General features: G+C 68.4%; 47 protein-coding genes and 9 pseudogenes (1 of these 56 running past the window's edge). 25 read left to right on the top strand and 31 right to left on the bottom strand.

Annotated elements, in window-relative coordinates; genetic code table 11:
- Positions 1-739, bottom strand: partial view of a hypothetical protein gene (locus tag AAW14_RS24940; protein ID WP_265566163.1) — the 5' portion only. Its footprint begins 389 nt before the window's first position; only the first 739 of its 1,128 coding nucleotides appear in the window; the start codon lies at positions 737-739; its stop codon lies beyond the left edge, outside the window.
- 128 nt (positions 740-867) lie between these two features.
- Between AAW14_RS24940 and AAW14_RS24935 the strand changes: the two genes are divergently transcribed.
- Positions 868-2,181 (top strand): helicase-associated domain-containing protein, encoded by a 1,314-nt coding sequence (locus AAW14_RS24935; protein WP_265566162.1) that lies wholly within the window; start codon positions 868-870, stop codon positions 2,179-2,181.
- Between the two features lie 9 nt (positions 2,182-2,190).
- Here AAW14_RS24935 and AAW14_RS24930 read toward each other — a convergent pair whose 3' ends face one another.
- The 3 genes and pseudogenes from AAW14_RS24930 to AAW14_RS39825 form a co-directional block, all read right to left on the bottom strand.
- Positions 2,191-2,679, bottom strand: a complete 489-nt coding sequence (locus tag AAW14_RS24930; RefSeq protein ID WP_265566161.1) for a hypothetical protein — start codon at positions 2,677-2,679, stop codon at positions 2,191-2,193.
- Positions 2,630-3,151: a hypothetical protein gene (locus AAW14_RS24925; RefSeq protein ID WP_265566210.1), complete on the bottom strand. Its 522-nt coding sequence runs from the start codon at positions 3,149-3,151 to the stop codon at positions 2,630-2,632. Before AAW14_RS24925 ends, AAW14_RS24930 begins: the two co-directional genes overlap by 50 nt.
- A 264-nt stretch (positions 3,152-3,415) precedes the next feature.
- Positions 3,416-3,547 (bottom strand): annotated as a pseudogene (locus AAW14_RS39825) (IS110 family transposase); the annotation flags it as partial.
- 727 nt (positions 3,548-4,274) lie between these two features.
- Between AAW14_RS39825 and AAW14_RS24920 the strand changes: the two are divergent.
- On the top strand, positions 4,275-5,801 hold the full coding sequence (locus tag AAW14_RS24920) for an SDR family oxidoreductase (protein WP_265566160.1): 1,527 nt from the start codon (positions 4,275-4,277) through the stop codon (positions 5,799-5,801).
- 15 nt (positions 5,802-5,816) lie between these two features.
- Positions 5,817-6,521, top strand: a pseudogene (locus tag AAW14_RS24915) (deoxyribodipyrimidine photo-lyase); the annotation flags it as partial.
- A 29-nt stretch (positions 6,522-6,550) separates the two neighbouring features.
- Here the strand turns inward: AAW14_RS24915 and AAW14_RS24910 are convergent.
- The 4 genes and pseudogenes from AAW14_RS24910 to AAW14_RS24900 all read right to left on the bottom strand — a co-directional run.
- Positions 6,551-7,033 (bottom strand): annotated as a pseudogene (locus AAW14_RS24910) (integrase core domain-containing protein); the annotation flags it as partial.
- A 481-nt stretch (positions 7,034-7,514) separates the two neighbouring features.
- Positions 7,515-7,826 (bottom strand): annotated as a pseudogene (locus tag AAW14_RS39820) (zinc ribbon domain-containing protein); the annotation flags it as partial.
- Between the two features lie 1,240 nt (positions 7,827-9,066).
- Complete coding sequence (locus AAW14_RS24905; RefSeq protein WP_265566159.1) at positions 9,067-10,653, bottom strand: serine/threonine-protein kinase; 1,587 nt, start codon at positions 10,651-10,653, stop codon at positions 9,067-9,069.
- An 85-nt stretch (positions 10,654-10,738) separates the two neighbouring features.
- The gene (locus AAW14_RS24900) at positions 10,739-11,254 is read right to left on the bottom strand and encodes an ATP-binding protein (RefSeq protein WP_265566158.1); all 516 of its coding nucleotides are present in this window, start codon (positions 11,252-11,254) and stop codon (positions 10,739-10,741) included.
- A 161-nt stretch (positions 11,255-11,415) separates the two neighbouring features.
- Between AAW14_RS24900 and AAW14_RS24895 the strand changes: the two genes are divergently transcribed.
- Together AAW14_RS24895 and AAW14_RS24890 are read left to right on the top strand one after the other, a co-directional pair.
- Complete coding sequence (locus tag AAW14_RS24895; RefSeq protein ID WP_265566157.1) at positions 11,416-12,282, top strand: helix-turn-helix domain-containing protein; 867 nt, start codon at positions 11,416-11,418, stop codon at positions 12,280-12,282.
- Positions 12,279-12,491, top strand: coding sequence for a DUF397 domain-containing protein (locus tag AAW14_RS24890; RefSeq protein ID WP_265566156.1), 213 nt, complete (start codon positions 12,279-12,281; stop codon positions 12,489-12,491). The genes AAW14_RS24895 and AAW14_RS24890 overlap by 4 nt, the downstream gene beginning before the upstream one ends.
- 89 nt (positions 12,492-12,580) lie before the next feature.
- On the opposite strand, the gene AAW14_RS24885 is transcribed toward AAW14_RS24890, so the two are convergent.
- From AAW14_RS24885 to AAW14_RS24860, 6 genes are all read right to left on the bottom strand, one after another.
- Positions 12,581-13,249 (bottom strand): hypothetical protein, encoded by a 669-nt coding sequence (locus tag AAW14_RS24885; RefSeq protein WP_265566155.1) that lies wholly within the window; start codon positions 13,247-13,249, stop codon positions 12,581-12,583.
- Between the two features lie 233 nt (positions 13,250-13,482).
- A complete protein-coding gene (locus tag AAW14_RS24880) occupies positions 13,483-14,718 on the bottom strand; it encodes a hypothetical protein (protein WP_265566205.1) in 1,236 nt (411 codons plus the stop codon).
- A 157-nt stretch (positions 14,719-14,875) separates the two neighbouring features.
- Positions 14,876-18,067, bottom strand: a complete 3,192-nt coding sequence (locus AAW14_RS24875) for a type I restriction endonuclease subunit R (protein WP_265566154.1) — start codon at positions 18,065-18,067, stop codon at positions 14,876-14,878.
- A gap of 2 nt (positions 18,068-18,069) precedes the next feature.
- Positions 18,070-19,353 carry a restriction endonuclease subunit S gene (locus AAW14_RS24870; RefSeq protein ID WP_265566153.1) on the bottom strand — a complete coding sequence of 428 codons (1,284 nt, stop codon included), beginning with the start codon at positions 19,351-19,353 and terminating at the stop codon, positions 18,070-18,072.
- Positions 19,350-21,359, bottom strand: a complete 2,010-nt coding sequence (locus AAW14_RS24865; RefSeq protein ID WP_265566152.1) for a type I restriction-modification system subunit M — start codon at positions 21,357-21,359, stop codon at positions 19,350-19,352. The genes AAW14_RS24870 and AAW14_RS24865 overlap by 4 nt, the downstream gene beginning before the upstream one ends.
- Before the next feature lie 90 nt (positions 21,360-21,449).
- A complete protein-coding gene (locus tag AAW14_RS24860; protein ID WP_265566204.1) occupies positions 21,450-23,657 on the bottom strand; it encodes an N-6 DNA methylase in 2,208 nt (735 codons plus the stop codon).
- A 234-nt stretch (positions 23,658-23,891) separates the two neighbouring features.
- On the opposite strand from AAW14_RS24860, the gene AAW14_RS24855 reads away from it, so the two are divergent.
- The 5 genes from AAW14_RS24855 (at position 23,892) to AAW14_RS24835 (ending at position 27,626) form a co-directional block, all read left to right on the top strand.
- Complete coding sequence (locus AAW14_RS24855; protein WP_265566151.1) at positions 23,892-24,485, top strand: hypothetical protein; 594 nt, start codon at positions 23,892-23,894, stop codon at positions 24,483-24,485.
- Between the two features lie 224 nt (positions 24,486-24,709).
- Positions 24,710-25,240 (top strand): hypothetical protein, encoded by a 531-nt coding sequence (locus AAW14_RS24850; protein WP_265566150.1) that lies wholly within the window; start codon positions 24,710-24,712, stop codon positions 25,238-25,240.
- 46 nt (positions 25,241-25,286) lie between these two features.
- Positions 25,287-25,931, top strand: coding sequence for a hypothetical protein (locus AAW14_RS24845; protein WP_265566149.1), 645 nt, complete (start codon positions 25,287-25,289; stop codon positions 25,929-25,931).
- Positions 25,932-26,241: 310 nt separating this feature from the next.
- A complete protein-coding gene (locus tag AAW14_RS24840) occupies positions 26,242-27,345 on the top strand; it encodes a metallophosphoesterase family protein (protein ID WP_265566148.1) in 1,104 nt (367 codons plus the stop codon).
- Positions 27,345-27,626, top strand: a complete 282-nt coding sequence (locus tag AAW14_RS24835) for an AAA family ATPase (protein WP_265566147.1) — start codon at positions 27,345-27,347, stop codon at positions 27,624-27,626. Before AAW14_RS24840 ends, AAW14_RS24835 begins: the two co-directional genes overlap by 1 nt.
- Here the strand turns inward: AAW14_RS24835 and AAW14_RS24830 are convergent.
- Both AAW14_RS24830 and AAW14_RS24825 read right to left on the bottom strand, forming a co-directional pair.
- Positions 27,523-28,026: pseudogene (locus tag AAW14_RS24830) on the bottom strand (helix-turn-helix domain-containing protein); the annotation flags it as partial. The gene AAW14_RS24835 and the pseudogene AAW14_RS24830 overlap by 104 nt on opposite strands.
- Positions 28,023-29,285 carry a beta-ketoacyl-[acyl-carrier-protein] synthase family protein gene (locus AAW14_RS24825; protein WP_265566146.1) on the bottom strand — a complete coding sequence of 421 codons (1,263 nt, stop codon included), beginning with the start codon at positions 29,283-29,285 and terminating at the stop codon, positions 28,023-28,025. The gene AAW14_RS24825 and the pseudogene AAW14_RS24830, both read right to left, overlap by 4 nt.
- A 68-nt stretch (positions 29,286-29,353) precedes the next feature.
- Here AAW14_RS24825 and AAW14_RS24820 point away from each other — a divergent pair, with 68 nt between their 5' ends.
- Complete coding sequence (locus AAW14_RS24820; RefSeq protein WP_265566145.1) at positions 29,354-29,971, top strand: TetR/AcrR family transcriptional regulator C-terminal domain-containing protein; 618 nt, start codon at positions 29,354-29,356, stop codon at positions 29,969-29,971.
- Positions 29,972-30,291: 320 nt separating this feature from the next.
- Here AAW14_RS24820 and AAW14_RS24815 read toward each other — a convergent pair.
- Positions 30,292-30,600: pseudogene (locus AAW14_RS24815) on the bottom strand (transposase); the annotation flags it as partial.
- Between the two features lie 678 nt (positions 30,601-31,278).
- On the opposite strand from AAW14_RS24815, the gene AAW14_RS24810 reads away from it, so the two are divergent.
- Positions 31,279-32,865 carry a Na+/H+ antiporter gene (locus tag AAW14_RS24810; RefSeq protein ID WP_265566144.1) on the top strand — a complete coding sequence of 529 codons (1,587 nt, stop codon included), beginning with the start codon at positions 31,279-31,281 and terminating at the stop codon, positions 32,863-32,865.
- 573 nt (positions 32,866-33,438) lie between these two features.
- On the opposite strand, the gene AAW14_RS24805 is transcribed toward AAW14_RS24810, so the two are convergent.
- The gene (locus AAW14_RS24805) at positions 33,439-34,272 is read right to left on the bottom strand and encodes a PIG-L family deacetylase (RefSeq protein ID WP_265566143.1); all 834 of its coding nucleotides are present in this window, start codon (positions 34,270-34,272) and stop codon (positions 33,439-33,441) included.
- Positions 34,273-34,724: 452 nt separating this feature from the next.
- Positions 34,725-34,970, bottom strand: coding sequence for a Smr/MutS family protein (locus tag AAW14_RS24800; RefSeq protein WP_322741107.1), 246 nt, complete (start codon positions 34,968-34,970; stop codon positions 34,725-34,727).
- Between the two features lie 499 nt (positions 34,971-35,469).
- Between AAW14_RS24800 and AAW14_RS24795 the strand changes: the two genes are divergently transcribed.
- The 3 genes and pseudogenes from AAW14_RS24795 to AAW14_RS24785 form a co-directional block, all read left to right on the top strand.
- Entirely contained in the window at positions 35,470-36,309 is an 840-nt protein-coding gene (locus tag AAW14_RS24795; protein WP_265566141.1) for a chitosanase, read from the top strand.
- Between the two features lie 33 nt (positions 36,310-36,342).
- Positions 36,343-37,203 carry a polysaccharide lyase gene (locus tag AAW14_RS24790; protein WP_265566140.1) on the top strand — a complete coding sequence of 287 codons (861 nt, stop codon included), beginning with the start codon at positions 36,343-36,345 and terminating at the stop codon, positions 37,201-37,203.
- A gap of 126 nt (positions 37,204-37,329) precedes the next feature.
- Positions 37,330-37,566: pseudogene (locus AAW14_RS24785) on the top strand (hypothetical protein); the annotation flags it as partial.
- Between the two features lie 264 nt (positions 37,567-37,830).
- On the opposite strand, the gene AAW14_RS24780 reads toward AAW14_RS24785, so the two are convergent.
- The 5 genes from AAW14_RS24780 to AAW14_RS24760 form a co-directional block, all read right to left on the bottom strand.
- Positions 37,831-38,211, bottom strand: a complete 381-nt coding sequence (locus AAW14_RS24780) for a hypothetical protein (RefSeq protein ID WP_265566139.1) — start codon at positions 38,209-38,211, stop codon at positions 37,831-37,833.
- Positions 38,212-38,276: 65 nt separating this feature from the next.
- Entirely contained in the window at positions 38,277-38,804 is a 528-nt protein-coding gene (locus AAW14_RS24775; protein ID WP_265566138.1) for a hypothetical protein, read from the bottom strand.
- An 89-nt stretch (positions 38,805-38,893) separates the two neighbouring features.
- Positions 38,894-39,307, bottom strand: coding sequence for a hypothetical protein (locus AAW14_RS24770; protein ID WP_265566137.1), 414 nt, complete (start codon positions 39,305-39,307; stop codon positions 38,894-38,896).
- A gap of 825 nt (positions 39,308-40,132) precedes the next feature.
- A complete protein-coding gene (locus tag AAW14_RS24765; protein WP_265566136.1) occupies positions 40,133-40,798 on the bottom strand; it encodes a response regulator in 666 nt (221 codons plus the stop codon).
- 52 nt (positions 40,799-40,850) lie between these two features.
- Entirely contained in the window at positions 40,851-42,053 is a 1,203-nt protein-coding gene (locus tag AAW14_RS24760) for a sensor histidine kinase (protein WP_265566135.1), read from the bottom strand.
- A gap of 65 nt (positions 42,054-42,118) precedes the next feature.
- Between AAW14_RS24760 and AAW14_RS24755 the strand changes: the two genes are divergently transcribed.
- The 6 genes from AAW14_RS24755 (at position 42,119) to infA (ending at position 47,012) form a co-directional block, all read left to right on the top strand.
- Positions 42,119-42,664, top strand: a complete 546-nt coding sequence (locus AAW14_RS24755) for a hypothetical protein (protein WP_265566134.1) — start codon at positions 42,119-42,121, stop codon at positions 42,662-42,664.
- Between the two features lie 676 nt (positions 42,665-43,340).
- Positions 43,341-43,700 (top strand): hypothetical protein, encoded by a 360-nt coding sequence (locus tag AAW14_RS24750; protein ID WP_265566133.1) that lies wholly within the window; start codon positions 43,341-43,343, stop codon positions 43,698-43,700.
- 235 nt (positions 43,701-43,935) lie between these two features.
- Positions 43,936-44,583, top strand: coding sequence for a C39 family peptidase (locus tag AAW14_RS24745; protein WP_265566132.1), 648 nt, complete (start codon positions 43,936-43,938; stop codon positions 44,581-44,583).
- Positions 44,584-44,708: 125 nt separating this feature from the next.
- The gene (locus AAW14_RS24740; RefSeq protein WP_265566131.1) at positions 44,709-45,161 is read left to right on the top strand and encodes a hypothetical protein; all 453 of its coding nucleotides are present in this window, start codon (positions 44,709-44,711) and stop codon (positions 45,159-45,161) included.
- A 764-nt stretch (positions 45,162-45,925) separates the two neighbouring features.
- Complete coding sequence (locus AAW14_RS24735; RefSeq protein WP_265566130.1) at positions 45,926-46,723, top strand: GNAT family N-acetyltransferase; 798 nt, start codon at positions 45,926-45,928, stop codon at positions 46,721-46,723.
- 55 nt (positions 46,724-46,778) lie between these two features.
- Positions 46,779-47,012 carry a translation initiation factor IF-1 gene (gene infA / locus AAW14_RS24730; protein WP_416223362.1) on the top strand — a complete coding sequence of 78 codons (234 nt, stop codon included), beginning with the start codon at positions 46,779-46,781 and terminating at the stop codon, positions 47,010-47,012.
- Between the two features lie 81 nt (positions 47,013-47,093).
- On the opposite strand, the pseudogene AAW14_RS24725 reads toward infA, so the two are convergent.
- Positions 47,094-47,267, bottom strand: a pseudogene (locus AAW14_RS24725) (IS5/IS1182 family transposase); the annotation flags it as partial.
- Positions 47,268-47,548: 281 nt separating this feature from the next.
- On the opposite strand from AAW14_RS24725, the gene AAW14_RS24720 reads away from it, so the two are divergent.
- Positions 47,549-48,037 (top strand): DUF6069 family protein, encoded by a 489-nt coding sequence (locus tag AAW14_RS24720; RefSeq protein ID WP_265566129.1) that lies wholly within the window; start codon positions 47,549-47,551, stop codon positions 48,035-48,037.
- Positions 48,038-48,453: 416 nt separating this feature from the next.
- Here AAW14_RS24720 and AAW14_RS24715 read toward each other — a convergent pair whose 3' ends face one another.
- The 3 genes from AAW14_RS24715 to AAW14_RS24705 all read right to left on the bottom strand — a co-directional run bounded on the left by AAW14_RS24715 (position 48,454) and on the right by AAW14_RS24705 (position 49,945).
- Complete coding sequence (locus AAW14_RS24715) at positions 48,454-48,783, bottom strand: hypothetical protein (RefSeq protein WP_265566128.1); 330 nt, start codon at positions 48,781-48,783, stop codon at positions 48,454-48,456.
- Positions 48,784-48,989: 206 nt separating this feature from the next.
- The gene (locus AAW14_RS24710; RefSeq protein ID WP_265566127.1) at positions 48,990-49,472 is read right to left on the bottom strand and encodes a hypothetical protein; all 483 of its coding nucleotides are present in this window, start codon (positions 49,470-49,472) and stop codon (positions 48,990-48,992) included.
- Between the two features lie 314 nt (positions 49,473-49,786).
- Positions 49,787-49,945 carry a hypothetical protein gene (locus AAW14_RS24705; protein WP_265566126.1) on the bottom strand — a complete coding sequence of 53 codons (159 nt, stop codon included), beginning with the start codon at positions 49,943-49,945 and terminating at the stop codon, positions 49,787-49,789.
- A 247-nt stretch (positions 49,946-50,192) separates the two neighbouring features.
- On the opposite strand from AAW14_RS24705, the gene AAW14_RS24700 reads away from it, so the two are divergent.
- On the top strand, positions 50,193-50,750 hold the full coding sequence (locus tag AAW14_RS24700) for a DUF3291 domain-containing protein (protein ID WP_265566125.1): 558 nt from the start codon (positions 50,193-50,195) through the stop codon (positions 50,748-50,750).
- Between the two features lie 102 nt (positions 50,751-50,852).
- Here AAW14_RS24700 and AAW14_RS24695 read toward each other — a convergent pair whose 3' ends face one another.
- Positions 50,853-52,562, bottom strand: a complete 1,710-nt coding sequence (locus tag AAW14_RS24695) for a carbohydrate binding domain-containing protein (protein ID WP_265566124.1) — start codon at positions 52,560-52,562, stop codon at positions 50,853-50,855.
- Between the two features lie 163 nt (positions 52,563-52,725).
- Here AAW14_RS24695 and AAW14_RS24690 point away from each other — a divergent pair.
- Together AAW14_RS24690 and AAW14_RS24685 are read left to right on the top strand one after the other, a co-directional pair.
- Positions 52,726-52,884 (top strand): annotated as a pseudogene (locus tag AAW14_RS24690) (transposase family protein); the annotation flags it as partial.
- Positions 52,885-53,197: 313 nt separating this feature from the next.
- Positions 53,198-54,469 (top strand): FAD-dependent oxidoreductase, encoded by a 1,272-nt coding sequence (locus tag AAW14_RS24685; protein WP_265566123.1) that lies wholly within the window; start codon positions 53,198-53,200, stop codon positions 54,467-54,469.
- 427 nt (positions 54,470-54,896) lie between these two features.
- Here AAW14_RS24685 and AAW14_RS24680 read toward each other — a convergent pair whose 3' ends face one another.
- Together AAW14_RS24680 and AAW14_RS24675 are read right to left on the bottom strand one after the other, a co-directional pair.
- Positions 54,897-55,511, bottom strand: a complete 615-nt coding sequence (locus tag AAW14_RS24680; protein ID WP_265566122.1) for a class I SAM-dependent methyltransferase — start codon at positions 55,509-55,511, stop codon at positions 54,897-54,899.
- A 28-nt stretch (positions 55,512-55,539) separates the two neighbouring features.
- The coding region (locus AAW14_RS24675; protein WP_265566121.1) for a class I adenylate-forming enzyme family protein at positions 55,540-57,257 on the bottom strand (1,718 nt) is incomplete at its 5' end.

Below are 57,257 nucleotides of genomic sequence, written 5' to 3'. Positions count from 1 at the left end.
GCAGCCCAGGTTCCGGGCCGAGGGCGAGCCGCAGCAGCAGAGTGTCCTTCTCCTTCTGGGGCATTGCGGCGATCAGCGGGGCGAGTTCCTTCTTCGCAGGCTTGGTCAGCTTCTTGGATGCGGCGGAACCGGCCTGGGCCGCGACTGCCAGCAGGTCGTCGTCCACGCGCAGGAAATCCGCGAGCGCCCGCTGCGGGGCGGTCAGTTCGCCGAGCCCGGCCGGGACGGGCGGTTCGGGGCAGGTCCGGTACTCCTCTTCGTCGTCTTCGAGTTCCCAGGCGGCGAGCGCTGAGAGCCAGGCCAGATAGAGGGGGCGCAGGTCGCCGGTGGTGAGTTCGTCGCGTACGCCGATGAGGGCGGACAGCGAGTCGTCGGCGCCCTCGATCCAGTCGCCGCCCTCGTCCTCGCTGGTCAGGTCGAGTAGGAGGTGGGTGCGGGTGGTCCAGGCCTCGATGTGGTGGTCGAGACAGTACGGCCGCACCGCCGGCAGGGCCAAGGTCTGCTTGGGCAGGCGGAGCATCAGCCGGTGGGTGCCCCAATTGGTCGCGTACAGGTGGGCGTCGAAGTAGCGCTCGACCATTTTGCGCGGATTGGCGCTCAGGTCGCCCCAGTTGTAGGTGTTGGTGAAGCTGGTGGCGGTGATCCGGGCCCGGGTGGAGATGGCCCTCAGCTGCTCCTGTTCCTCGCGGCTGAGCGGCCGGTCGAGGGCCTGGAACTCGTAGTACTGGTACTCGCTCACACGGCGGACCCTATCGCCGCCGCGGGTGGGCTCGGGCGCGGATGGGCCACGGCAGCGGAGCCGACCGGAGGCAGCAATCAAACGCCATAGGGTGAGCCGAGGCGAGCCGTGACGGGGAGGAGCGGGCTGTGGCGGTGTGGACCGAGCGGGCGATGGAGCATGATGCAAGAACGGAGCTCGCGGCCGTGCTGCAGCTGGTTGCCGCGGGCAGGCTGCGGTGCGGCGACAAGACGAAGCGCCCCTCCGCGGCCACCCTCCGCGCACTGGGCGAGGTCCTCACCGGCAGTGACTTCTACGAGGGCGAGGCGGTCAGGGCATTCGCCTGGCCGCTGCTGCTCCAGGCTGGCGGTCTTGCCGAACTATCGGGCGGCCGACTGGAGTTGACCGCGCGGGGCCGCAAGGCGCTGGCCGCGCCCGCCCACGAGACGATCCGGCACCTGTGGCGGCGCTGGCTGAGCCACGGGGTACTGGACGAGTTCAGCCGCATCGAGGCAGTCAAGGGGCAGCGCGCGGCGAACGTCCTCAGCGCGGCCGGCCCGCGCCGCAAGGCGGTGGGTGCGGCGCTCGCCGAGTGCTGCCCGCCAGGAGAATGGATGGCGGTGGACGAGCTGTTCAAGGCGATGCGTACCGCAGGGCATGACCCGTACCTGGTCCGTTCCGAGCGGGCGCTGTGGACGCTGTACCTGGAGGACGCGCAGTACGGCAGCCTCGGCTACGACGGACACCACGACTGGCCGGTGCTGCAGGGCCGCTACACCCTGTGTGTGCTGTTCGAGTACGCGGCCACCCTCGGCCTCGTTGACGTCCAGTACATCGACCCGGACGGCGCCCGGGACGACTTCCGCCACATGTGGGGTGCCGACCGGCTTCAGCGGCTCAGCCGCTACGACGGGCTGCTCGCCATCCGGTTGAACCCGCTCGGGGCGTACGCGACGAGGAGCACCGACGCCTACCGACCGGGCCCGGAGCCCGCCGCCGGGGCGCGGAACCCGGTCAGGGTTCTGCCGAACTTTGACATTGTGGCACTAGACGGCCTGGCCCCCGCCGAGGCGCTGCTGCTCGACGCGTTCGCAACCCGGTCCACCGACCGTGTCTGGACGCTGTCCACCGCCTCCCTGCTGAAGGCCCTCCACGCGGGCCGAGGTCTGGAGGAGCTGCGCCGCTTTCTCGCCGAGACCAGCACAGGAGAGGAACTGCCGCAGACCGTCACGGCGTTGCTGGCCGACGCCGTCTCCCGCGCCGAGAAGGTACGGGATCTGGGTACGTGCCACCTGCTGGAGTGCGTGGACGAGGCGCAGGCCGTGGTGATCGCGAAGGACCGCAGGGCGGGCGCGCTGTGCTCCCGGATCGGCCCAAGGCATCTCATGGTGGCCCCCGGCGACCTGCCGGCCGTCCGCGCCGCGCTGCTGAAACTCGGTTGCGTACTGCCCGCCCGAACCTGAACGGCAGGTTCACGTCCAGGGTGCGGTCCGCGGGGCCTGGGCACGTTCTCGGAGCGCGGTGCGGGCGGCGACTCGGCCGGTGGGAGTGAGGGAGATCGTGGAGCGGCGGCGGTCACGGTATGCCAGGAAGCCGAGGGCCTCGCCGGGACGCAGCCACTGCCACAGGAAGTGGCGGGTGTCGTCGCGTCGTGGCGCGGAGCCGTCGGGGAGGGTGAACACCTCGACGGCCAGGGTGTGAACGGCGGCGGTGAGGTCGTCGAGCGTGAGTTTTCCGCCGAGCAGGGCCGCTGCGGCGGCTTCGGCGAGTTCGGCTCGGACACCGTCGCCGAACCACGCGCGGGCGGCCGCGGCCTGCAGCAGGGCCGGGTCGGCGAGGTGTTGTCGGCCGCGGGTGGTCCGGGCGAGCTTTCGGTGCCGCTTGGCGAGCAGCCGAGCCGCGCGGGCCAGTTCATGCAGTTCGGCGAGGCGAACGACGTCGTACTCGGTGCGCGGCACCATGCCCGGCAGATACCAGTCGTAGCGCTCGGCGGGCCTCGATGACCAGAGTCCGCGGCAGGTAGCCGGCCTGGGTCAGCGTCACCCCGTCGCCTACCGCCTCCAGTAGCCAGCGCAGGGGTTCGGCCGTGTCGGCGGCCGTCTCGGGCGCCACGCTCAGCAGGTCCATCACGGTGCCGCGCAGACGACGCCGGGCGTCGGGTGGGGCCTCGGCCCAGGTGCGGCGGCGCTCGCTGTGGACGGCATCGAGCGGGGTGCGTCCATCGTGCGCGGGACGCGGGGTTGTGAGCCAGCGCTCCACGTGCTCGATGCGTGCGGCGGCGTAGCCGCGGGTGCCGGGCACCAGTGCGCCGTCGTCCAGCGCCTGCTCCAGCAGCCGGGAGGCGTTGCTGCGGGCGACGGCCTCGTCGATGCCCATCACCGGCCCCCAGGTGAGCAGGTCGGTGTCCGGCGGGGTCACCGGGGAGGCGTCCACCGCCCGCCGGTAGGCGGCCCGCCCCTGATCAGGCGAGTGTTGCCATGCGGCGCGGATCTCGCGGGTGGCCTCCGAGGTGCAGACGGCCGCGGACCGGGCCGGCCGGCGTCCTGGAGAAGTTCGGCGAGGGCGGTGAGGATGTGCGGGTACTCGGCGGGCTCTGCCACCCACTTGACCGGCAGCTCGTACCAGCAGAACCGCTCCACGTCCTCCTGGGCGAGCGAGCCGGCTGGGCCGCCGTCCGGCAGGAGCCAACCGAGCAGCCGTCGTCGAACCCCAGGTCGTGGTCTGGTTGGTGAACGCTCCCCGCCGCTTGGTGCTCGGAGTGCGGACGCATACCTTGGCGTCCTTCTTGCTGATGTCCACTCCCGCGCAGCGTTCGTGCAGTACATCCACGGCCTTGTTCCCTCCCTCACCGCAAACCGCGTACGCCGTTCCGGGAGGGCCAGGGTGGAACAGGAATTCTGACGCCCGTGCTCACAGCAACACTCCACGGTTCCCGTGGACGGCCCCCATCACCACGCTGACCTGCGAGCTCACTGGCATCACAGAGGCATCGGTTTCGGCCGGAACGAACCCCTCCAGCATCCCGCACCGGCATCAGCCCACGTCAGGGCAGACAGAAGCACCCCCGGCGCGCGCCACGGCATTTACTACGCCCCCGGCGCGCACCGAAGGTGCGCTGAGTCGCTGACCTGCGCGGATTCGTTGTGCCGGCATCGTTGTACAGGAGGGCGAGCGCCCATGCTCGACCGTGGTTGTCCGCACTTACGGGCACGGATCGGGCACGCCCCTGCCGCACACCCGTCCTCGCCGTCCTCAGCCGCCTCGGTTCCTGACGGCGCGGCCGACACCTGGGACGCCCCGGGACGAGCCGCTGTTGGCCCCGTCCGACGCGAGACCGACCCACACGGTTGACACCCAGGCGTGCGCCGACCCCGTGGTCACCACCCTCAGGCCGGGACCGGCGAGGTTGCGGTGCTCGTCCTCGGGCCCAAGCATGGGCTCAGGAGAACAGCGACAGAGCACATCGGAGGGGAACGTCCCGGGAGGACATGAGAGCCATGCCGTTTCCTGCCCCCCGGTCCGTCGGCCGTCGCCGGACAAGGCGCACTCGACAGGCATGCGTGCGATCGGCATGACCGACGACGACCGGTCGCTGCGCTGTCTGGTCACCGGCGCCACCGGTTACATCGGCGGCAGGCTGGTGCCGGAGCTGCTGGCCGCCGGGCATTCCGTGCGCTGCCTGGCCCGATCTCCCGGCAAGCTGCGGGACCATCCGTGGGCTGAGCAGGCGGAGACCGTGCGCGGGGACGTGACGGACGAGGGGGCCGTGCGCGCGGCCATGCAGAGCATCGACGTCGCGTACTACCTGGTGCACGCGCTGGGCACCGGCCGGGGCTTCGAGGAGACGGACCGGCGAGCGGCCAGGATCTTCGGTGAGCAGGCGCGTGCCGCCGGAATCCGTCGGATCGTCTACCTCGGCGGTCTGAGCCCTTCCGGAGTACCCGAGCACGCACTCTCACCCCATCTGCGGTCCCGGGCCGAGGTGGGCCGCATCCTCCTGGCCTCGGGCGTGCCCACCGCCGTACTGCGGGCAGCCGTGATCATCGGGTCGGGTTCGGCCTCGTTCGAGATGCTGCGGTATCTGACCGAGCGGCTGCCTTTGATGGTGACCCCGAGCTGGGTGCGCACCCGCATCCAGCCCATCGCCGTCCGCGACGTGCTGCGCTTCCTCGTGGGATGCGCGAGGCTGCCCTACGACGTGAACCGCGCCTTCGACATCGGCGGACCGGACATCGTCACGTACGAGGAGATGATGGGGCGGTACGCCGTCGTCGCCGGGCTACCGAAACGCGTCGTCGTCCCCGTTCCGCTGCTCACACCCCGACTGTCCAGTCTCTGGGTCGGTCTGGTCACCCCGGTGCCGGGCGCCCTCGCGCGCCCGCTGGTCGAGTCGCTGAAGCACGAGGTGATCTGCGCCGAGCGGGACATCGTCCGTTACGTGCCGGACCCGCCGGAGGGACCGGTCTCCCTCGACCGGGCGATCCGGCTGGCTCTCAGGCGCGTGCAGGACGCGGAGGTCGCCACCAGATGGTCCTCGGCCTCAACTCCCCTCGCCCCCAGCGACCCGCTGCCCACCGACCCCGACTGGGCGGGCGGGAGCCTCTACACGGATCGCCGCGAGCGCACGGTCGCGGCGTCGCCGCAGGCGCTGTGGCGGGTGGTGGAGGCGATCGGCGGCGAGAACGGCTGGTATTCCTCGCCGCTGGCCTGGTCCCTGCGGGGCTGGCTGGACACCCTCGTGGGCGGTGTCGGTCTGCGCCGGGGCCGCCGGGACGCGACCCGGCTGCGGGTCGGCGACAGCCTGGACTTCTGGCGCGTGGAGGAGATCGAGCCGGGCCGGCTGCTCCGGCTGCGCGCGGAGATGCGGCTGCCTGGCCTGGCCTGGCTGGAGATGGCCGTCGACCGGGACCCACAGGGACGCACGGTGTACCGGCAGCGGGCCCTGTTTCACCCGCACGGCCTGGCCGGGCACGCCTACTGGTGGGGCGTGGCCCCCTTCCACGCCGCGGTCTTCGGCGGCATGGCCCGCAACATCGCCGCCGCGGCCGAATCGGCCGCCCCCGAACCGGCTCGCACTCACTGAGGGGCTCGAGGAACCGTGCGCGTCTGGGTCGCCCTGTTCACCGCCGACCTGCGGGTGCACGACAACCCGGTCCTCCAGGCCGCGCTGAAGGATGCCGAACGTGTGGTCCCGCTCTTCGTCGTCGACACCGGCATCCGCCGCACCGGCTTCGCCGGACCCAACCGCGCGGCGTTCCTCGCCGACAGCCTTGCCGACCTCGACATGACCCTGAGGACTCGGGGCGGCCGGCTGGTGGCGCGCGTCGGCGACGTGGTCGAGGAGACCTGCCAGGTGGCGGCGGAGACCGGGGCCACCGTGGTGCACATCGCGGGCGGGGTGAGCCGCTACGCGGTACGGCGCGAGGACCGGCTGCGCGCGGAGCTGGCCGGCGACCGACGGGAACTACGTGTCCACGACGCCTCGTTGACGGTCGTACCGCCGGGGGGACTGACACCGGCGGGCAAGAGCCACTTCGCCGTCTTCACCCCGTACTTCCGCCGATGGGAGAGCTTCTCCGTGCGCGGCGTCCTGCCCGCACCGGACGTCGTACGGCTACCGGACGCGGGCTCGGCCGGCCTTCCTCGCGCAGAGTCCCTCACGTCGGGTTCCACCTCGCCGGGCCTGCCCGCCGGCGGGGAATCCGAGGCCCGTCGCAGGCTGCGGTCATGGCTGGCGGGCCCGCTGTCCGCGTACGCCGACCGGCACGACGACCTGGCCGCCGACGCGACCTCCCGGCTCTCCTGCGGGTGCCGATAAATCGTCCGGCCTGGTCACGCGGCATGGTGGTACTCGTGGAGGGTTCCGCCGAGTCGGTTTCGTCGGCGGATCTCCAGGTGTCTGGTGTTCCCCGGTTCGCTGATCGGGTGGGGGAGTGGGCGAAGGGGAGCGGCTTGGCCCAGGGCTCGGTGCGGGCGGTGTCCGTTGTAGAAGGTCTCGAACTCGCGGAGCACGTGGAGGAGGTGCCTGGGGTTCCAGATCAGGGTGCGGTCCAGGAGTTCGCGCCGGCAGGTCTGTATCCAGCGCTCCATGATGAAGTTCATCCGCGGTATTTGGATGCCGGTGGTGATGACCTTCGGCCCGGTGTCGGCCATGAGGGCGTCGAAGGTGGCGGTGAACTTCGAGTCTCGGTCGCGGATCAAGAATCTGGCCCGGCTGCCGGCGTCCTCCAGGTCCATGAGGAGGGTGCGCCCGAGCTGCACGATCCAGTTGGCGGTCGGGTGCGCGGTGGCACCGAGGATCGGTCCTCGTTGTGTTTTCGTAGGTGATCGTGATGCCCAGGGCCTCGTAGAGAGGCTCTTTCTTCTCGGCGTCGGCGGCTTGGATACGTTGTGCGATGTTTCCGAGTCTGTCAGTGATCTCCCGAATCTGGTCGGCCGTGAGGGGTGGTTCCTTCTTCCGGGTGACGGTGGGCAGTGCGTCGAGCTTCTTCTGCGCCGCTTCTTTGTCACGTTGCGCATCGTTGATCCACTGGGTGACGACGGCTGGGTCGGCTCCGGAGTCGAGGGCGGCCTGATAGCGGACAAGACGCCGCTCGCATTCCTTGATCGCTTGGCGGGCTTGGGCCTGCTCGGGTGTTTGGGGCTGCGCCGCGCTTGTCGCGATGCTGGCCTGGCTGAGTGCAGTGATCGTGGCGGTGAGCCGCTTTGTGACGAAGGCGCGGGCGATCCGTGCATCCAGTGCCCGGCACACGATGTCTTCGCGCAGGTTGATGGTGCGGGGGTGGTCGAGCCCGGGGTATAGCGCTGCTTCCTGTTCCTTGTACTCGCATCGGTAGTAGACGCGGTCACGGATCGAAGAGGGCTGCATCTTCCGTCCGCACAGAGTGCACTTCACCCGTCCTCGCAGGACGTAGGGCCGCCGGCCGCTTCGCCGGTTGGGCCGTTCCTGCCGTTGGTAGGCGCGTGCGCGCTGCCTGCGGGCGCGCTGGGCGGCTTCGAAGAGTTCGGTGGTGATGAGCGGGTCGTGTGCGGGGTCGTTGGACCAGATCCATTCATCGCTGGGGTTGTGGGTCATGGTGGTGCGGTGGTCGAGGGCGACGTCGTCGATGTCGAGGAGGCGTTCTTCCTTGCGTTGTTTGTTCCAGACCTCGTGGCCGGTGTAGCGGGGGTAGGGGCGATCATGGTTTGAAGGAGCTGCAGAGGGCGGCGGCGACGGGCCCGGTCACCTCGGGTGGTTCCTGGGGGAGGTCTACGTGGATGCTCCTAGGGATGTCCGTGATCGAGTGCCGCTCGGGTGGGGCTGGGGGAATGCGCCGTCGGGCGCTGGGGCCGGAGTACTCGTTGGTGCTGGCACATCCCCTATAGAAATGCCGCACCGCTGAATTGTCGTCCTGTGTCGACCGGGGCCCTTGTGGAACGGGCTCGGTGGCTGAATCCGCGCCGAGGGCGATGCGCACATAGAGGGCCAGGTGAGACCACATGGCCCAGGACGGGAATGGGTGGAGTTCCGGTTCAACGTTTAGTGGCGGCCGTAGAATCAGCGTGACGATCTGGCAAATATGCAGGTCAGGAGGGGTCGGGCCCATTCGGGGTCGGCCCCGTCGTCGTACCCCCTGCTGGATCGGTGCTGGATAGAGCTGACGTGCTGTCAGAAGGTGGGGTGGGTGTCCGGCTACGGATTCCGTTGCCAACGGGGTGCTGTGGGCCGTCGTCGGCGGTGTCGGTGCCGGGTGGGTGTGCGCTGGTGCCGTTGCCTATCGACGTCGGATGGAGGCCGGGACGGGGCCGTCGCGGCCGATTGGCGGCAGATGGGGAGGCGCCGATGGTTGTGGCCCAGGTTCGAGTCTCTGGCGGGGCACCAGGCAGATGGGAATGGGGGCGGGCGGTGGTCTCCGGGATCACGGATCACCGTGGGGCCCCACTCTGTACCTCTGAAGTGGCCCGGCCCGTTGCCGCAGCTTCGAGTCCTGCGCGAGAGCCGCCGAAGGGAGGTCCGGGCAGAGGAGGGGCACTCGTTGTGGGCGTCCCCACCTGGTCCGCGCGACCAGGTGGGGCACACACGCCACGGTCGTCAGCGCCCGGTGGCGGTGCGGGCGCTGGTCAGGGCGGCGAGCGGGTCGGGTTGGGCGGGGGCGCAGGGCCACCAGTCGGTGCGGCCCGCGAGGTTTCGCGGGCGTAGGGGTGCCAGCGGCCGTCGGGGCCGCAGCGGAGCTGGATGCCCTCGGTGTTCAGGGTCAGGCGGTTGCGCCAGGTCCTGACGGGCACCGGCTTGTCGGACTCGTCGAGCGCGGTGCGGGTGGCGGCCGGGGCGGGGGGTGAGCGGCGATGCTGCTTCTGGAGGAATCGGGTCAGGAGGCCGATCCGTCGAGGCCGAGGCGGATCACGGCGAGTGCCTCGGCGATCTCGACGGTCATCTCGTCCTCGGGGCCGAAGACCATGCACATGTCCTGGTGGAGCGGTTCGAGGACCTGCCGGGCTTCGACGGCCCGGCCCTGGGCGAGTAGCAGCATCCCGATGTTGTGCCGTAGCTCCACGGCTTCCTCGCTCACGTCGCTGTCGACGGCCCGTACGACGTTCAGCACGCCCTGGAGCGCGGCGAGCGCGTCGGTGACCTGGCCGAGTTCGGCGCGGCACCGGGCCGCCTGGGCGCGGCAGGCGCGGGCCTGCTCGCCGGTGGGTCCGGCGATGCGGGCGTACGCGTCGGCGAGGGCGTCGAACTCGGGGAGAGCGGCCCGGTAATCGCCGCCGAGGAGGCGGATCGCCGCTCGCTGCCGGCGCAGCGCCAGGACCTGCTTGCTCTCGGAGCCGAGGGCGAGGGCCGCGCGTTCGATGACGTCGCCGAGCACCTCGGCGGCCTGCGCGAACCGCTCCTCCTCCAGCAGGGCGTCGGAGTGGGCGTACGCCTCCTTGATGTCCTCGCGCAGCCGGGCGGGGACGGGCACCGGCTGGGCCCCCGGGAGGACGGCTGTCGGCGCCGAACCACCGGGCTGAGGGGCCTGGGCGCGGGCGCGGGGCGCGAAGGGGTGACGGAACACGCCCGTCGGGTCGGGCGCGCCGACCGGCCCGGCGTCGGCTGCGCCGGGCTCTCGGCCCGGCGGCGGGAGGAACGGCAGCAGCCGCGCGTACACCTCCTGCGTGTCGGCGGGCCGCGCCTCGGGCGCCTTGCGCAGCAGGTGCAGGACCAGCTCCTCCAGCGCCTCGGGGACGTCGGGCCGCAGCTGTCGCAGCGGGGTGGGAGCGGCGTTGACGTGCTGGTACATCAGCAGGTACTCGCTCTCCGCCTCGAACGCGAGGCGCCCGCTGAGGAGTTCGTGCAGCACACAGCCCAGCGCGTACAGGTCGGTCTGAGGGGTGATGCGTCCGCCGCGGACCTGCTCGGGCGACATGTACTGGTGGGTGCCGATGGGGCTGCCGGTGGCGGTCAGCTTGGTGACGTCGGTGCGCAGGATCGCCGCGATGCCGAAGTCGAGGACCTTCACGGTGCCGTCGCGTGCGACGAGGATGTTGCCCGGCTTGAGGTCCCGGTGGATGACCGGCACGTCGTGCGCGTACGACAGCACGGTCGCGACCTGCGCGGCGACGGCGGCCGCCCAGCTGACCGGCAGCGGCCGGCCGGGGTCGAGGTAGGCGGACAGCGGTACGCCGTCGACGAGCTCCATCACCAGGAACAGCCGCTCGTACGACGCGTCGAGCACCGCGTCGTACACCTGCGGCACGCCGGGGTGCTGGATGCGCGCGGTGATACGGGCCTCGCGGCGGAAGCGCTTGGCGAACTCCTCGGCCAGCTGCGGGGAGGTGACCGACGCCTGCCGGATGAGCTTCACGGCGACGGGCCGGTCGAGCACGGCGTCGTAGCCGCGCCACACGTCGCCCATGCCGCCGTGGCTGAGCTCCTCCAGGAGTTCGTAACGGTCGGAGATCGCCTCCTGCGGCACCTTGCCCCCGGTGTGCGTGATGAGCAGTCACTGTCAGGGGTCAAGTGTGACCGCTGCGTCGATCCGCCGTCCAGGGCTCGCGGTGCTACATGGGCAGGGCCGCGGCGGTGGACGGCGGGCAGGAGGGTGCGGCGGCCGGTCGGCCTGCCGCCGGCGGCAGGACGTACTCCGCCCAGACCGTCTTGCCGGGACCGTCCCGGCGCGCGTGCCAGTCCCAGCGGTCGGCGAGGTGCTCCACCAGGAGCAGGCCGCGGCCGGTGTCGCGGAGGTCCGTGGGTGTCGCCACGACCGGTACGCCTTCGGTGCGGGTGTCGGTGACCGCGATCCGTACGGTCGTGGCGTCGCGGGCCAACGCGAGGTGGAAGTCGCGGCCGGGGACCCGGCCGTGCCGGACGGCGTTGGCGGCGAGCTCGGCGACGATCAGCGTCAGCGCGTGGTGCGTCTCGCAGTCGTAGGGGATGCCCCACGCGTCGAGCCGCTGCCCGGCAAGACGCCGGGCGAGCCGCGCGCCGCGCGGGGTGGAGCTGAACCGCATCGCGAAGTGGCCTGTGGGGTTGGTGGGCCGGGGGAGGGGGTCGGGGGCAGCGGTCTCACTGTTCATGCCCTCAACGCTCCCGGCGGTGGCGTAGCGTGACCAGTGGTGACGCGCCGTCGCGTGCCGGTTGTACGCGACGGGGCGGGAGGTGTACGAGGCGCGCCGCGTGACCGGCTCGGGGCGGGCGCGTTGGGCCGGGGAACGGGGCCGGGGAGGCGGTGGAGCCGATGGAGTCGGTGGAGCGGGGCGAGGCCGAGGGTGCGCGGGATGACGCCGGGCCGAGGCCGGAGGACGAGCCGGGATCGGGCGTGGTGACGGCGTTCGGGCGGCAGTTGAAGTTGCTGCGGGTACGGGCGGGCCTGGAACGGCCGGAGTTCGGGAAGCTCACGGGCTACGCGGCCCAGTCGATCGCGTCATTCGAGCAGGGGCGGCGGATTCCCCCGCCGAGGTTCATCGACCGCGCGGACGAGGTGCTGGACGCCGGAGGCGTCCTCAAGGCGCTGAAGGAGGAGGTGGGGCGGGCACAGTATCCGGCGTTCTTCCGGGACATGGCGCGGTTGGAGGCGGGCGCGGTCGGCCTGTGCGTGTACGCGACGCATGCGGTGCCGGGCCTGTTGCAGACAGAGGAGTATGCGAGGGCCGTTTTCCGCATGCAGCGCCCGCTACTTGATGACGATGTCATTGAACAGCGTCTGGCGGCTCGGACGGTGCGGCAAGACATCTTCACTCGTCGACCAGCACCGCTGCTGAGCTTCGTCATCGAGGAAGTTGTGCTGCGCAAGCCAATCGGTGGATGGGCGGCACTCCGAGGGCAGTTGGAGCAGATTCTGCTCGTAGGGCAGAACCGCAACGTGGAGATTCAGGTGATGCCGACTGAGCGAGAAGACCATGCAGGGCTGGGCGGCCCCTTCAATCTGATCGACACTGCCGAAGGGCGACGCATCGCGTACACCGAGGTACAGGACGACAGCCGCCTGTACACCAGTGCGGGAAAGATCCGTGAGCTTGAAGCCCGATATGGCATCCTCCGGTCACAGGCGCTCACCCCCTGTGAGTCGCTGGCCTTCATCGAGGAACTGCTGGGAGAGAGATGAGTGTTCAGCACACCGAGTCGACCGTGCCGGTGTCGGCCTGGTTCACGAGTAGCTACAGCAGCGGCGGGGGTGGCGAGTGCGTCGAGGTCGCAGCCGCCGTCGACGGCATACACATCCGTGACTCGAAGGTCCGCTCCGGACCGGTTCTGACGGTCGCCCCCGAGGCGTGGGCCGGGCTCGTCCGGCTGGCCGCCGACCAGACCCTCTGAGCCGTACCTTCGTAACCGGCGGGGCCCAGTCGCACAGGCGGCTGGGCCTCACGGGTTGCCCGGTCGGCTGCGGCAGAAAGACGCCCGCGCTACTTCACGTCTTTGGCCAGGACGGCGACGGCGACCCTGCCCACCACCCTCGTCAGGACGTAGTTGGTCGAGCCACTGAAAGCGACGCCTACGCCGGCGGGTATCGCCTTGGCCATCGCCTTCTGGGTGAAGGTGATGGACACCCGCTTGAACAACTGCTTGATCGTGACCAGGGCGGGCCCCCGCAGGTACTGGTAGACCAACTTCTCGGCGATCTTCATGACCGCTGCCTTGCCGCCCTTCGCCGCCATCTGTTCTGCCGAACTTGCCAACGCGAGCACGAAGGCGAGCTGCTTCTTGTCCTCATCGCCCAGCTCGGTCTCGTACACCTCGACCAGACACATGCACATGTCGACCTGGAGCTTGAGTGCTGCGGCAGCATCAGCGGCACCGCCGCCCAGGACTGCGACCGCCGTCCCGATCCCCGGAATCACGCTCGGAGCTGCGGTGGCCGCCCCAGTGACCGCCGAGAGTTTGGCGTACCGGCCTATGATCTTGGCGGCGATCCGGCGCTTGTCCTCCAGGCTTTCGGGCTTCCGCTTGAACTTGGCCTCGAAAGTCGCACGGTAACCGTCTACGAGCTTGGCGGCCGCCTGCGGTGTGATGACGATCGTCTCGACGGCCTTCTGGAGCCGAGACTCCTCGAGCTCGCCCGCCGCGTGGTTCATTCTTTCCCCTACAGATCCGTTGCACCTCACGCAGAGGACAACTTGCACAGCGCACAGGGTTGTACGCAGAAAGTGGGTGCTCAGTCGCACTGGCGGCCGGGCACCCACGTCTGAGGGCCGACCATGACCACCGGCCTTCTTGGCTCGTCGCAATCGAGGGTGTTGCTGGGGACCAAATCCGTCAACCGAGTCCCATGGCTGACGGTCGCCGCTCATCAACCTTCCTCGTGGCGTTACTCGTTGTCCCCGAACCAACGGAGCGCTCGCTCGGCAATCCCGCTGGAAAGCTTGCCCGTCGCCGATCTGGCCTGGCCGAGGGTCTCGCTACCGACGCGCCAGGCGGCATCGACGCCCTCTTCTCCTGCCTCGAGCACCTTGTCCATCGCCTCCGCGGCCGCGTCCGTCCATCGTCTCGCCTCCGAGGACTGGCGTCCGGACTCGATGCCGAGCCGTCCGTGGAAGTCATGGACACTGGCCGAGACACGGTTGCTCGACTGGACCACAGCCGGGGACGCGGCCGGGTTCAGCAGCACATTCGCGTTGGCCGAGTCGGCGGCCGCGTTCATCCGGGCCACCAGGCGCTCGGTGCTGAGCGTGATCCGCTCCAGCCGGTCCTGCCGGGCACCCTTCAGCCCACTGCGATGCCCGTCCAGCTCCTCCGGAGACGCGTCCAGCACCCGGTCGAGTTCGAGTACGGCGATCGCGTCCTGCAACTGGAAGCAGCGAGCCAGCACAGCGAGCCACTCCCGAACAATCGACTCGGCTTTCTCGGCCGTCGTGGCGAGATCACCGATGTCAGTCTCGCGCTCCATCTTCTCGGCGAGCGCGTCGAGTTGACGCAATGCATACGCCTGGGTCTCTGCGATCGTCGTCGGCGCGGTCTGCACCTTCGACCACATGATCTCGTCGACCCTGCCCCTCTTCTCCCGGATGGTCATGGTCTCCTCGATGACGAAGCCCACTCCGATCATCCGGGCCAACGCAGTGTCCTTCTGGGCGCGCAGCACGTCGTCGACCTTCTCGTCGATCGTGGCGAGATAGTCGGTGATCTCGGCCATGCTCTGTTGCATGGCTACCTGCGCCATGATCCCCGCGGCACCGGCAAGAATCGCCGGGTTGGTCAGAAGCGATCGGGGCGCCTTCACGACCTCGATGAACCCTCTGATCTGGCCCTTTGGTCCTTTGACCACGCCTGTGCTGAGACCCGTCTTCGAGCTCTTCCTCAGCCCGTACTTCTGGACACTCTGTGCCGACTCCCGCGTCAGCTTCACCCAGCGACCGGAGTTGGCGGCGATCTCCGAACCTGCCTGCGCGACTACGGCCCCGGTACCGACGGCGGGCTTGAGCCGTTCCAGTCCGAGGTCCTGGGACGCCAGTCCCTCCGAGACGAGGAAGCGATCGACATCCGTCGGATTCCCTATGACCGCCAGTCCGTCACCGTCACTGATCAGCTGAATCTCGTTGTCCATCGCCCGCTCCTGAAGTGGCTTCTCGTGGTCGAGGGGGAGGTAGAAGGCCGCGGCTGCCGGCACCAGCTCGTGAGCCTTCTTCTCCGCACGGCTACGGCGTGCGGAGCACAAGGGGTGCCCCGGCCGGCACGTTCAGCCGGGGCATACGAGTCGGACGTCAGTCGTCCAGGCCCTCCTCGCGGCGGATCATCCGCCAGGCGGCCTTGCGGGCGCTGCGGTCCAGGCTGGACTTGAAGCCCTTGTCGGGGCCGAAGTACTGGCGGCCCATGCCCGCGATGGTGTCGATGTGGTCGGCCATCTTGTCCGCGAAGACGTTGTCGAAGACGAGCCCGAAGTTGTACTCGTCGTTGACGACGGCCGCGGCCCGTACCTTGGGGTCGGCCTTGGCCTCCTCGAACGGGCGGATGACGTCCTGTTCGGTGAATTCGGTGCCGAAGCGTTCGTTGAACTTGTCGATCAGCTGGGAGAGCAGTGACTTCTCCGCTTCCTTGGCACCGCCCGAGCCGTCGCCGAAGCCCTTCATCGTCGTCGGCCCCTCGGAGGTGAGGGAGACGTCGTACTCGCCGGTCTTCTCCACCCGCATGTGGCTGAGGTCGATCTCGCCTATGTCCACGCCGCCGTCCGCGCGGCGCGGGAGCCGGTTGAGGAGGTAGCGGCCGTAGAGGTGCAGCCGCTCCAGCTCGGCGTCCCGGTAGGGGACGATCTGCGCGAGGAAGCCGTACTTCCTGACGTAGTCGTTGAGGTCGGCGCGGAAGCCCTCCGCCGTCTCCTGGTCGTCCTCGTCCTCGCTTTCGAGCAGAGCGGTGAAGCGGGCGACGGCGGGGGAGAGCAGCCGGTACAGCTCGGCGTGCAGCTTCTCCCACTTGGACTGTGAGCCTGCGGCTTTCTCCTTGGCGGCGAAGTACGCGGCGGCGAACTCGTCCATCTCCTGCCCGGACAGGATCGCCGCCTGCATGACCCGGCTCTGCGCGGTGTAGAGCAGGTTGGGGTCGGAGGGGAGGGTGTTCGCCTCCTCGAAGTACGGGCGGAAGGACTCCTGTATGTCGTCGGCGTCATTGACGAAGTCCAGTACCGCCAGGTCCGCCTGGGTCTTGCGCTCGGCGGTCCGGTTCAGCCGGGACAGAGTCTGGACGGCGGAGATGCCGGTCAGTGACTTGTTGACGTACATCGTCGTCAGCAGCGGCTGGTCGAACCCGGTCTGGTACTTCTCCGCCACGACCAGGATCCTGTATTCGCGCTGGCCCGCACCGCCGGCTCGGGCGGCCTTGTCGTCGGCACGCGTGTACGCGAACGCCTTCGGCAGCGCGCCCTCCGACAGTCCGCCGTTCTCCTTCGGCTCGGTGGTCTCCTCGCCGTCGATGGTGAGCGAGCCGGAGAAGGCGACGAGGACGCCCAGGTCGGGGTACTTGGTGTCGTAGTCCCGGTCCTTGATGTAGCTCTTGATCGCGCGCGCCATCTGCACGGCCGACTGCCGGGAGGCGGTCACCACCATCGACTTGGCCCGGCCGCCGAGGCGGCCCCGGCTGTGCGCCACGAAGTGCTCCACGATCACCTGGGCGTGCTGGGCGACCGTCGAATCATGGGTGAGCGCGTACCGGGCGAGCAGGGAGTTCGCCTTCGACGGGTCGACCTCCCGCTCGTCGGGGTTCTGGTTCACCAGCTTCCAGTACGTGTTGTACGTGACGTAGTTGCGCAGCGGGTCGAGGATGAACCCCTCCTCGATCGCCTGCCGCATGGAGTACGTGTGGAAGGGCCGGTAGGCCGCCTTGCCGTCGATGTCCTGGAGCGTGCCGAAGAGTTCGAGGGTCTTGGCCTTCGGCGTGGCGGTGAACGCGAAGTAGGAGAGGTTCGCGGCGCGGGAACGCTGCTCGGCCCTCTTCCTGAGCTGCTCGTCGAGGGTGGCGGCCTCGGCCTTGACCGTGGTCGCGCCGGCGTCGTCCGAGTCGGAGTCCAGGCCGAGGTCGCGCAGGGCGGACCGTACGGCGGTGGCGGCGTCGCCGGACTGCGAGGAGTGCGCCTCGTCCACGATGATCGCGAAGCGGCTGCCCTGGATCTCGGTGGGGTTGCGCTGGAGGTAGTCGAGTAGCGCCGGGAAGGAGTGCAGGGTGACGGTGACGATCTTCCCGGTGTCGCGGGAGAGGGCCTTGGCGAGTTGCTCGCCCTTCGCCCCGTGCTTCTCGTCGATCTTCACGACGAGGCCCGCGGTTTGCTCGAAGTTGCCGACCGTTTCCCGGAGCTGGGCGTCAAGGTTGCGGCGGTCGGTGATGACGATGACCTTGTCGAAGACCGGCACGCCCGGCTTGAGACCCTTGGCCACGGCCTCGGCGTCGAGCTCGCGGGGGTCGGTGGGTGTGTGCAGGTCGCTGAGGCGGTGGGCGAGCCAGCCGATGGTGTTCGACTTGCCCGAGCCGGCCGAGGCCATGACCAGATAGTCGTGTCCCGCGCCGTGCGTGGCGGCATGAGCGGTGAGCTTCTTGACCACGTCCCACTGGTGGAACCTGGGGAAGATCATCGTCTTCGTCGTGCCGCCGCCGGGCGTCTTGCTCTTGTGCAGGTGCACGAACCGCTGGAGCAGGTCCAGCCAGTTGTCCGGCTGCCAGACCTGCTCCCAAAGGTAGGAGGTCGCGTACGTGCCGTACGTGGTCGGGGCCGGGTTGCCTGCGCCGCCCGGCTGACCGGGGCCGTTGGAGCCGGTGTTGAACGGGAGGAAGCGGGTGTTCTTGCCCTTGAGCTGGGTGGCGACGAAGACCAGGTCCGGGTCGACGGCGAAGTTTGCGACGACGCGGCGCGTGAAGATCAGCTCGGTGGGGTCCCGGTCGGCGCGGTACTGCTCCTTGGCCTGCTCCACCCCCTGCTTGGTCAGCGGGTTCTTCAACTCGGCCGTGGCGACCGGGATCCCGTTGAGGAAGAGGGTGAGGTCGAGCCGGTTGCCCCAGTCGGCCTGCTTCGTCGCGTACTCGAGTTCACGGACGACGGTGAGGCGGTTGGCCCGGTAGCCGTCCAGCACGGAGTCGTGGGCGACGAGGTTCGGCTTGAAGTACGCGACGCGGATCAGGACACCCCGGTCCTTGACGCCGTTACGGAGGACGTCAAGGAGCCCGTTCGTGGCTATGGCCTGGTCCAGGCGACCGGCGAACCCGCGCTGCGCCTCGTTCGGGTCGCCGCCGTAGACAGTGAGCAGTTCGCTCCACTCGTCGGGCTGGGTCCCCCCGATGAAGGTGAACAACTCGTTGGTGTCCAGGCCGAGATCGGCCCGATAGTCCTGCGGGCGCGCCTCGCGCCAGCCGCGCTCGACCATGGCGGCGACGATGGCGTCACCGAAGGCGGACTCCGTGTGGATGGGGCTCATGGCTACGCGGTGACTCCGTCCGTTACGTTCCGTCCGCTGGCGGTGGATACGTCGAACTGGCCGGTTACGGCGGCGGTGATGAGGGCTTGGCGGCGTTCGGCGAGCAGTGCACCTCGCCTTTCAAGTTGTGACACCTGCGCCAGGGTGGATCTCTCAACATCCCGAAGTCGACTCGTGATCTGCAGCTGCATTGCCACATTTGGTGCAGGAATTCGCAACTGGCGGACCAGCTCTTGACTAAGGTTGGGCTGACCGGCACCAACGGCCTGGGCCACGATCCCATCCTTGTGCGCGCGAAACCAATAGTAGGCATACTCGGTCGAGATTCTTCCAACGGGAACTAGCGCGCAACACGCCTGATTAAGGCATGAATCCATGCCGAGAATGCCCACTCTTCCCTTTGTGGTACCCTGGCCGTACAAGGCCACGACAAGCGCTCCTGCTGGATGTACCTTCAAAGCAGAGAAGTCGAGCAGTGCTTTCTTTGTGACGCTCTTCTCGACCTGCCTAATCAAGCCATCTCTAACATCTGTACTGTTGACCCAAGGATAGGGGCCACCGAAGTATGAAGTATCACTCGACGTTGGCGTAGTGCCACTCGCGGTGCGAAATTCCTGGCTGACTTTGTGAAGCTGCCATCTATGATGCATCATTGGCATCCACGGAACACCGGTTTCTGTCGTGGGTCCCTGACCGACCGTCGTCTCCTGGCGCATGAACTCCTTGAATCGATACCCGAGGAGTTCTACTTGTCGCTGACTGCAGTGGCGCATCTCGTCGATGCGGGCGGTCTCGGCGTCGAGGAAGTCGGCGATGCGGCACTGCTCTACCGAATCAGGCACCCTGAACTCGATGTTCGCATACCGTTCTGCATTGAAGTTCTGGATCGTTGAGGCAACCGATTCGGAGCGAATTGTATGCTGGAATGGCTCGCTCCGGGCGACGTAGGCGAGGAAGCGAGGTTCCACACTCGACAGAGGGCGAAATCTCACCAGATATCCAGCAAATGTTGCGCCAGCGTCGGCGGCGCGAACGAGGTAGGACTGCCCGGGAGGAGTGCCGCTTCGAGAAAGAAGAAGGTCGCCTGCTTCGAGCGTGAATCGTGCCTCCGGTAGCCCGGATACGAAAACACCCTCTTCGGTAGTGGTTAGCGTGCCACTGCTGATATCCGTTGTCCGCAGCAGACGCACTCCCGTCTCAACATAGTTTTCGGCCGAGATGTTCAGTCCATATTGGCCGGCATCTACGCACAGGTTCTTCAGGCGAACTTTGCTCCAGAAAGTCACTTTGTGACCTCACCCAACAGCGCCTGGATCTCCGCCTCCAGCGACTGCAACTCCGCGTCGATCTCCGCCAGCGGCCTCGGCGGCTTGTACACGTAGAAGTGCCGCGTGAACGGGATCTCGTAGCCGATCTTCGTCTTCGTGTGGTCGATCCACGCGTCCGGGACGTGCGGCAGCACCTCGCGCTTGAGGTAGTCCTCAACGTCTTCACCGAGCGGAACGTTCTCGTAGTCCCGCAGGTCCAGGTCTGGCTCCGGCGCGCCCTTGACCTTCTGGACCTCGCCCTCCGGGTCCCGTACCCCGACAGCCTCTCGTACCGCCTTCGCGAACGGCGCTCCCGACGGCCACGTCAGGCCGGCCGCGACCACCGCGTCCTTGAGCGCGACGAACGCCTCGGACTTCGTCGTCCAGGACGAGCCGAGCAGCGTACGCACTGCCGCGACGAACTCCTCGCTCCGCTCCAGCTTGGCCACCGGCTTGGCCTCCGCCAGCGCGGCCAGGGTCTCCTCCGTGACCTCGAAGCGGAGCTTCAACGGCCGCTCCACGGTGATGCGCTGGTAGCCGAAGTCCTCGTTCCAGAAGACCTTGACCTTGCCGTGCAGAGCGTGCTCCGGGTCGCCCGCGACCTGCAGCGCCTCCGCGTACAGCCGGGTGATGTCGCCGATGTGGTCGGGACGGCCGTTCGTCCCGTCGCCGAGCTCCTTGCGCTTGTCGCCGAGCGACTTGCGCATCTTCTGCCACTGGTCGCGCGCGTCGAGCAGGACGACCTTGCCCTTGTGGTCGGCGTCCTTGCGGTTGGTGAGGATCCAGAAGTACGTGGAGATACCGGTGTTGTAGAAGAGCTGGTCCGGGAGGGCGACGATCGCCTCCAGCCAGTCGTTCTCCAGGATCCAGCGGCGGATGTTGGACTCGCCGGACTCGGCCGCGCCCGTGAACAGCGGGGAGCCGTTGAAGACGATGGCGATGCGGGAGCCGCCCCCGCCGTTGACGTCCACCGGCTTCATCTTCGAGATCATGTGCTGGAGAAAGAGCAGCGAGCCGTCGTTGATGCGCGGCAGGCCCGCGCCGAAGCGGCCGGCGTCGCCGAGCGACTTGTGCTCGTACTCGACCTCCTCCTTGACCTTCTTCCACTCCACGCCGAACGGCGGGTTGGCGAGGATGTAGTCGAACGTGCGGCGGGCGTGGCCGTCGTCGGAGAAGGAGTTGCCGAAGCGGATGTTCTCCGGGTCCTGGCCCTTGATCATGAGGTCGGACCGGCAGATCGCCCAGGACTCGGGGTTCAGCTCCTGCCCGTACACCTCGACCGTCGCGTCCGGGTTGAGGGCCTTGATGCGGTCGTCGGCGGCACTGAGCATGCCGCCCGTGCCGCAGGCCGGGTCCATGACCGTACGGACGACACCCGGCAGGCTGAGGGCGTCCGCGTCGGGCGCCACCAGCAGGTTGACCATCAGCTTGATGACCTCGCGCGGGGTGAAGTGCTCACCCGCGGTCTCGTTCGACTGCTCGGCGAAGCGGCGGATCAACTCCTCGAAGATGTAACCCATGTTGTGGTTGGGTACGACATCGGGATGCAGGTCGAGGTCGGTGAACCTGCCGATGACCCGGTAGAGGAGGTTCGCGCTGTCGAGCTTCCTGACCTGCTGGTTGAACTCGTACTTGTCGAGGACCTCGCGGGCGTTGTCGGAGAAGGCGCCGACGTAGATCTGCAGGTTCTTCGCCGCGTTCTGCGGGTCGGCCGCGATCTTCCGCAGCGTGAGGTCGCTCTTGTTGTAGAAGGAGTGGCCCGAGGCCCTGCGCAGGAAGTGGTCGGTGTCGATGTCCTGGCCCGCGAACCTGGCGAGGGTCTCGACGACCTTCTCGCGCGTCGGCTCCAGGACGCACTCCAGGCGGCGCAGCACGGTGAACGGCAGGATGACCTTGCCGTAGTCGGACTGCTTGTAGTCACCGCGCAGGAGGTCGGCGACGGACCAGGCGTGGTTCGCCAGCTCCGTGTGCTTGCTGCTGTTCAAGAGGTCCCGGCTTCCTTCCGATGAGCACCGTCCGGGCGTGGGACGGCAGGGATCCAGTGTGGTCGTGTGAGGTGGGACGCGTGGGGCGTTTCAGGCGGAACTGCTGTCCGGGCTGTCCGGTGGCAGGAGTACGCCGGCGGTGAGGCCGGTGGTGAGGGTGGCCGCGGTGTCGGCGGCGAGGTCGGCGGTTCGGCGGACGGCCGCGCGCAGTTCGTACACGCGGCGGAAGGCCTCCCCGTAGCGCCGCTGTTCCTCCAGCGGCAGCAGCGGTACGCGCAGGCGGCCCGGTGTGACGTGCACGAGGGTGCTGCCGGTGGACGCGGAGGCGATGTTGTCCTCGGCGCCGAGGAACCCGGCCAGGAACCACGGGTCGAGGCGGGCCGGGTCGGGGCGCAGGAGGTGGATGTGCGGACCGAGCAGGGCTCCGGCGTCCTGGTCGTCCGCGACCCGGGTCATCGCGGCCGCGTCGCCGCCGCTCGCGACGGCGCGTACGAGGACGTCACCGGCGGCTACGGGTTGCGCGGCGTCAGCGTGGATGTCAACGGCCCTGCTGGACGGGGGGTTTCCGGCGGAGACGTCCTGGGCGGTGAGGACCGGCCGCCCCGCGGTGGGGGTTGTGCCGCCCTTGGAGCCTCGTGTTCCGGACGTCGCCGCCCGCAGCACGGTCAGAGCCCCGCCGCGTGCCAGGTCGGAGACGGTCGCCGTACGCCACTCGCGGGCCGAGGCCCCGGACGGCTGCCACCCGCCGGACGCGGAGGCGGCCGCCAAGGCGGCTACCTGGTCGGCCAGTTGGCCGTGCAGGTCGTGGACGCGCCGGGACAGGGCGGCGGGGTCGATGTCGGCCGCGGTCGCCCGCACATGGCGGGCCGGGGTGACGTCGACGACGTCGTCGAGGAGGTCGACGAGCGGCACCGCGCGGGCGACGCCGGGCTCGTCGGCGTAGGTGTCGGGGGCGGTGGTGAACGCGGCCCACTGGCCGAGGACCCGCTCGGTCAGCCCCGCCCAGTCGAAGGAGGTGGCAGAGGCGGAAGAGGCAGAGGAGGCGGCGGAAGAGGAGGAGCCGGACCGGCGGGGGCGTGAGCCGCCACGGGTGCCGGTGCCGGTCGTGGCCGTGTCGGTGGCGGACGACGTTCCCGCGGCGCCGTCCCGCTGCTCGCCCTCCCCGTCGACGAACAGCACTGTCGTACGGTCCGTGCCTCCCGGCTCGGGGCGTTGGAACACCCAGATCTGCAGGCCGATGTGGAGCGGATACGCGGCACGTGCGGGAAGTGAGACGACGGCGCGCAGGGCCCCGCTGCGGATGAGTTCCGCGCGGATGCGGCGGCCGGAGGAGCGGAAGGCGAGTGCGGGCGGCAGCAGCATGACCGCGTGGCCGCCGGGCTCCAGGTGCGCGAGGGCGTGTTGTACCCAGGCCAGTTCGGATTCGAAGCGCGGTGGGAGCCCGTACGCCCACCTCGGGTCGTAGGCCAGCTCGTCGTGACCCCAGTCGCGGTCGGCGAACGGCGGGTTGCACAGGACGGCGTCCACGGTGACGTCGGGGAAGGCGTCGGCGCGCAGGCTGTCTCCGACGCGGATCGTCGTCTCGGCCTCGGGCGCGGCGAGCAGCAGCCGGACCGCGGTGCGCTGGCCCTGGACGGGGAGCGAGTCCTGCCCGAACAGTTCCTCTGCGCCCTGCCGGGCGGCGGCGGCGAGGAGCGTGCCGCTGCCGCAGGCGGGGTCGAGGACGCGGGACGCGCCGGCAGGCAGGAGCCGTGCCATGAGCAGGGCCAGGCCCTCCGGGGTCTGGTAGACGCCGCTGGCAGCGCCCTCGTCAAGTTCGCGTTCGGCGAGGACGTCGACGGCGGCCTGTGGCCCCGCCTCACGGATGCAACCCAGCAGCGCGCGGAGCACGCCCGCGTCGTCCGGACCGTAGCGGAACGGCTCGGCCTCGGGCACGGCAACCGGGAGCTCTCCCGCGGACTTTTCCGCTCGGGTGATCAGCTGGTCGTCGGACAGGGCGGCAAGTTCGGCCAGCTCCTGCGGTGTGCGGCGGGACGCGGCGGCCACCAGCGGGAACAGTCGCGCGGCCACCCCCGAGCCGGGTCCCAGCAACCGTAGCGCCGTACGCAACTCCTCGGTCGGCGAGGCGGTGGAGGTGTGCCCACGTGCCCGCAGCCAGGCCTGGACGGCCGGCAGGTCGTAGAGCGGACTGGTCTCCGTGCCCGCGCTCGGGGTCGGGAAGTCGTCGTGGCGGCGGCGCCAGTTGCTGACGGTGGCACGCGTGACCCCTGCGATGCGGGAGATCTCGGCGGCCGTCACGTGCGCGGAGGGCGCCGGCTGGGCTGGTGGCTGCTGGGGCATGGCGTGGGGTTCCGCACCTCTCGGGCCAGTCGGATGGTGGACGGTTAACACATTACAGCGGTCGTCAAGTCTGGCAAAGTGTTTGACGACGCTTTCAGTGTCATGCTTATCTGGTCCTGCTTCCGAGTGGAAGCGGCGGCCCGAGGTGCTCTGCTTTGTCCTCGCCGCGCACTCACAACAGGAGGAACCCAGATGACCAACCCGCCCCCGCAGCAGCCCGGCTTCCAGCAGCAGCCGGGCTACCCGCAGCAGCCGGCCTATCCGCAGCCTCCCTCGCCGCAGAAGAAGCGGTCCAAGGCCAAGCTGGGCTGTCTCGGGTGCGGTGGCATCCTGGCTGCCGCGATCGTCATCGGTGGTATCGCGGCCGCGGTGGGGTCCGGCTCGGGCGACTCCTCGTCCAGCGCCGCGAACTCCGCCGCGTCTGCCGGTTCCCCCAGAGCCACCGGTTCCCCCAGAGCCACCGGCTCCTCCAAGACCGCCGCGCCCCGGCAGTCCACCGTCGACGCCTTCAAGGCGTACGTGAAGGAGCACGAGTCCGCGACGACGCGGGAGGCCGCGGCCCACGTCACCAAGGTCCAGGGTGCCGACGAGAACAACGGCATCATGGATACGGCTGACATCTACACGGACTACACCGGGGACCTGGCCAGCGCGGACACCGGCAACGCCAAGCTGCTCGCCTCGGCCTTCGCGGACTTCCAGTCCAGTCGGGGGAAGGCCAGCAAGAACGGCCTTGTCACCGTCTACAACGCCGACGGCGACATCCTGAGCAACGGCAACTACTGATGTCGTAGCCGGAGCCCGCGCCGTCCGAACCTTCCTGTCGAGACCGGCAGTTCCCCCTGCCCCGGCACCGCCGCAGACCAGCCTCCGCCGGGAGATCCCAGCACGGCCGGCGGCCCGCCGAAGGCGGCAATGACGACAGAAGGCCATACGGAGGGTCGTTCCGGCTGGGCACAACACCCCAAATGCCTGTACCAGTTACCCCGCTCGTGACTTGGAAGGTCACCGTGACGATCCCCACGCACACCGAGCTGGTCCACCACTTCACCGAAGACTTCACCTCGCTGCAGGACGCCGTCCTCGCACGAATGAACGGGATCTGCGCTTCGGGGACTGCCGCGGCCCTGGAGCACTCCTCGCTTGCTGGTCCCAGCGCTATCGCTTTTGCCCACGCCGACGTCCTCGCCCGTGGGGACGTCCGGCGAGCCGAGCTCTCAGCCCAGCCTGCCGAGCGGCTGCGACCACTGCGCGAGCACGCGCGCAAGGTGCGCCGGGCGCGGTCCCAGGCGGACGCCGTCTGCAAGGAGCAGCGTGCCCGTCGAGTAGCCGATCTCTCCATGCCGGTGGAGAAGCTGAAGCGGCGTGTGGTGCGAGCGGCGTACCCGGAGCCCTACGCCCAGGCTCTGCGGAATGAGTTCCGTGACCGGGGACTGCCGGAGGGCACGCCGCAGGCGCCGGACAGCGACTTCACCCGGTGGGCCTGGAACAAAAAACGGCAGGCGAGGAACTGCGGGCGCGCTGGGATCAGCGGTGCATAATCCGAACCAGTCGGAATTCAACCGACATTGAAGCCCAGGGGGCTCCGTGGATCACGAACGGTTTGTCGAGGAACCCAACCAGGTACTGCACCCTGGGAAGTACCGCCGCGAGCGGTACAACGACACGAACGGCGCCGTCTACGAGACGACGCACTACGACGCCCACGGCAACGCCTTCACCCAGAACCACCAGCTCGGCCCGGCCGAACGATACGGGTACAACTACGTGGGAGGCGACGCACCCCGGGTGCCCCGCGCTCACGCCCAGCCGTGGGTTCAGCCAGCTGCCGGGGCTGCTGCGGCCGCCGCAGGCGCGGTCGGCGGGGCGGCGGCCTACTACGAGATTGCCGACAACCACGTGCAGGGCAACATGTCCAGCGAGGACGGCGAGGACAGCGGGGAGTTCGTTCTCTTCGTGCTGGTCACCGTGGCAGTGCTGGCGTTGGGCCCGCTGTTCCTCGGGGCGTGGATGGTGCGCCGCGCCGCAGCGGCCGGCAGGAGCCTCACGCACGGCAGGTTCGTGCTGTTGATGGAGGTTCCTTGGCTGGCGCTCCTGTGGGGCTGGCTGTTCGATGGAGGCGTGGCGGCCTGGATCGCGGCCGTGGGCACCGCTGGTGCGGTCGGCGTCTGGTACGGGCTGACGCTGCGGGACGAGGCGCGCCGGCGTCGTGGGGATGCTGAGCCGGCGTAGCCGCATCGCATCGCGCCCGGCCGACGTGGAGTCGGCCGTCTTCGCCTCTGAGTCGAATGGGTGACGGCCGACGTCGGCCGGACCAAAGACCAGCTACTCACCGCTTTTGGGCACCTTGGCGATACCCCACCGGCGCCCTCGCCGACTACCGCCGCTGCCCAGGCTGGTTAACGCACGCCGGACAGAAGACATCAAGCCCGCCCCCGGGATTTAACCACCGCGGGCGGGTGGCCCCGCGCTGCCCGCCCCTCCCACTCCCGCTTGCGAAAGGAACGATTGCCATGGGTCCACGAACGACCGGAGCGGCCCGGTGAAGCTGCTGCTCTTCTCCGATCTCCACCTGGACACGCCGTTCCGCTGGGCGGGGCGGAAGATGGCGAGGCAGCGTCGGCTGGCGCTGCGTCAGACGCTTGAGCGCGTCCGTGACCTGGCGGAATCGGAGAACGTCGACGCCCTGGTGTGCGCGGGCGACCTGTACGAACACGACCGGGTGTCGCCCGACACCGGGGCGTTCCTCCGCGAGGTGTTCGGCGCGCTGCATCCACGCCCGGTGTTCCTGGCCCCCGGCAACCACGACTGGTACGGGCCCAGCAGCCTGTACCGGCAGGTTGACTGGCCGTCGAACGTGCATGTCTTCGCCCAGTCGAGGCTGTCCGCGGTGGAGCTCACCGATGGCTTCACGCTGTGGGGCGCGGCCCATCAGGCGCCGGCCAACACCGACAACTTCCTCGACGGCTTCCAAGCCGAGCGCGGCGGGGTGAACCTGGCGCTCTTTCACGGCTCGGAGCAGTCGGAACTGCCCTATCAGGAGTCGGGGAAGATGCCGCACGCGCCCTTCCGGGCCAGTCAGATCCGCGAGGCGGGCCTGGACCACGCCCTGCTCGGCCACTTCCATCTGCCGAAGGACGCCGAGACCCACACCTACCCGGGCAACCCCGACCCGCTGGAGTTCGGCGAGACCGGAGAGCGCGCCGCGGTCATCGTCACCGTGGCCCCGGAAGGCACCGTGCAGCGGGCGCGGCACCGTGTCGCGCGCAGCGAGGTGCACGACGTAACCGTCCGACTGGACGGCATCCGGCACAGCGGGCAGGTGGGCGACCGCGTCGCGGAGGCCGTCGCCACTCTCTCCGGCATGGTCCGGGTGACGCTGGAGGGCGAGGTCGCCCCGGACGTCGACGTCCGCACGGACGGGCTTGACCGCGTCGCCCCGCACTTGGATGCGCTGGTGGCCAGGCTCGGGACCGTCCGTGCGGCCTACGACTTCACGGCACTGGCCGAGGAGGCCACCGTACGCGGCCAGTTCGTTCGGGACGTACAGGCGGCCGCCCATCTTGACGACGACACCCGCCGACGGGTCCTGGTCACCGGCCTGCGGGCCTTCGACGGCCGCACGGACGATCTGGAGGTGCGCTGATGCGCATAGAGAAGGTGACCGCTCATGCCTTCGGCCCCCTGGCAGGGGAGACTCTGGCCCTCGCCCCGGGGATGACGGTGGTCTGCGGCGAAAACGAGGCAGCGAAGTCCAGCTGGCACGCCGCCGTGTACGCCGCCCTGTGCGGCCGGCGCCGCGGCAGGGGCCGCCTGAACAAGGACGACCAGGAATTCTCCGACCTGCACCGCCCGTGGGACCGTCCGGAGGAGTGGGTGGTCTCTTCACGTCCACGTGCACCATGTGGCCGGGCCGTCGAGCAGTGATCGTCCGCAGCTCTCGGTTGGCCTTGCCGTTGGGGTCGATGAACTTCCGTCGACTCAGACCGAGGGCGGCCAGGTGGCGGGTGACCGTGCGGCGCGTGATCACCATCCCGTCGACGGCGAGCTGGTGGGCGATGCGAGTGGCCGACCACTTGTGGACACGCCGCATCTCCTCAATGCGTGTGACTACGTCGACTGGTGTCGCACTCGGCTGATGGTGCGGCGTCGAGCTTCGATCAACCAACCCGAGCTCGCCGTGTCGCCGGTGCCGGTGCACCCACTTCGACGCCGTTGCTCGGGAGATCCCCATCTCTGGGACGACATGCGCGATCGGACGAGTCTTGCAACGTTCGATCAATCGGCGGCGACCCTCCACGGACAATGGTGCGTTCGCGTGGGTCATGGTGTCGTCGAGGCCGTACGGGGCGCATGGTGCCGTGTGCCGGTGACGATGAGTGAGACGTTCTGCCCACCGAAGCCGAAGGAGTTGCTGAGCACGGCTTCCTGGGGGACGTCTCGTCGCTCTGCGACGACATCGAGATCGATGTCGGGATCGACGCCGGCCGCGGTGAGGTTGCGGGTCGGCGGGATGACGCCGTGCTCCACGCTGAGGACGGCGATGAGCGCTTCGATCGCGCCGGCGGCGCCAAAGAGATGACCGAGCGCTGCCTTGGGGGCTGTCACGGTGGCGCGGCCGAATACTTCCCCGATCGCGTGCGCCTCGGCGACGTCGCCGACCGGAGTTCCGGTGGCGTGGGCGTTGACGTGACTGATCTGCTCGGGAGCCAAACCGGCTTGCGCGAGGGCCTTCCGCATGGCCGAGATCTGACCGGAGCCGCCGGGAGCGGGTGCCGTGATGTGGTGGGCGTCGGCGGCGATGCCGGCGCCCGCGAGTACCGCGTGGACGCGCGCGCCTCGGGCGCTGGCGTGCTCGGCGCTTTCGAGCACCATGACAGCGGCGCCTTCACTGAGGACGAATCCGCTGCGGTCCGCGGCGAACGGCCGGGACGCTGACGCGGGTTCGTCGGTGTGCCGTGACAGTGCTTGTGCCTGGGTGAAGCCGGCGACGGTGATCGGGGTGATTGCGGCCTCGGTCCCGCCCGCGATGACGACGTCCGCCTCGCCGGCGCGGATGAGCCTGGCCCCAAGGGCGATCGCCTCGGCACCGGAAGAGCACGCCGAGACGGGCGTGTAGACCCCTGCCCGTGCACCGTATTCGATACTGATCAGCGCCGCCGCCGCATTGGGCATGAGCATCGGGACCGTGCGTGGCGAGACGCGCCGGGTCCCGGCCGCTTCCAGTACGTCGTCTTCCTTCAGCAGCGTCCGTACGCCACCGATGCCCGTGCCGATCGCCGATGCGAGCCGGTCCGGGTCCACTTCTGGGGCGCCGGCATCGGCCCAGGCTTCGGCCGCCGCGGCGAAGGCTGCCTGCTGTGAGCGGTCGAGCCGCCTGGCCTGCACCGGCAGCAGCGACTCGGCGGGGTCGATCGCCATCGTCCCCGCGACAGTGTCGGGAAGGCCGACGTCCTCGTGGCCGCGCAGGACGCCGCCGCGGATGCCGGACTCGCCGGCAAGCAGGGCCTCCCAGGTGGACACCACGTCTCCACCGAGTGGCGTGATCGCGCCGAGTCCGGTCACGACGACTTCAGTCCGGTGCATGCCCTTCAACCCTTTCTTGTATGCGATACAAGTGAACAGAGCTTTGTTGTATCACATACAATTTGGGTGTGGAGAAGAAGCGAACCGAAGCTCGATCAACGTCGGCTCGGTCGCGTGACCGCGGTCGCGCGACGAGGCGCCGGCTGATTGAGGCAACTGCACGGCTCTGCAAGGAGCGGCCCGGCGCTGAGGTGAGCGTCGCAGAGATCGCGAACGCGGCAGGCGTCTTCCCCAATCAGGTCACCTACTACTTCGGCTCCAAGGACTCGCTGCTCGTGCACGCCGCCTTTCTCGGCTTGCTGCACGACGCCCGACGGATAGAGCGCATCGGTCGCCAAGCCCCCGATGCGGCGGCATTTCGGCGCAACATCGCCCGCGCCGTACTGGCCATGCCCTCGCTCCCATCGGTCGCGCGAGCACTCGCCGCCGGGATCTCCAAGCCCGAACTCGCCCCCGTGGTCGACCAGCACCTCCAGTTGCTGTTCCGGCAATCCGAGCGTTTCGTGAGCCAGCTCATCGACGGTCGCGGCTGGAGGGCCCGTCGACCACTCGACGTGGAGGCCAGGACGTTCTGGAGCACCGCGCTCGGCGCAGTGCTACTCGTCCGCGCCGGGGCACACGGCACTGTCGCCGACCTCGACCTCGCCGGAGCATTGACCATCCACGACGACCCCGAGCGCGGCTAGCTCAGTCGAACGGGCCGGCGACCACGACGTGCGCGGTTCCCGTGCGACGGTGGTCTTGTCGCGGTCGGCATGTTCGCCGTCGCCGACGAACTCCACTGTTTCGGCTAGAGCAAGGCGTCAAGAACCTGCTTACCAGCAACAACCAGCCTCGGTCTTGTATGAGGTGCCGTCAGCTTGCTGACGGACCCTTTTGGGGTCGTTCAGAATGGAGATTTCTGCTTGCGGTCATGCTGGTGGCCCGGCTGTCGCGCGGGGAGGCGCCGGGTTCCACGGCTCCGGTCGTGGTGGGGCTGCTCGTAGGGACGGGACGCTGCTGGTCGGCCAGGGTTCGCCAGAGCTTCGAGCCGGTCGAGGGCGTCTGTGAGGACGCGGGTCCAGGGCCAGTGTTTGGCGAGGCGGAGGATGCGGCGGCGTCCGGTGGTGACTCGTTGGGCGGCGGTGGAGAACGGCCGCAGGCGGAGCCGTCGGGGTTCCCAGGGCCGGGCCGGGCCGGTCAGCGCCAGCATCGGCATCCGGGCCAGCAGGTCAAGCGCGATCCGGACGATCTCCAGCCAGATCCGGTTCTGTGCGGCTTGGTGCAGGGGGAGGTTGCGCAGGCCGGTGGCGCGGATGCGGTCCTCGGCGCGGGAACTTTCCGCGTTTTCGCTCAACCCTCGGACAGGCCACCTCGCGAAAGCGCGAGTCAGGGTTTCGGTGATGGGGCCGGGTCCGGGGCCGCCAGCACAGGAGTACGGCAGCCTTCCTGGTCCTCGGGGGCCGTTGCGCCCGACCGGCGTCCAGGCTTCGTTGAGGGCCACGAGTGCAGTCCGCCAGCCCGGCCGCATCCCACAGCCCGTACTGTCCACGGAACTTGATCGTTCAGAAGCAGATTGCGCGGACGCGAGTGCGGTCTCCTGCTGATCCTGTGCTCCGTCACCGAGGCAACCGGATCGGTGCAGACCGTGAGGTTGAATCTGCTGCACCACGATGTTCCGCGGGAGAGTGCCGTTCAGGATGCTGTCTCTCCGGACGGAGGTGTACGCGTGCCTGGCCGCGCCTGCAGAGGCGCTATTCGAGCTCACCGCCCAGTGCGCTGAACGGACGGGCCGATGAAGACGCTGTGCGGGCCGGCCCTGACCACGGAACGCCGCCGGGTACGGCGCTTTGTATGAGGGGCTGGACCATGGGCAGGTGCGCCGCCGCAACGACTGCCACACCTTGGACGGTCGCGACTCCATGGCCAGCTGCATCACCGCCCCAGGTCGGTTACGTTGATAAAGCACCTGGTCAGAGGGGGGTAACACGCCGTAACGCGCCGGGGACGCTCCATGACCGGTCTGACCGTCATCCTGCTGCTCGTGGTCCTGGCCACAGCCGTAGCGACCGGTGCCCGGCGCTGGAGCCTGCCCGCCCCCTCGCTCCTCGTAGTTGCCGGTATGGTCGTTGGGCTGATGCCCTGGGTTCCCGAGGTTCGCCTGCCGCCTCACGTGATCAACGTGCTGGTGCTGCCGCCATTGCTTTTCGCCTCGGCCGGGGAAATCTCCGTCCGCGACCTGCGCACCGTGTGGCGGCCTGTGACCGGCTTGGTCTTCGGCCTGGTCCTTGCCTCGGCGATCGCCGTCGGGTACGTCGCCCGGGCGATCACCCCGCTCACCGCCGCGACCGCGTTCATCCTCGGCTCTGTCCTGGCCAGCACCGACCCCGTGGCCGTTACCGCGCTCGGCCGGCGCCTGTCTCTCCCACCCCGGGTGCAGGCCATGGTGCAGGCGGAAAGCCTCTTCAACGACGCCACGTCCCTGGTCCTGTACAAGGTCGCCGTGGCCACCGCGGTTTCCAGCAGCGCCATCACCGTGCCCGGGACCGTCGAGCAGTTCCTGATCCTTGCAGGCGGAGGAGCCGTCATCGGCGCGGCGGTCGCCGGAGTGGTGACCCTCATCCGCAGACGGACCGAGGACCCCATGCTGGAGACCGTCATCGCCTTGGTCACTCCGTACGCCTCGTACGTCATCGCGGAGCAATCGCACACCTCCGGCGTGACCGCCGTCATCGTGTCCGGGGTCGTCCTCGGCAGCACAGGCCAGAAGCTCAGCAACGCCCCCATCCGCCTCCAGGTCCACGCCGTCTACGACACCGTGACCTTTCTGCTGGAGAGTGTCGTCTTCGCCCTCATCGGCCTCCAGCTTCCCTCCGCCGTCCGTCATCTCGCGCACGACGAGCACGGCTGGCCGCTGTGGGTGCCGGTGATCGCCTGCACTGTGCTGGCGATCCGCCTGCTGTGGATTTTTCCGCTGTCCGCCCTGATCCAGTACCGGCACAGGGAGGGCGACGGTCGCCTCTCCTGGCGCGTTCCGGCCGTCTTGTCCTGGGCAGGCACCCGAGGCGTCATGCCGCTGGCCGCCGCGCTCTCCATTCCCCTGGCCACGCACACGGGGGCGCCGCTGCCGCACCGGGCGCTCATCCTCACGCTCACCACCGGGACCATCGCACTCACTCTTGTCTTCCAGGGTTTCACCCTCGCCCCTGTCGTCCGCCGCTCTGGCATCGCTCTGGAACCAGAGCACACTGCACGCGAGGAAGCCCGGACCCGCCGACGCATTGCCCACGCCGCTCTCGAAGAGCTCAAACAGCTTGGCGATCTTGATCAACTCGCCGATCTGGGTGCCGCCTCCGAGGCCGCCTTGAAACAGGCCCGTCGCCATCTGGAAGCGCGCATTCATCAGGCCGAAGATGCCCACTACAACGACCCGGACGCCCGTCCTGCCGACGCCTACCGCGAGATACGCCGGACCCTCATCGCCATTGAGGCGGCCGAACTTCAGCGCCTCTACGAAGCGAACAAGATCAGCAACGCCACCCGCCGTCGGCTCCAGCGCGAACTCGACCTCGAAGAAGCAAGCCTGCGCGCCCGCGGCTGACTGAGAGTCTCGGCAACCTTTAGGAGCGTCGATCAGTACTGACTTCGGGCAGTCCGTCGACACCTTCCGCGAGAAGTTCGCCATGCACCCACCCAAGTGGCGTACGCAGCGTGGCTATTGGTCTTTGAGTGATGTGTGTTGATCTCGCCCGAAAATCGCCCGCCCTGAATCGGGCGGGGTCGACAGTGCGACGTCGTGAACGAGGTACGGCCGCAGCTGGATGAGCTGTTGTTCTCCTTGGTTGAGGGCTTGTGCGTGGAGTCCGTCGAGATGTCCGACACCATCGTCCGGGTCGACGCCCGAACGACCGCCAGGCGAGCGGCCTGCCCGGGATGCGGGTGCTGGTCGGACCGAACACCCGCCCAGTGTGTTGAATGTTCCCGCTCAAGAGCCCTGCCCGGGCGCGTGGTTGGGGACTGTCGTCCTGGTAACCGCCACGCGACCGAGCAGGGCCACCCTTGACGATCAAGGGCCGCCGGAGCGGAACCCAAGTGACCAGACCTCCGGGTGTGCGAGTACGCCCTATCGAGCCGTACGGACCATGAGCTCTCTGACCCCCGGTGGGCGAACGGATCAGCGAAGGCCGGCGAACAGGTCGTTCTCGGGCACGGCGGCTCCGGTGGTGTCCTGGACACGTACGAAGGTCTCGACACCCATCAACTCAGTGAACCTCTCGCGGCCCATCCTGAGGAAGAAGATGTTCTCGCCCTGACTGGCGTGCGCGGCCAGCGCATCGAACTTCTGGCCGCCGAACGCGGTGGTGTCCACCCAGGTGGTGATCTCCTCGTCGGGGAGTCCGATCTCGGCCATCGCGGCGGCCTCAGCGGGATCCGGCTCCTGCCAGTCCGCGCCGAACTCGCGCATGACCTCCCCGAACCGCTTCATCATCGAGCGGGGCGCCGTCGTCCAGTACACCTTCGGTGTCAGCGCGGTCATCGCCAGCGCCGCCATCGTGATGCGGTTGGCCTGGATGTGGTCGGGGTGGCCGTAGAAGCCGTTCTCGTCGTAGGTGATGACCACATCGGGCTGGTAGCGTCGCATGAGTTCCGCGAGTCGGGCGGCGCCCTCCTCCACGGGTGTCTGCCAGAAAGATCCGGGGGCGTCATTGGCCGACCAGCCCATCATCCCGGAGTCGGCGTAGTCCAGCATCTCCAAATGACTGACCTTCAGGACTTCGCAGCTTGCCTCGAGTTCCTGCCGCCGCATCAAGGCGACGGCCGCCGAATCGTGCCCGGGGTCGCCCGGCTTGACACCCCCGGGTCCGTCACCGCAACCGCCGTCGGTGCACGTCACGAGGACCGTGCGAATGCCCTCCGCCGCATATCGCGCGAGGACACCTCCTGTTCCCGTGGCCTCATCGTCTGGGTGGGCGTGTACCGCCATGAGCGTCAAGGGCCAGTCATTCATGAAACAGTCCTCCTGTATGAAAAAGTCTCGGTCCGAGTCCGTTGCGGGCGTATGAGCGGTCGCCCCTCACTGTCGGATGTCGGATGTACCGCGGACCCGAGGGCCCGGGATCACGTCGGGACGGCCTCTTGGCGTCTGTGCTCCCCGCCCGCGTGGCGCCGGTCTCTTGACCGGTGCAACAGTGTCGGCCGGGTCGGCTGTTCCCGCCACACACCGGCAGCGTCTGCGCTCGGGACCCCGCGCGTCCCGCACATCGGCTCCCACCTTGGCGGACGAGGTTCTCGGTAGGGGCAACGCCAGGCGCAGCAGCACGACAGATGATGATGCCGTCCATGTCTGTGCACGTGAAGACATCGGAGTTGTCGGCGAGCATGGCCTGAAGGGTCAGCCGATCAGGGCCTCCGCCTCGGCGGATGTGCAACGCACGGTGCCCGTCACGTCCGCCGCCGGAGTCATCGAAGGTGGACCAGGACCCGGCCGGCGTTGGTCGCGTCGGTCTCCACGCGGACGTAGAGCTTCTTCATGTGCTTCTGCGCCAGCAGGGCCAGCACCCGCTTCTTCAGCTGGCCCGTCCCCTTGCCTGGGATGATCTGCACGACGTCGACCCCAGTGGCGGCGGCCTTGAACAGGGTCTGGCGCAGCGCGACGTCGATGTCGCGGTTGTTGCGGAAGATCGGGTGCAGATCCAACGTGAGCAGGGCAATCGCCTCCGATGTGCTCGGGCACCGGCCGACGCCGGGTCCCTGTGGGCCGTGCGGTTGCAGCGTACGTCGTCCTCCCGACTCCGTCCCATCCTGGGGGTTGCGGACTTCTGGTGGTGCGTCCGGAAGCGTGCCGGCGTGCGGGTGAACCTGCGACAGCCGCGACAGGGCCAGCCCGACGTGGCCGTATCGCGACGGCTCGGTCAGGCACACCGCCGGGCTTGGCCAGGCTCTCGCCCTTGGGTGAAGGCGGCCGTACCGAGGGCGGCTCTCGTCCGAGCATGGCGACGGATCATGCCCGACCGCCTGGACAACGCCCAGGTCGGCAGTCGTGAAGCAGTTTTGAAGCGGTACGGGCGAATTACGCGGAACGCAGGTGCAGCGCCTCGGGGTTGACCCAGGCGGTGAGGGCCCCTAAAGTCCCGGGCCAGCAGTGGTTAGGAAACTTTCCTAACGATCAAATGGGTGTCCATCACCCCCTACCACGGAGGCTTCCATGAAGCGCTCTACGGCTCGTCATCTGCTGCCCGCGGCACTCGGTGCGACGCTCGCAGCAGTCATCTCCGCCCCGGCCATGGCCGAGACTCCGGTCAAGCCCCAGGTGGACCAGCAGACGGTCACCATGATGGACGACATCACCGCCGTGTTCGAGAACAGCGCCTCCACCCCGCAGTACGACTACATCAAGAACCTGGACGACGGCTGCGGTTACACCGCGGGCTGGATAGGTTTCTGCACCCAGACCGGCGACATGTTGAGCCTGATCAAGCAGTACAACGCCGCCGAGCCCGACAACGTACTCGCCAAATACACCGACACTCTGCAGAGGCTGGCCGACTCGGGCAGCGACGACACCGGCGCGCTCGGTGCCTCCTTCACGGACGACTGGCAACAGGCCGCCCAGGACCCGCTCTTCAGGAAGCTGCAACTCCAGGTGGGTCACGACACGTATCTGACGCCCGCCGAGGCCCTGGCGGCGCAGGAGGGGCTCAAGACCAACCTGGGCCTGGAGAACCTCTTCGACACCGCGCTGATGATGGGACCCGGGGCCAACGACTGCGACGGGGTCGTGAAGATCGCCCACGAGACCGACTCCGCCCTCGGCGGCAACCCCGCCTCCGGTGTCGACGAAGCCCAGTGGCTGGCCCGGTTCAACACCATCCGCCGGCAGCACATGGCCAACCCCTGCACCCCCGGGCGTCAGAACGACTGGCCGCAGGCAGTCGACCGGACACAGGCACTTCAGCAACTGGCGGACCAGGGCAACTGGGACCTGAGCGCGCCGCTGACCGTGGGCGCCGACTTCAACATCACCATCACCGACCCGCACGACTGAGCCGCCACACCAACCGACGCAGAAAGGTCATCGATGTCACGCGCCACACTGCGCCAACTGTTCACCGTGACCGCCGCCCTGCTCCTTGCCATCACGGGAGCCGGTACGAGTCACGCGGCTTCGAACGACATCGGCGACTGGACCGGGACGTTCGACGGCTTCCACGAGTCGGCCTGGGCCAGTGCCTGGGGAGTTGACACCTCGGACGGCCACAACTGGGGCTGGGAGCAGTTGCAACCCGTGTCGGATGCCGATTCGGCAAAGGGCACCGTCTTGCAGGTGTCCTACGGTCAGGGCTCCGGAGCCCACTCCTGCTACGAAAGCGGAGAATGCCCCAACCCCGGCGGCGGCCAGTTCTACACGGACCTCAACTCCATGGGACGCTCCGACCTCGCCAACGCTCCACGTCTGGACCTGCGTTACTACGTGAAGTTCGATGGCGGGTTCGACTTCGGCAGAGGCGGCAAGCTACCGGGCCTGTACGGTGGCGCGCCTGGTTCGGAGAGCGGCGGGAACCATGACGGCAGTGCCTTCTCCACCCGTTACATGTGGCGCAACAAGCCGAGCACCGGCGCCGGCGAGGTCTACTTCTACTCGCCGACCGGCAGCGGCTACGGCGACGACCTGGGCCTGGGTGACTGGCAGTGGCAGGGCGACGGCCAGTGGCACGCCGTCGAGCAGCAGGTCGACCGCTCGGTGGGCGCGGTGACGGTGTGGCTCGACGGTCGGCAAGTCTCCAGCGACGCCGGTCTGTCCGGCTTGGACCAGATCCCGTTCAGCGGCGTGTTCTTCTCGACGTTCTTCGGTGGCAGCGACAACAGCTGGGGCCCCGACCACGACGAGAACGCCTACTTCGCCGACTTCCGGCTGAGCACGCAGTACATCGGCCCCTGACGGCCACCGGCATTTGCGGGGCCGATCAGGTCTCGAAATGGCGGAGTACGTGCGGAAGGTGGTGCTGGTGCCAGATCAAGGTGCGGTCCAGCAACCCACGTCGGCACGCCTGTAGGACCCACCCCCCTGCTGCCCGCCTCCGTCGCCGCTCGCTATCCGCGCCCCGGCGTCGTCTACCGGCCGGTCCCGGACGCACCGCCGTCGGTCCTGGCTATCGCCTGGCCACAGCAGTCCCGATCCACCGCCACGGCGGCACTCGTCCGCGCCTCGGCGTTCGTGGCCGAGACCGTCCGGGAGTCGCAAGCGGCCCAGGGCCTGTCCGGAGTTGTGATCACGTGGCGGGAAAAAGGGTTGGCGGGATGACCAACGGCTGACCACCGGGCTGGTGGCTTGCAGTTGACCGTGACTCACAGGGGGCGGAGTCCGCTGGCCCAGGTGCCCCGGCGGGCCGCTTGGTGCAAGGTGGAATTCCAGGCAGGCCGCCGGGGCCCTGTCCAGCTGAGTGGGCGTGGGCGTCGGCGTGCCCGGTGCCCAGGTAGTGGTCGGCTACGACCCTGTCCGCGTGCGCGTCGAACGCGCTGGGCAGGTGGGGCAGTCCTTGGGTAGGTGTCTGTCCATTCCGGCCCCTCAGATGGCGTAGCAGTCGAAGAACTGGTCGTGCTGGTGCTTCGCGGAGTCACAGGTGCGGTAGCGGACCGACACACTGCCGTCGCTGTGGTACTGGCGACCGGTGAACTCGACCTTTCCGGTCCACCACCAGCCGTACACCCGCTTCCAGTCGTTCGGCGACTCGATCAACGGGGTGCACACCGTCTGGTGGTACTGGTTCTTCCCGCACAGCCAGAACTCATCGGAGAAGATGGTGTGGACGCTGGCCTGCTTGTAGGAGTCGGCGTGTGCGCCTGTTGCGCCGATCAGACCGCCGGCGATGAGGCCGGCGGTGGCAGTGCCGGCGGCGAGTGCGCGAATGACGTGCATGAAGGTGTCCTCCCTGATCGGTGCGCTCATGTGGTTGAGATGCCATTACCGTTGATCACGAGGCATCCCGGAAGCTGCTGCGGTTCGGCCGAGCTCTAGATGTCGGACAACTTGTTCCGGAGGGAATACGTGGTGCCATCATGTGATACCGAGACCACATCGGTGATGGTGCCGATCGTGTAGATGACAGCGAAGTACCTGTCATGGGTAAGGGGATCAACAGCGATGGTGTGCTGCTCGCGTTTTCCGTTCCGGACGGAGTAGACGCTGTCCACCGCCGGAGAGACGCGGCCGTACAGGATCGCGGTGTTGTCCCGGAACATGACCGCCGCGTTGGCCGGATAGTGGTTGTCGACGTCGATGTCGCAGGCCGGTATGCCCTGCTGACTCGCGGTGTCCACCGTCAGGCAGTCATTACCCTCTGGATCGCGGAAACTGACCAGCCGCCAGGACAGCCCCGATGTGGTGTCGTGGGCCAGTTCGGACACCGGTGTGTGCGCGGTGCGCGTACCGACCCCCGATGGTTGCGCAGGCCCGGGTGTCGGAGAACCTGTGGCGCATGCGCCGAGCAGGATCGAGGCCGCGGTGGCGACGGTGATGGCCGCGGGGGCGCGACGAGACATGGCAGGCTCCGGTTTCCTCGAGCGATCGTGCGGACGGGACCGGGAAGGTGCCTGGCGAGCCATGGCCCGCCAGGCACCGGGGCGAGCGGTCAGTTCCGGTAGTCCCAGACCTTCGCGCTCTTGAGGTGGCTGTACTCGTAGGTTGTGACGCGGGTGTAGGCCTTGCCGCGGTAGTTCACCCACGGGCTGCAGCGCTGGTGGTCGCCGTGGTAGGTCGGGCTCTCCCACAGCTTCCTGTGCGACGGGTCGGCGCGCAGCGAGAAGTTGTAGCCGAGGTTCCAGGCGGAGCTGTCGTAGCCGGTGGCCAGGATGCAGGTCTGGGCGTCACGGCCGGCGTAGTGGCTGCGGGTGGAATGGAACTGGGTGCTGCCTCCGCCGATATCGCGGAACTCCTGGTAGCTGCTCGTCCCGGCGGGTGCCGCCGGTGCGGCTGAGGCGGGGATGGCGAGAGCTCCCGCGCCGAGCAGAGCCGCGCCGGCGGCGACGGCCATGCGTGTGAGCATTTGCGTTCTCCTTCGTCATGGTCTTTCGGTCATGTCCTCGGGGACCTGCCGGCAGAATGTGAATCCGGCGGCACCGGGCTCTTGTCGGTGATGAGGTGCAAGCGAGAAATTACGGATCGGCCGGCTGTCCCGGCATCCCGCACTGGTTTGAATTTCTCGCTGCAACCCACGCGGTATGGCTCTGGCCGGTCGCCTACCGCTCGGGGTTTTCACAGTGAGGGGGTAAACCGTTGCAGTAGGCGTCCATACCGCCGTCGGCCGACGAGGGACCAGGATCGTGCCCCTTCCCGTGGTGTAGCCGATCAAAGTGTGGGAGTACGCGGGCGTCTGCCCGGGGCGCACACCTGATGCGGGTGGCCGCTACCTGAACAAGAGGCGGGCCGTCTTTTTTCAACTCTCCCTGCTGAAGAAGCAGTTCTTCGGTGCCCTGGAAAGGCGGGTGAACGCCGCACTAACAGCAACCCCCCCACGTACGCCCGTCCCCACCGCCGCTGATCAGAACCCGGGAACGCCTCGAACAACTCCGCCGTGAACGCCTTCAGGTCCTCCGCACGTGCCCCATCGCGGTGCTGGGGAGGTCCCCGTGTCTGCTACGGGGCAAGACCCGCCGCGTGCACGGCCGCACCACGGCCCCGTCGGCGGCCGTTGTGGACGCCCGCCCCGCGGGTCAAGCCCTCGGCCCATCTGGCGGAGATGAGTCAGGGCATCAACGCAGGGAAGAAGAGCAACGGCCGTAGGCGCCACCTCGTCACGGACACCCTCGGTCGCGTCTTCACTGTGATTGTCCCTGCTGCCTCAATGAACACGTGGCGGCGGCGGTCCCGCTCAGCCAACCCCGGGGGTCACCAGGCCCGTCTCATATGCCACCACCACCGCTTGTGCCCGGCTCGCCAGCCCTAACTTGCCCATCGTGCGGTTGAGGTGCGTCTTCACCGTCGCCTCGGAGACGTGGAGATGACAGGCGATCTCGGCGTTGCTCATCCCTCGGGCCACGAGCCGTAACACCTCGTTCTCCCGCCCCGTGAGGCTCTCCAGGTCCGTGAACGGCCCTTCCGGCGCTGCCAGACGCGGGGCGAACGCCTCCACCAGGCGGCGGGTGACGCTCGGCGTGAGCAGGGTGTCGCCCTGGGCCACCGTCTCGATGGCCGCGAGCAGCCGCTGAGGCGGCGTCTCCTTGAGGAGGAAGCCACTTGCGCCTGCGCTGAGTGCCGAGTAGACGTACTCGTCGAGGTCGAAGGTGGTGAGGACGAGCACCTTGGGGTGGTGCGCGAAGTCGGGTGCGAGCATGCGGCGGGTGGCGGCCACGCCGTCCAGGCCAGGCATACGGATGTCCATCACCACGACGTCCGGACGGTGCTGTTCCACACCGGCGAGGGCCTCGAGTCCGTCGGCGGCCTCGCCCACCACTTCGAGGCCGGGGGCCGCGTCGATCAGCGCAGCAAGCCCTGCACGGATCAAGACCTGATCATCGACGACCAAAACCCTCGTCACGGTGCTCCCCCGCCCCCTTGGCTGGCCGCCCAACCATCAGCTGACAGGATCATCATCCAGGATGGCCGACCGTCGCGTCACCTGCGGGCAGTCTCAGGAGGACTTCGAAACCGCCTTCAGGTCTGGCCCCTGCCCGTAACAGCCCGCCGTAGAGCTGGGCGCGTTCCCGCATCCCGAGCAGGCCGTTACCGGTGCCAGGGCCGGGGGCGGGCGTGGTGCCGGCACCATCGTCGGTGACCCGGACCGTCAGGTGGTCGCCGCCGTAGCACACGGCGACCGTGGCTCGCGATCCGGGGGCGTGTTTCATGGTGTTGGTCAGGCTCTCCTGGACGATGCGGAAAGCACACAGGTCCACACCGGGCGGCAGCGGGCAAGGATTGCCGATCGTCTCAACGCGCACCGGGACGCCGGCGGCGGTGACCCGCTCGGCGAGCGCAGTGAGTTGGTTGAGCCCTGACGCAGGCGTGTACGGCTCGCCCTCATCGGGTTCCTCGGAGGTGGTGCGAAGCAGGGCAAGTACGCGGCGCAGTTCGTCCAGTGCCTCGCTGCCCGTGTCCAGCACCGTGTCCAGTGCACGGGCCGCTGTGTCGACGTTGCTCTCCAGGACGTAGCGGGCCAGCCCGGCCTGCACCGCGATCACGGACAGGTGGTGCGCTACGACATCGTGAAGTTCGCGGGCGATTCTGGTGCGCTCGTCAGCCACGGCTCGCCGGGCGCGGTCCTCTTGTTCCAGCCTCAACTGCTCCGCTGTCTCGGCAAGGCGCCTGTTGTTGATCGTCAGCTTGCGGGCCGAGTCGCCGAACTTCCAGAGAACCGTGGGCCACGCCAGGGCCTGGGCAATGACCGAGGCCATGTCGGAACCCTGTGTGCGCAGTCCCGCGTAGATCCAGGTACTGCCCATCACCGCCGCGGCCAACGCGGCCAGTCGGGGCGGCCGTTGTGCGGCGACGGTGTAGATGGCGAGCATGGGAGCCAGGGAGTTGACCATGGGCCAGTAGCCGAGGGCGATGTAGCAGATCCAGAGGACGCAGCAGACCAGCATGACCGTCAGCGGTGCCCGTCGGCGCGCGATGGTGCTCAGGTTGGCGATGCAGGTCAGGGTGATCCCGAGGATGCCGAAGGGAGGCCAGTGGGCCGGCGGTCGCTCGAGTCCGAGCAGAACGCTCACGGTCGTCATGGCGAGCGTGATCATCGCATCCACTGCCAGGGGCGGCAGCGTTCCTATCGGCAGTCGAAGGTGGGGCGGCCGGACCATGGAGGCACACTAGCGGTGGTTCGTCACCGGTAGTTCGTCAAGGTCGTTTCCTGCGTGGTCGGTCCGTGCATCCACCGGTCCTCCCCGGTGCGCACGCCGCGGGCGCGGCCGGGGCAGCCGCGGTCGCGGTCAAGCTCGACAGCCCGGCGCATGCCGCGGTGCACGGTGAGGTCGCTGCGGAGGCGGGAGTCGCGCTGCTCTCGGTGCGTCAGGAAACCCGCCCTGAGCATGTGAAACTCGCCGCCCGTCAGCAGCTCGTCCAGCAGACCATCGACCAGCTGCGTGACCAGGTCGCCCGGATCACCGAACAGCTCAACCAGGCCGAACGGGCCCTGGAGCGCCTCCAGATCACCTCCGTGACGGTGCAGGAGCCGGCGGCCGAGGAGGGACCGCCGACGGTCGACACCCTCCCGCCGGGCGACCACGACATCCTCGCCGTCATCGAGCACGCTACGGACGGACTTCGCCCGAAGCAGCTGTGCCAGATCCTCGGTATCGGAACCGGGCCGCGACACGTCGAAGGCATCCGCGCCAAGCTGAGACGCCTGGTCAGCCGCGGTCTGCTCACCGAGCCCAAACCCGGCCTGTTCACCCAGGCCGACTCAACCTGAGGCCCGACGAAAGGATCGCACGCCGACAAGCCGTCGCCGGACTGGGCCGGAAGCGGTCCCCGGCACGAGATCACGATTCCGAACTCGCCCCCGGGCGACGCCGATACCGCCGAGGTTTACACCCCGTCTACCTCACTGGGTTGACGACCCGCCGTCTGCCGGCTGGCACTGTCGAGTAGTGCCCCGGCAGTCGGGGTTCCGCAGAAGTCCCCTTGCCTAGAGATACAAGGCATGCGTTGACCTGCAGTTTCGCGTGGGCCGTCTGGAATCGTCCGTGTCTCCAGGCGTCGACGTCTTCGCCGGTCAGCGTCCCAGGGCGGCTTCGCTGCCCTCCATCGCCGGTGTCGATCTCCATCCGTGGAGGCGTCCCGGTAGATCGGCTGGCAGGCGCTCACATAACGGAAAGGTGGTGTTGATCGTGTCACTGCGTACGAAGGCTCGCCTCACGGCGCTGGTCTCGGCAGGTGCTGCGGCGCTTGTGCTGCTCACTCCGATGGCTGCCGACGCCGGTACGGTTGGTCAGTACAGCCACACCGTCAACAGTGGCATAGCCCATGGCCAGTGGGCATCGACCCCGAGTATCACGTCTCACGCGGTTCCTACCGCGCGTCGTCAGGCGACTCCGAACAGGTCGGCGCTGTCCCCGGCCGGCATGGCCGGCGCCGCCGGAGCAACCATGCCGGCGAACGAGCCCAGCACCATCGTGCGGATCCCGCTCCCTGACAACTGCTCAGTGACCCCGAAGACCGTCTACGGCCACAAAGGCTGGTTCAGGTGCAACACGAGCCTCCTGGAGGTGAACTGGAACGGCCACTGGGAGGTCTTCGGCATCGGCACCGACTTCGCCATCTGGCACATCGCCTCGTGGTTCAACGGTTGGCGCAGCATGGGCGGTCGGGCAGCGGACATGAACTGGGCCTTTTACGACGCGAACGGCCACCCCAGGGTCCAGGTCTACGTCGGCCCCTCGGCCGACGAATCCGACTACTGGTGCAGCACGTACACCAGTTCCTGGAGCGGCTGGTACCCCTGCTGACGGGTGACCTGGAAGGCCCCTTCGCGGGCCACGCGTCACCGCTCCCCGGACCAGGACGACCGGGAGCCGCGCGGCTCGCCACGGTCGCACGCACCGTGCTGCAGCCCTGTTTCACGTGGCTGCCGAACTCCATCGACGGCATCTCCGTATCAGGACGGATTCCGATTGCCGGCGTCGATCGCAATGCCCGACACCGCTCCGACCACGTCCGTATCGACATCGAATCAGGAGAACCATGAAGAACAGGCTCAGAAGCAGAGCGTCCCGCTGGATCGGCGTGGTAACCGTGCTGCTCACGGCGACCATCGCGCTCGGCAGCGCCCCGGCCAACGCGGTCGCGGCGAGCAACAGCTGGCACACGGTGTACTACAGCGGGCAGGTTCAACAGCGTGACAACTGGTGCGGGCCGGCTGCCGGCGCGACCGTCCTGACGAACTGGCGGATCTCCGGGGTCCCCCAGTCCAGGCTCGCCTCGGAAATGGGGACGGACTCCTTCGGGTTCACCTTTCCCGGTGACCTGGCCAACACCCTGAACAAGCACATCAAATCGCACCTGCACTGGAAGAACGGCCCCTACCAGGTGTACGGCAATACGCCGACCACCGACATGGGCAACCAGAAGTTGTGGGACCTGGCGGTCAGGGATATCAAGCAAGGCCGGGCGCTGATCATTCTTGTGCAGTCCCGCAAGATCCCGTGGGGTGGCGGCAGCTTCGGCGAGGCCCACTACCTGGTGATCGTCGGCTACAACACCAACTACAACGGCAAGGCCGCCTATTCGATCTGGGACCCCGCGGCCGGAGCGATCCACAGCCTGGCCAAGAACGACTTCAACAAGATGGCCTGGGGAACGTCGTTCTACGGCCGTTTCGTCATCGCCTGACGGCCTCAACGGGACCCGGATTCGGGCCGCAGTCGCCGCCCCCCTCGACGAAGCCAGTGCAGCGACATCACGACCGCACGGCCACACGCGCCGACGGTCGCCATCACCCCACCACACCATCGGAGATGGCAGTGTCTCCCATGTCGCTCGGTACGAAAACTCGTCTCACGGCCCTGGTCTCGACAGCGGCCGCCGCACTCGTGATTCTGATGCCGACGGGCGCCGAAGCGGCTGCGCGCGGTCCGTACAGCTACACGATCGAAAGTGGAGTGCGCGACGACAATTGGGCGTCGACGCCCAAAGTGACTCCGCACAAGGACGTGCAGGTGTGTATCCCCGAATTCGCGTCGAGCGGCAACATCGCCGACCCCGAGTGGTTCTTCTCCATCCGACAGGCCTCGAACGCGTCCCGGGTGTGGGCGAGTCAGAACTACACCGGCGTTGACGGTTTCGGTTCTGATCACTGCAGCCCTTGGATCAACGTGAACTCCTCGGTGTACGCCCGGGTGACCGTCCACCCCACCGGCTTCTCCTGGGGGCAGAAGGAGTACTTCAAGGTCTGGTTGTACTACAACTGACCGGCGCCCGGCCCCGCCGCTCGGGTTGCGGGGCCAACCCGCGGGCGCCCGCGTCACAGCAGATTCCCCGGCTTCGATCCTGGCGGGCGGTCAGCGGCTGACCCCGCAATCCCCAAGATCCCCTATCAGACGACAGGAGGGCCGACGCTCAGGCGAGCCGCACGCCCCGACTCGGTTCCTGGACTTTCCGCTGTTCGGCGGGGCGGCCGGGGCGCGACTTGCGCGGTCCGCTGCGCACTCCTGGGCAACGGCTCCGGGCCGGCGACCATGCGCTGGAAATCCGGAGCGCTGGACCGGGGACCGGAGACGCCGCCGACCCGCATACGCCGACCGGGTCCCGCCAATCGAAGCCGACGCGTCCACGCTGCAACGACATCCACAGCTGCCGTCGCCAAACAGAGATCAACTCGCTCACCGGCCACAATGTTCAACTTGCCAACTGCTTGACCACGCCAGGGGGCAAGTTCTGGGAGTCCTGCGTTGAGTCTCCATGCACGCCTTGGTCTCCGAGAGCGCCCGCCGGCACCGCCCAGCCGTCCCGGAGCCGCGTTGCCTTGCGGGGCCGGGGAGCGCCCGCGGAAAATGGGTTGGGCGGGGTGCCGCCCGCTTGGTAGCGTGCGGAACACCGTGACAGGCCGCTAGGAGGTGAGACCCGTGAACGCAGTTCTCAAGTGGGTGCTCCCTCTTTTCTCCACGGTGCGCGAGTGACATAGGTGTCCTCGGGAGTGCCTCGACCGCCAAGGCACTTTTGAAAGGCCGTCACTATGAACACATCGCATTTCTCTTCGGGCGCGGGGAAGCGCCCGGTAACAATCACGCGGGTCGCGGAGACGCAGTGGCTCGCCGTCGAAGACCACCGGGAAATCGGGCGTGGCGACGCTGTGTGCAGGCCCGACGGGCGGATGTTCGTCAGCATCGATGCGTGGCAGGGCGCGGTCTTCGACCGGCTCGCCGCTGCGATGGTGGCGGACCTGCCGACGCCGCTGCACGTGGTGCTCGAGGAGACCGACCGTGAGGTCAGGGCCGGTTGGGAGCGGGTCGGCTTCACGATAGGGCGCCGTGAGCGGGAGTACGCCGTGCCCACCGACCCGGGGGTCACCGGACTCCACGCGGTGCGACCGCCGTCGGCTGTGACGATCGTGCCCGCCGGCGAGGCGCAGGAGGACCTGCTGCGCGTGCTGGACCGGGCGATTCGCGACGAGGTCGAGGCCACGGTCGGCTGGCAGACGATGCCGGCCGAGGTGTTGCCCCGCCCTGCTGGGGTCACGATCGTGGACCCGTCGAAGTACGCGGTCGCGGAACTGTCCGGCCGGTACGTGGGGCTGGTCCGGGTGGCGCCGGTCACCCGAAGGCCGCGGATCGGGCTGATCGCGGTCCTGGCCGATGCGCAGCGCCGGGGCATCGCGCGGGCGTTGCTGGCCCACGCGCTGGGTTCGCTGCACCGCTCCGGGGCCGAATCGGCATGGGCCGAAGTGGACGAATCCAATGCCGCGGCCGTAGCGCTCTTCGAGGGCGTCGGCGCCAGGTGCACGGGCGGAAATCTGGAACTGGTTCGCCTTTGAGTCGCCGCCACACCTCAGCGCGTCCCCGCGTTTTTCACAGTCATCGACTCCAGGAATGAGTGAATTGCCGAAAACATCGGGCGGTCTCGAAATGGAGGGAACCGTCGTCGAATGCCTGCGCAACGCCACCTTCACGGTGGAGCTGCAGAACGGGCACAAGGTGCTCGCGCACATCAGCGGGAAGATCCGGAAGAACTACATCAAGATCCTCCCGTACGACCGGGTGCTCGTGGAGCTGAGCCCCTACGACCTCACCCGGGGTCGGATCCTCTACCGTTACCGGACGTGAGCGCGATCACCCTGCCTCGGTGAAGACCAGGGGAATCCGTGCGCCGAGAGCTCTCACGGAAGGTGTGTGTTTCTCGGCGGTGGTTCGTCGCTTGTGCCGGCGGTAGGTGGGCCAGCCTCGGCGGATGAGGCTGCGAACGGTGATGATCGTGTCGGCAAGGTCAAAGAAGGCGTTGACGACCGTAGTACGGCGTTCGTAGCAGCGGGCGAGGCGGTGGAGGACGCGGGCACCCGTGGGACACACGGGTACCTTCTGATCCGTAGCCATGGAGGGATCGGTCACCAGCGGTCATACAGGCCATTGCGGGGCCTCCAACGGGCGTGCCGGGTCGCGGTTGGTCGCCGCGGTTGCTGTACCGCGCTGCTGTACCGCGGCTCACTGCCACCTGTGAGCAATCTTTGCGAAAGGCTCACAAGAGCTACGTGCCACGTCCGGGAGGCGTCGCTAGCGTTGCTGGCCACTCGAGTCCGAGTGCCGGGGGTTTTGTAGATCAGACGACCGATGCGGACATCGACCGCGCAATGAGGAGGATCCTAGTGTCGAGCGGCTACCCGGAGGATTTCGAGCTGCGGATCGACGTCGGACGGTTGTGGGCGGGTGGGCTCGCGACAGCCGTGGTGGTCGGACTGGTCGCTGAGGTCGGCATCCTGGTCGCGCGAGGGCTGCTGCACCTCGCGGTCTTCGCCCCGATAGGCGATGGGCTGTGGGGCGACGCCAACACCACCACTTACGCGGTGGGGGCTGGTGTCATCGCGCTGGTAGCAACCGGCTTGCTGCACTTTCTAATCGGAACCACTCCGAGCGGCACTACCTTCTTCGGCTGGATCATGGGGTTGCTGACCGTCGTCGCGGTGGTGATCCCCTTGAAGGTCATCGGCACCAGCACCGAGATCATCGCCACCACCGTGCTCAACGCCCTCATCGGGATGGTTATCACCACGCTGCTGATCAATACGGGCAACGGATCACGGACGAGGATGCGTCCGCAGTACCCGGACCCCGCTCATCAACCGCGCCAGTACTAGGCCGTTCCGGCCGATCGTCCGTTCCGCTGGACTCGTCGTCACCGTAAGGTGGATGCGCCGCGAGGTTGCCGTGGATCCGCCGGTAGCCCCGTGAGGCATTTCTCGCGTGCCGGACGGACGACCAGGGCACGGGTCGAGCAGATGGTGGGCGGGCGCCCGTGGCGCTTGGGCATGAAAGTTGCAGCGTCGAAGGCGCGGCCGGAGATCGGAGATCAAGCGCGCCATGGTCTCCCCGGTGAGCAGCGGCATGAAGTGACTGCGAGCTGCGCGATGACCAGCCGGACCTGCTCGCGGGCCCACGCAGAGCGCGTCGCGCGCCGAGCCAACGTGGCACATCGCTGGCAGGCTCGCCCTGGGAGCTCGCCGTAACGCTCCCAGGGCGGTCAGCAGCGGTCCTTGCAGAATCCCGTTCTCACTCAGAGCCAGCCGGCCACGAGCGGGACGGCGAGGGAGGAGTGGTACTTGGTGCAGTAGGCATACGACCAACTGCGGGCGTCCACCAGTGCACCAGTCGCCATGCGTCCGTTCTTGCATTTCGCCCAGGCCATGTACGTGCCCTTGGAGCACGTGACACCGTAGGTGTTCTGGTCGTGCCACGGGGTGCACGCAGCCTGCGCTGCGGCCGGCCGGGTGGCGGAGGCGGTCCCAGAGGCAGAGGCGGCATGGGCGGACGGGGTCAGGGTGAGACCGAGACACAAGGTGGCCGCGACGGTCAGGATGCCTGCACGCTGACGGGTTGTGCTCACGACTGGATCCTTTCTCTCCGGTGTGCGATTTCTGGACCGCACACCCCGTGATCTATGGCTCCCTCGGCGAACCACCGAGGGGCCCCTCTTTCCCAGGCTCGTAGTTCCTCGTAGAGGCATGCGCGGCGCCGGGCGTCAGAGGGTTGTGTCCTGCGTGGTGGCGTTCGTCCGGGCCCGATACAGGGCTGGAGAACGGTCTTGAGCTGCTACTGCTCGATGATCCACGTCCTGACCGAGCTCACCGGTACCCCGGAGGTCCACGTCTGGTTCGTTCCTGACCACACCGTCGCGTGGTCACTGCCGCTTGCATCGCCGCACGTGTACCAGGCGTTGTTCACGCGATACTGCCAGGCCAGGTCCACCGTCGCTCCCACGTGGGCGTGGCCGAGGTAGGCCCACATGTACGTTGTCCCGTGGTACTCGCCTTCGTACAGGCCCACCCACGAACCATCTGAGTTGGTGTGCGTGGGGCCCACGAGTCGCTTGTTGGTGGTGTTGGCCGGGTCGGGATCCCAGGCACCGCACCACACGCTCGAGGATGCGGCTGAGACCGTCCGGTGCGCGGCGGCGTTCCAACCGGCGATGTTGTCGCTGGCGCCGCTCGCCTGTCCGGCGAATGCGCCCATGAGGCCGAGGACCGCTGCAGCTCCCGCCGTCCCCATGCGGACGCTGATCCTTTTCTTGAACACGGGCTCTCCCTGGTGGTGTTCTCGTAGTCGCTTTGGCGTGTCGAGCATGCGGCGGGACAGCGGTTTGCATCCTTGTGGTACGCGAACCGTTGAGGCCCGCGGCGCGTGGCCCGTCTCCCGACCGACCCTCGGAGCAACCGCTGCCGCTGACGGCGTAACCAGGCCCGCGCCGCCGGCCGCTGACCTCGGTTCTACGGGATCGGTCTTGTCCGGTGTCGGTGAGCGGAGGCCGGACAACAGACTCCGGACAACGAGTCGCCAGATGCGTTTGGGGTGCGAGCTCGCGCGTCCGAGCAACAGCCCGGTCGTCCGGCTCAACGCCCGCCGGTGTCGCTGACGGGTCGCGCGGCGTGCAGCACCACCTGTGCACGCACCCGCAGCCGGTGCTCGGTCTTGTGGCCGTAGGCCATCTTCTTCAACCGCGCGCGTTCGGCGGCACTCGGGGCTATCGGACAGGGGGTGCGGACGGGCATGGCGGGCGAACCGACCGGCCGAAGTGGATCACTGGTACCCCGCAGCCTGCCCCGCCCGTCACCGCCCCAGCCCCCGCAATGACCGGTGCAAGAGGCCACTTGGGCAGGGAAAACGCAACTTCGACATGGCCCGCAGAGGCAGCTACCTTCACCTGGTCTTCGGCGATCGCCCACGGTCGCACAGGAGTTCCTTCAGGTTGAGCCACCCGCGGGTCCACACCAGGCACCCCCAACGAGGAAGAGACGCATGCCCCATCTTGCGCTGTACACATTCGGCGTCCTGAAGTCACCTCTCGCCGATCCCGCCCCTCTCACGCGCGAGCTCCACGACAGCGGCGAGGCCATCTACCGGAGGATCAGCCAGCACCCCGGGTACCTCGCTCGTGCTGAAGCGGCAGACGGCGGCCGGGGCACACACTTCGACCTGGACTGGGGTGCATGGGGCGAGTTCGCCGTACCGACCTGGTACGGCAAGGGCCATACGGTGGAAACCATCGCCCTGGCCGCGACCCTCTCACTCTGGACCGACCTGCGCCCCGCCTTCGACGCCATCTACACCGGTCTGCACCGTGAGGCACTCAACAGGCGTTACGACTGGTTCGAGAGGGCAGCACACCCGGGTTACGTCTTCTGGTGGGTCTCCGATGGCGTGATACCCACCTGGCAGGACGGGGTTTCCAGGCTGGAACACCTCCACGACCACGGCTCCGCGCCGCACGCCTTCACCTTCCACCACTCGTTCGCCCCGGACGGAACTCCGACCAGGATCAAAGGCATCGGGCCGAAGAGCGACCAGGTTCGCTGACAAGGAAGCCTGAACGACTGGGTTCGCTGTCAAACGCCTCGATTGTCCGTCCGGAGCGTCCGGATGGTCCAACGTCGATCTTCCCCACGCGCGCCGGCTCCCTCAGCCGAGGGCGAAGTCGTCGGCGCCGACGTTGGACTGGCCGTACCAGCCGTGGACGTAGACGGTGATCGTTCCGCTGCTGCCGGTGGTGAAGCCGACCTTGAGCTGGTTCCAGCTCATGCTGTTCGACCACGTGCTCGCGGTGGCGCCGCCGGTGACTCCGATGTAGGCGTACGGGCCCTGCACCCAGCCGGTGAGCGTGTAGCTCTGGTTGGGGGACAGGGTGACGGTCTGGCCGCATTCGCCGGTGCCGCTGGAGCTCGGGGTGACCTCCAGGCTGTGGCTGCCGCTGTGGACCGGGCTGGAGACCACTGCGCTGCCGCCCGTGCAGGTCCAAGGGCTCAGGCTGCCGGTTTCGAAGCCCGCGTTGGCCAGTGAGCCCCCGCCTCCTCCTCCGCCGCCTCCACTGCCGGTGACAGTGAGCGTGTAGGTCGCGCTGTGGCTGCCACTCGCGGCGGTGCCGATGACGGTGATTGGGTAGATGCCTGCGGCCACGGACGAGCCGACCGTCGCCGTCAGCGTCGAGTTGCCACCAGATGTTACGGATCCGGGGCCGAAGGAGACGCTGACGCCGGAGGGTGCGCCGGAGGCGGAGAGGCTGACGGATTCGGCGCTGCCAGAGGTGACAGCTGTGGAGACGGCCGCGGTCGCGGAACCGCCCCGGGCGACCGAGGCGGAGTCCGGCGACAGGGACAGGGAGAAGTCACTGGTGGTGCCCCCGCCTCCGCCTGAGCTGCCCTCGTACGGCACGAACGCGTCTGTGAACGCGAGGCTGTCCTGACTGATTTCGCTGCACGTGGACAGCGAGTTGGCGCTTCCACTGCACGGTTGGTCCCGGTTGACCGACCAGAACGCCAGCCGCCCGACACCGTTCTGTGCGGCGAAACTCTCCACCGTCTGGGCGTCCGCCGGCGTGAAGGTGGAACCGTCGTCGTTCTTGCCGATCATCGGAGTAATGCCGAGGTTGGCGTAGGTGTAACCGGAGTCGACGGACTGCATCTGCGCCAGCGTGGCCTTGGCTGCGGAAACCGCGCCTTGGCCCATCTCGGTGCCGGTGCCGCCGTAGTAGTCCATGGTCATGATGTTGACTACGTCGATCTTGGTGCCCGCGTTCTCAGCGGCTTTGAGGATGTTGACGCCGTCGTTGGTCAGCCCGCTCGTCAGCACCGGCAGGGTCATGGAGAACTGCAGGCCGGGGTTGGACGCCTTGAGGTCCTTCATCGCCTGCATCTGGCGGGCCGCGGCCGCGGTGTCCGCGACGGCGGCGCCTTCGACGTCGAAGTCGAGTCGGGTGACGCCGTAGTCGTTGACGATGGCCTGGTATCCGGCGTCGATGCTGCTCTGGTTCGAGCACGTCCACGCGAGCGGCTCGCCGCTCGCCCCGCCGGAGGAGACGATGACGGAGGCGCCTTCGGACCTCGCCTTGGCGATCTCGGGATCGGTGTAGGAGTCGGCGCCGATGGGGAGCGTGTCGCCCCAGATCTGGGTGCAGCCTTCGCCGAGTACGAACGCCGCTGTGTAGGCCTTGAGGTGGTGTCCGGTGATGGCGGTGTCGAGCAGTCCTTCCTGACTGTTCGACATGTCGACGTAGGGAGCCACGGAGTAGACGCTGCTCACCGCGGCGCTGCCGGCGGGGGCCAGCGCGACGGCGACGCCGGTGGCCGAAAGCGCGAGGGCGCACACGGAAGCCGCAAATCTGGCCAGGTGCATGACAGTTCCCCTTTCGGGGATGCCCATCGGGGGGCGAAGTGGTGGGGGTGGGCCGCGAAGGGCTTGGTACATACCAAACAGCCCGCGGGACCCTCCGTCAAGAGGCCTAGACCAACTGAGTCCATTCGGGTCGGCCCGGGGCAACTTCCGGCGAGCGGAAGCCGTCAACTGCTGGGCGGACAAGGGCTACCAAGGCGCAGGCGGCGTCGTCCGCCTTCCTTACCGCGGCCGATGGGACAGCCTTTCCGCCGGTCAGCAGGCCGTCAACCGGTCCCACGCGAAGGGTCGGGCACTGGTCGAACAAGCCATCGCCACCCTCAAGTTTCACGGGCGTGGCGCTGGTCGACCCGGCCGCGCTGGCCCACTTCCTCGCCGAGCACGGGCGACCGGACCGTAAACCGAAGGCCACCAGCGCCAGAATCCCTGCGGCTCCGGCGAGTTGGGCGCCGCTGCGGTGCCCCAGCGCGCTGTCCGACAGGTAAGTTTTTGGGCAACGTGCGCCTGTATCGACCGCGACTGGCGCGAAAGTGGGCACACTGACGCCGGAGGGGGAGGCGGCGTATCGGGCCCAGGGGCCGGCGAGCCGCCGTTGGCCGCGTGCGCCTTGGGGCGCCGCCGTGGCGTTTGGGGGATGGATGACGCAGTCGATTGACGGGCAGCGCCGTGCCCAAAACGGGCTCGACTCCGGAGTGGGGGGCGAGCCGGTGGTGGTCATCGGCGCCGGTCCGTACGGCCTGTCGGTGGCCGCGCATCTGCGGGCGGCCGGCGTCCCGGTGCGCGTCTTCGGCGACATCATGGGCAGCTGGCGGCACGCGGTGGCGACCGGCATGTTCCTGAAGTCGACGCCGGCGGCAACCGATCTGTCCGCCCCGGTGCCGGGTGGTCGGCTGGCGGACTTCTGCCGGGAGACGGGCGAGCCGGAGCTGACCGAGCTGACGCCGATCCCGTGCCAGACGTTCGTGAACTACGGGATGTGGTTCACCCAGCGGTACGTCGGCTCCGTCGACCCGACCCGCGTCACGGCGGTGGAGCGCGCCGGGGCGGGCTTTGCCGTCCGTCTGCAGGATGGCGAGGAGATCGAGTCCGCGGCCGTGGTGGTGGCCACCGGACTTGCCACGCTCGCGCACATCCCCGACGAACTGTTGCTGCTGTCGCCTGGCGAGCCAGGGCCGCGGGCGGCGCTGTCCCACACGAGTCAGCACACCGACCTGTCACGGTACGCCGGACTGCGCGTCGCGGTGGTTGGGGGCGGCCAGTCGGCGCTGGAGAGCGCCGCGCTGCTGCACGAGGCCGGCGCAGACGTCGAGGTGCTGGTGCGTGCCTCTCGGGTGCGTTGGGGTGAGCGCCCGCAGCTGCGGCGGCCGTGGACGCGGCGGCTGGCCCAACCGGCCTCCCCGCTTGGTACCGGCTGGATCCTGGCCGCAGTCTGCCGCGCTCCTGGCACCGTACGGGCCCTGCCGGCCGCCGCGCGGATGCAGCTGTTCCGGCGCGCCCTGGGCCCCTCGGGCGGTTGGTGGCTGCGCGAGCGCGTCGAAGATGTCGTTCCCGTCCGAACCGCCTGCCGCGTCGAGCAGGCGCGGCTGGCAGGCAATGAGGTGCACCTGCGACTCGGCGGGACGGGCAGCGGGCGAGCCGACGTGGTCGTCGACCACGTGCTGGCCGCCACCGGCTACCGGCTCGACGTCGATGCCCTGCGCTTCCTCACGCCGCCGGTGCGCGAGGCGGTGGCCCGAGTTCCCGGTGCTCAAGCCCCGCGCCTGTCCGGCGCGTTCGAGTCCAGCGTGCCGGGACTGTACTTCACCGGCTCGCTGGCGGCACCCACGTTCGGTCCGATGCTGCGCTTCGTGGCCGGCACCGAGTTCGCCGCCCGGCGGATCACCGGGCGGCTGGCGCGTCAGCGCCGATGACCGCTCACGCCGGGGCACCGCCCGCCTTCTTCCCTTTGCGTCAGCTGGCAGCGGTACGCAAAAGACTTGACTGAGCGTCAGGTGCATGAGTCTGCACCACCGATCCGGAGGTCCTGACCCGCCCCATGGAGTACGTCCATACGCAGACCGCCCGTTCACTCACCAGCAGTGCCGCGCATCTGCCTGCCTGACAGCAGGCGGTGCGGTCACGGTGGCGGCGGGGTGCCGAGCCGTGGCGGAGAGAGCAGGATTCGAACCTGCGTGGGGCAGAACCCCTCATCGGAGGTGAACTCCGATCCCCATTGGGCCGCTATGGGTATCTCTCCAGTCGCCCTTGGTGGGTGACAAACGAAGCATGGCAGTTGTGGCTTGCATGGCGCTGAGATGGGCGTCTCAGTCGCATCCGGTGCGGGCCCGCCGCATCGCGTCAGGCCCGGCGCTCGGCGACGCCGAACAGGTAGTCGCCGCTGATGCGGGTACAGGCATCGCGCACCGTGAGGCCGTGCCGATGCAGCTCGGGCAAGAACTGGGCGGCGCTGAACCGGTCCTCTGTGGGGTGATCGAACAGCAGCCGGTAGCTGGGTCTGGCAAGCGCGTGAGCCGTGACCTCCTCGAAGACGAACAGGCCACCCGGTTTGAGTACGCGGGCGATCTCGGCCAGCGCGGCACGCCAGTTCGGTATGTGGTGAATGATGGCGAAATCGAATGCGGCGTCATAGGAACCGTCGGCGGCACCGAAGGCGGACCGCAGGTCCGTGGCGTCCCCCACCGCCAGCCGGGTACGGTCCGGATGGTGGCGGGACAGCCGGCGGCGGGCCTTGTCGATCATGCCGGGATCAAGGTCCAACGCGTCCACCTGCGCGGCGCGGAACCCGTCCAGAATCAGCCGGGTTCCGTAGCCGGGGCCGCAGCCGATCTCCACCGCGTGTGCGCCGGGCGGCAGGGGTCCACCCGCCAGCTGCAGCAGCTTGGGTATCTCGTAGTGACGTTGCAGCGCTCGGCGGCCGGCGTTGTCGATGGCCGCCTTCTCGATCCGGTTCATCAGCATGGCGTGGCCCCTGTCCGACGTGTCACGTCCACCGTCCGTACCCGATCCCGCGGGCCCCCGAGAGGAGCTGTTCGCGCAGCAGGGTGCGCCGGATCTTCCAGGTCGCGGTGCGCGGAAACTCGTCCCAGCCGATCTTGACCGGAGCGGCCATCACGGGCAGGTCCGCGGTGGCCCGACGCCATTGCGCCGGGTCGAGGGAGGATCCCTCCCGCAGGCTGAGCACGGGTTGGGGGTTGCCGTCCCGGACGGCGAGCACGACCACCTCGGTGATCTGTGGCAGCCGGTCGAGCAGCAGGTCCTCGATTTCCAGCGCACTCGTGCCGGGGATCCGGTCGACTTCGCGGTCGATCAGCCGAACCGTTCCCCAGCGACCGATGACCGCCATGTCACCGAGGTTCCACCAGAGCCCCTCGCACTTGGCGGTGTGCCGCTTCTGCTCTCCGACGTAGCCGAGGCAACGGCCGGGTGCCGAGAACTGGATCAGACCCACCTGCCCGGCCGGTACGGGATCCCCGCTTTCCGGCGCAACCGCGCGCACTTTGCCGAATCCAGGAACCGGCCAACCCACGTTCTGGGTCGGTGGGGGACGATTGCCGCACCGCTTCACCGAGCCGCGCAGATACGGGCGGATGGCGACGGCTCCGGCCTCGGTCTGACTCCACGACTGCACCCAGATGGGCAGCCTGCGATCGGTGGCCGCGAGGAAGGTCCGTACGGTGCGCGTGTGAATGGCGTCGAAGGAGTTGATGTAGAGCCGGACGTTGCGAAACGGCCGGCGTGGGTCATGAGCCAGGTCCTCCCAGGCCAGGAACGCGTTCGGGAGGGTTTCGACGAGAGTGGGGGCGTGCGCGGCCAGCAATGCGTGCGCTGTGGGCGACTCCGGGTCCGACAGCATCAGCAGTTTCGGCCCGACGGTGGTCAGGGGCAGCAGTCCTGTGATGACCCGCTGGTGCGAGTACGGGTGGCAGAACGCCACGGTGTCACTCCTGCGCAGCCGGATGAGCGGCCACCGCTCGGTCTCGACCAGAGCCAGGGAGTAAAGAGACTGTGCCGAGTGCATCACCAGCTTGGGCACCCCCGTCGTGCCCGACGTGTGGGTGATGACCATCGGTTCGTGCGGCTTGCGCATCCTGACCTGTGGCACGGGCCCGCCGGCCAGTTCCGCGAATGCCGTCACATCGGACCGGTCCGGAGACGGCGTGCCCACGCAGGCCGTACGTTCCGTCAGCCGGGCCAGGCCGTCCTCGTCGAGGGCCAACCGTGACAGGGCTTGCCGATCCGCCACCAGGAAGGGGCGCTCCAGGCGTTCGAGGAGAACGGTGAGAGTCTCAGCGGGATGGTTGTCGGTGATCAGCGCGGGAATCGCGCCGATCCGCGCGGCGGCCGAGGCGAGCAGCGCCACGTCGAGGTGGTTGCGTTTGATGACGGCGACCCGGTCCCATTCGCGTACTCCCAGTGCGTACAGCCGCGAGGCGAGATCGTCCACCAAGGACGCCCACTCGTCGTAGCTGCGCACCAGCGGGCCATCCGGATCGACGTCCGGCGCGCGGTCGACGATCACCGGGCCGAACCTGCCGCGCCGCGCGGCGAGATGCCATGCCTCGCCGATCCGCCCGGTGTGCGGCACCCGCGAGAGCGGGCTCAGCCGGCGCCGGAACCGCGTGCGGGCGTAGTCGTCCAGAAACGCCGGTCGTGGTCTTCCGCTCTGATCGGCCGTGAGGGGCGTCAGGGTCATGGGCA

It is taken from the genome of Streptomyces hygroscopicus (assembly GCF_026168105.1).
In the GTDB taxonomy this organism is placed as follows: Bacteria; Actinomycetota; Actinomycetes; order Streptomycetales; family Streptomycetaceae; genus Streptomyces; species Streptomyces hygroscopicus_D.
Note: the sequence above shows the minus strand (reverse complement) of the source record. Positions and strands in the feature narration are given on the sequence as shown.

Bases quoted from the DNA above. Each gene is read 5' to 3' on its own strand.
- AAW14_RS24930 (WP_265566161.1), bottom strand. From the start codon at position 2,679: ATGGTGCCGCGCACCGAGTACGACGTCGTTCGCCTCGCCGAACTGCAT.
- AAW14_RS24920 (WP_265566160.1), top strand. From the start codon at position 4,275: ATGCGTGCGATCGGCATGACCGACGACGACCGGTCGCTGCGCTGTCTG.
- AAW14_RS24900 (WP_265566158.1), bottom strand. From the start codon at position 11,254: ATGAACAGTGAGACCGCTGCCCCCGACCCCCTCCCCCGGCCCACCAAC.
- AAW14_RS24895 (WP_265566157.1), top strand. From the start codon at position 11,416: ATGGAGTCGGTGGAGCGGGGCGAGGCCGAGGGTGCGCGGGATGACGCC.
- AAW14_RS24890 (WP_265566156.1), top strand. From the start codon at position 12,279: ATGAGTGTTCAGCACACCGAGTCGACCGTGCCGGTGTCGGCCTGGTTC.
- AAW14_RS24885 (WP_265566155.1), bottom strand. From the start codon at position 13,249: ATGAACCACGCGGCGGGCGAGCTCGAGGAGTCTCGGCTCCAGAAGGCC.
- AAW14_RS24880 (WP_265566205.1), bottom strand. From the start codon at position 14,718: ATGGACAACGAGATTCAGCTGATCAGTGACGGTGACGGACTGGCGGTC.
- AAW14_RS24875 (WP_265566154.1), bottom strand. From the start codon at position 18,067: ATGAGCCCCATCCACACGGAGTCCGCCTTCGGTGACGCCATCGTCGCC.
- AAW14_RS24855 (WP_265566151.1), top strand. From the start codon at position 23,892: ATGACCAACCCGCCCCCGCAGCAGCCCGGCTTCCAGCAGCAGCCGGGC.
- AAW14_RS24835 (WP_265566147.1), top strand. From the start codon at position 27,345: ATGCGCATAGAGAAGGTGACCGCTCATGCCTTCGGCCCCCTGGCAGGG.
- AAW14_RS24825 (WP_265566146.1), bottom strand. From the start codon at position 29,285: ATGCACCGGACTGAAGTCGTCGTGACCGGACTCGGCGCGATCACGCCA.
- AAW14_RS24810 (WP_265566144.1), top strand. From the start codon at position 31,279: ATGACCGGTCTGACCGTCATCCTGCTGCTCGTGGTCCTGGCCACAGCC.
- AAW14_RS24805 (WP_265566143.1), bottom strand. From the start codon at position 34,272: ATGAATGACTGGCCCTTGACGCTCATGGCGGTACACGCCCACCCAGAC.
- AAW14_RS24795 (WP_265566141.1), top strand. From the start codon at position 35,470: ATGAAGCGCTCTACGGCTCGTCATCTGCTGCCCGCGGCACTCGGTGCG.
- AAW14_RS24790 (WP_265566140.1), top strand. From the start codon at position 36,343: ATGTCACGCGCCACACTGCGCCAACTGTTCACCGTGACCGCCGCCCTG.
- AAW14_RS24780 (WP_265566139.1), bottom strand. From the start codon at position 38,211: ATGAGCGCACCGATCAGGGAGGACACCTTCATGCACGTCATTCGCGCA.
- AAW14_RS24775 (WP_265566138.1), bottom strand. From the start codon at position 38,804: ATGTCTCGTCGCGCCCCCGCGGCCATCACCGTCGCCACCGCGGCCTCG.
- AAW14_RS24770 (WP_265566137.1), bottom strand. From the start codon at position 39,307: ATGCTCACACGCATGGCCGTCGCCGCCGGCGCGGCTCTGCTCGGCGCG.
- AAW14_RS24760 (WP_265566135.1), bottom strand. From the start codon at position 42,053: ATGGTCCGGCCGCCCCACCTTCGACTGCCGATAGGAACGCTGCCGCCC.
- AAW14_RS24750 (WP_265566133.1), top strand. From the start codon at position 43,341: ATGCCGGCGAACGAGCCCAGCACCATCGTGCGGATCCCGCTCCCTGAC.
- AAW14_RS24745 (WP_265566132.1), top strand. From the start codon at position 43,936: ATGAAGAACAGGCTCAGAAGCAGAGCGTCCCGCTGGATCGGCGTGGTA.
- AAW14_RS24740 (WP_265566131.1), top strand. From the start codon at position 44,709: ATGGCAGTGTCTCCCATGTCGCTCGGTACGAAAACTCGTCTCACGGCC.
- AAW14_RS24735 (WP_265566130.1), top strand. From the start codon at position 45,926: ATGAACACATCGCATTTCTCTTCGGGCGCGGGGAAGCGCCCGGTAACA.
- infA (WP_416223362.1), top strand. From the start codon at position 46,779: ATGAGTGAATTGCCGAAAACATCGGGCGGTCTCGAAATGGAGGGAACC.
- AAW14_RS24705 (WP_265566126.1), bottom strand. From the start codon at position 49,945: ATGCCCGTCCGCACCCCCTGTCCGATAGCCCCGAGTGCCGCCGAACGC.
- AAW14_RS24700 (WP_265566125.1), top strand. From the start codon at position 50,193: ATGCCCCATCTTGCGCTGTACACATTCGGCGTCCTGAAGTCACCTCTC.
- AAW14_RS24695 (WP_265566124.1), bottom strand. From the start codon at position 52,562: ATGCACCTGGCCAGATTTGCGGCTTCCGTGTGCGCCCTCGCGCTTTCG.
- AAW14_RS24685 (WP_265566123.1), top strand. From the start codon at position 53,198: ATGACGCAGTCGATTGACGGGCAGCGCCGTGCCCAAAACGGGCTCGAC.
- AAW14_RS24680 (WP_265566122.1), bottom strand. From the start codon at position 55,511: ATGAACCGGATCGAGAAGGCGGCCATCGACAACGCCGGCCGCCGAGCG.